The organism is Streptomyces sp. W1SF4 (assembly GCF_003950035.1).
Taxonomy (GTDB): Bacteria; Actinomycetota; Actinomycetes; order Streptomycetales; family Streptomycetaceae; genus Streptomyces; species Streptomyces racemochromogenes.
The window spans coordinates 3,982,501-4,038,641 of sequence record NZ_CP034350.1; the positions used below are offsets into that span (position 1 = coordinate 3,982,501).

Annotated in this window: 52 protein-coding genes and 2 rRNA genes (2 of these 54 only partly in view); 30 read left to right on the forward strand and 24 right to left on the reverse strand. The window is 71.4% G+C overall.

Translation table 11 applies throughout. The annotated features are described in order from the left end of the window. From D1J60_RS18575 to D1J60_RS18585, 3 genes are all read left to right on the forward strand, one after another. A 23S ribosomal RNA gene (locus D1J60_RS18575) occupies window positions 1-2,375 on the forward strand; it begins 744 nt to the left of the window's first position. Between the two features lie 75 nt (window positions 2,376-2,450). Next, window positions 2,451-2,567 (forward strand): 5S ribosomal RNA (gene rrf, locus D1J60_RS18580). 113 nt (window positions 2,568-2,680) lie between these two features. Continuing rightward, complete coding sequence (locus D1J60_RS18585; RefSeq protein ID WP_125821840.1) at window positions 2,681-3,235, forward strand: GNAT family N-acetyltransferase; 555 nt, start codon at window positions 2,681-2,683, stop codon at window positions 3,233-3,235. On the opposite strand, the gene D1J60_RS18590 is transcribed toward D1J60_RS18585, so the two are convergent. The 7 genes from D1J60_RS18590 to D1J60_RS18620 form a co-directional block, all read right to left on the reverse strand. Beyond that, window positions 3,232-5,115, reverse strand: coding sequence for a type VI secretion protein (locus tag D1J60_RS18590; protein ID WP_125821841.1), 1,884 nt, complete (start codon window positions 5,113-5,115; stop codon window positions 3,232-3,234). The two genes, D1J60_RS18585 and D1J60_RS18590, sit on opposite strands and share 4 nt — an antisense overlap. A 2-nt stretch (window positions 5,116-5,117) precedes the next feature. Further along, window positions 5,118-6,536 (reverse strand): ATP-binding protein, encoded by a 1,419-nt coding sequence (locus D1J60_RS18595; RefSeq protein WP_125821842.1) that lies wholly within the window; start codon window positions 6,534-6,536, stop codon window positions 5,118-5,120. Between the two features lie 18 nt (window positions 6,537-6,554). Next, window positions 6,555-8,114, reverse strand: a complete 1,560-nt coding sequence (locus D1J60_RS18600) for an SCO6880 family protein (RefSeq protein ID WP_125821843.1) — start codon at window positions 8,112-8,114, stop codon at window positions 6,555-6,557. Further along, on the reverse strand, window positions 8,111-9,481 hold the full coding sequence (locus tag D1J60_RS18605; RefSeq protein ID WP_241253314.1) for a hypothetical protein: 1,371 nt from the start codon (window positions 9,479-9,481) through the stop codon (window positions 8,111-8,113). Before D1J60_RS18605 ends, D1J60_RS18600 begins: the two co-directional genes overlap by 4 nt. Continuing rightward, window positions 9,471-10,304, reverse strand: a complete 834-nt coding sequence (locus tag D1J60_RS18610; protein WP_125821844.1) for a hypothetical protein — start codon at window positions 10,302-10,304, stop codon at window positions 9,471-9,473. The genes D1J60_RS18605 and D1J60_RS18610 overlap by 11 nt, the downstream gene beginning before the upstream one ends. A gap of 102 nt (window positions 10,305-10,406) precedes the next feature. Then, a complete protein-coding gene (locus tag D1J60_RS18615) occupies window positions 10,407-10,715 on the reverse strand; it encodes a hypothetical protein (protein ID WP_008742356.1) in 309 nt (102 codons plus the stop codon). 379 nt (window positions 10,716-11,094) lie between these two features. Further along, window positions 11,095-11,910 (reverse strand): pentapeptide repeat-containing protein, encoded by an 816-nt coding sequence (locus tag D1J60_RS18620; protein ID WP_125821845.1) that lies wholly within the window; start codon window positions 11,908-11,910, stop codon window positions 11,095-11,097. Window positions 11,911-11,978: 68 nt separating this feature from the next. Here D1J60_RS18620 and D1J60_RS18625 point away from each other — a divergent pair, with 68 nt between their 5' ends. The 5 genes from D1J60_RS18625 (at window position 11,979) to D1J60_RS18645 (ending at window position 17,231) form a co-directional block, all read left to right on the forward strand. Beyond that, a complete protein-coding gene (locus D1J60_RS18625) occupies window positions 11,979-12,587 on the forward strand; it encodes a LysE family transporter (protein ID WP_125821846.1) in 609 nt (202 codons plus the stop codon). Window positions 12,588-12,672: 85 nt separating this feature from the next. After that, window positions 12,673-13,464: a thioesterase family protein gene (locus D1J60_RS18630; protein ID WP_125821847.1), complete on the forward strand. Its 792-nt coding sequence runs from the start codon at window positions 12,673-12,675 to the stop codon at window positions 13,462-13,464. 49 nt (window positions 13,465-13,513) lie between these two features. Further along, window positions 13,514-15,253: a serine/threonine-protein kinase gene (locus D1J60_RS18635; RefSeq protein WP_125821848.1), complete on the forward strand. Its 1,740-nt coding sequence runs from the start codon at window positions 13,514-13,516 to the stop codon at window positions 15,251-15,253. Window positions 15,254-15,312: 59 nt separating this feature from the next. Continuing rightward, complete coding sequence (locus D1J60_RS18640; RefSeq protein WP_125821849.1) at window positions 15,313-16,332, forward strand: bifunctional lytic transglycosylase/C40 family peptidase; 1,020 nt, start codon at window positions 15,313-15,315, stop codon at window positions 16,330-16,332. Window positions 16,333-16,535: 203 nt separating this feature from the next. Further along, entirely contained in the window at window positions 16,536-17,231 is a 696-nt protein-coding gene (locus tag D1J60_RS18645) for a phosphatase PAP2 family protein (protein ID WP_125821850.1), read from the forward strand. Window positions 17,232-17,347: 116 nt separating this feature from the next. Here the strand turns inward: D1J60_RS18645 and D1J60_RS18650 are convergent, their stop codons facing one another. Further along, window positions 17,348-17,590: a hypothetical protein gene (locus D1J60_RS18650; protein WP_125595604.1), complete on the reverse strand. Its 243-nt coding sequence runs from the start codon at window positions 17,588-17,590 to the stop codon at window positions 17,348-17,350. Between the two features lie 481 nt (window positions 17,591-18,071). Here D1J60_RS18650 and D1J60_RS18655 point away from each other — a divergent pair, with 481 nt between their 5' ends. Both D1J60_RS18655 and D1J60_RS18660 read left to right on the forward strand, forming a co-directional pair. After that, window positions 18,072-18,926, forward strand: a complete 855-nt coding sequence (locus D1J60_RS18655) for a hypothetical protein (RefSeq protein ID WP_125821851.1) — start codon at window positions 18,072-18,074, stop codon at window positions 18,924-18,926. A 147-nt stretch (window positions 18,927-19,073) separates the two neighbouring features. Then, window positions 19,074-19,226, forward strand: coding sequence for a hypothetical protein (locus D1J60_RS18660; RefSeq protein ID WP_241253640.1), 153 nt, complete (start codon window positions 19,074-19,076; stop codon window positions 19,224-19,226). A 67-nt stretch (window positions 19,227-19,293) separates the two neighbouring features. Here the strand turns inward: D1J60_RS18660 and D1J60_RS18665 are convergent, their stop codons facing one another. Further along, window positions 19,294-19,608: a metal-sensitive transcriptional regulator gene (locus tag D1J60_RS18665; RefSeq protein WP_042801353.1), complete on the reverse strand. Its 315-nt coding sequence runs from the start codon at window positions 19,606-19,608 to the stop codon at window positions 19,294-19,296. A 193-nt stretch (window positions 19,609-19,801) separates the two neighbouring features. Between D1J60_RS18665 and D1J60_RS18670 the strand changes: the two genes are divergently transcribed. Together D1J60_RS18670 and D1J60_RS18675 are read left to right on the forward strand one after the other, a co-directional pair. Next, the gene (locus D1J60_RS18670; protein WP_007265452.1) at window positions 19,802-20,422 is read left to right on the forward strand and encodes a DUF47 family protein; all 621 of its coding nucleotides are present in this window, start codon (window positions 19,802-19,804) and stop codon (window positions 20,420-20,422) included. 5 nt (window positions 20,423-20,427) lie between these two features. Next, window positions 20,428-21,426 (forward strand): inorganic phosphate transporter, encoded by a 999-nt coding sequence (locus D1J60_RS18675; RefSeq protein ID WP_007265453.1) that lies wholly within the window; start codon window positions 20,428-20,430, stop codon window positions 21,424-21,426. 239 nt (window positions 21,427-21,665) lie between these two features. On the opposite strand, the gene pstB is transcribed toward D1J60_RS18675, so the two are convergent. The 6 genes from pstB to D1J60_RS18705 form a co-directional block, all read right to left on the reverse strand. Continuing rightward, window positions 21,666-22,442, reverse strand: coding sequence for a phosphate ABC transporter ATP-binding protein PstB (gene pstB, locus D1J60_RS18680; protein ID WP_125595607.1), 777 nt, complete (start codon window positions 22,440-22,442; stop codon window positions 21,666-21,668). A gap of 29 nt (window positions 22,443-22,471) precedes the next feature. Then, on the reverse strand, window positions 22,472-23,554 hold the full coding sequence (pstA, locus tag D1J60_RS18685; RefSeq protein ID WP_125821852.1) for a phosphate ABC transporter permease PstA: 1,083 nt from the start codon (window positions 23,552-23,554) through the stop codon (window positions 22,472-22,474). Then, window positions 23,554-24,543 (reverse strand): phosphate ABC transporter permease subunit PstC, encoded by a 990-nt coding sequence (gene pstC, locus D1J60_RS18690; protein ID WP_125595611.1) that lies wholly within the window; start codon window positions 24,541-24,543, stop codon window positions 23,554-23,556. The genes pstA and pstC overlap by 1 nt, the downstream gene beginning before the upstream one ends. A gap of 125 nt (window positions 24,544-24,668) precedes the next feature. Next, a complete protein-coding gene (pstS, locus tag D1J60_RS18695; RefSeq protein WP_125595613.1) occupies window positions 24,669-25,808 on the reverse strand; it encodes a phosphate ABC transporter substrate-binding protein PstS in 1,140 nt (379 codons plus the stop codon). 657 nt (window positions 25,809-26,465) lie between these two features. Beyond that, window positions 26,466-27,428 carry a CHAD domain-containing protein gene (locus D1J60_RS18700; protein ID WP_125821853.1) on the reverse strand — a complete coding sequence of 321 codons (963 nt, stop codon included), beginning with the start codon at window positions 27,426-27,428 and terminating at the stop codon, window positions 26,466-26,468. After that, entirely contained in the window at window positions 27,409-29,766 is a 2,358-nt protein-coding gene (locus tag D1J60_RS18705; RefSeq protein WP_206436541.1) for an RNA degradosome polyphosphate kinase, read from the reverse strand. The genes D1J60_RS18700 and D1J60_RS18705 overlap by 20 nt, the downstream gene beginning before the upstream one ends. A gap of 452 nt (window positions 29,767-30,218) precedes the next feature. On the opposite strand from D1J60_RS18705, the gene D1J60_RS18710 reads away from it, so the two are divergent. From D1J60_RS18710 to D1J60_RS18720, 3 genes are read left to right on the forward strand one after another with little or no spacing between them, the layout of a single operon-like run. Continuing rightward, entirely contained in the window at window positions 30,219-31,466 is a 1,248-nt protein-coding gene (locus D1J60_RS18710; RefSeq protein ID WP_125821854.1) for a trypsin-like peptidase domain-containing protein, read from the forward strand. A gap of 52 nt (window positions 31,467-31,518) precedes the next feature. Further along, entirely contained in the window at window positions 31,519-32,253 is a 735-nt protein-coding gene (locus tag D1J60_RS18715) for a response regulator transcription factor (RefSeq protein ID WP_125821855.1), read from the forward strand. Continuing rightward, window positions 32,250-33,716: a HAMP domain-containing sensor histidine kinase gene (locus D1J60_RS18720; RefSeq protein WP_125821856.1), complete on the forward strand. Its 1,467-nt coding sequence runs from the start codon at window positions 32,250-32,252 to the stop codon at window positions 33,714-33,716. The genes D1J60_RS18715 and D1J60_RS18720 overlap by 4 nt, the downstream gene beginning before the upstream one ends. Here D1J60_RS18720 and D1J60_RS18725 read toward each other — a convergent pair. Together D1J60_RS18725 and D1J60_RS18730 are read right to left on the reverse strand one after the other, a co-directional pair. Further along, on the reverse strand, window positions 33,696-34,694 hold the full coding sequence (locus D1J60_RS18725; RefSeq protein ID WP_125821857.1) for a phosphatidylinositol-specific phospholipase C: 999 nt from the start codon (window positions 34,692-34,694) through the stop codon (window positions 33,696-33,698). The genes D1J60_RS18720 and D1J60_RS18725 overlap by 21 nt on opposite strands. A 61-nt stretch (window positions 34,695-34,755) precedes the next feature. Further along, complete coding sequence (locus tag D1J60_RS18730; protein WP_125821858.1) at window positions 34,756-35,343, reverse strand: TetR/AcrR family transcriptional regulator; 588 nt, start codon at window positions 35,341-35,343, stop codon at window positions 34,756-34,758. A gap of 136 nt (window positions 35,344-35,479) precedes the next feature. On the opposite strand from D1J60_RS18730, the gene D1J60_RS18735 reads away from it, so the two are divergent. Continuing rightward, a complete protein-coding gene (locus D1J60_RS18735) occupies window positions 35,480-36,265 on the forward strand; it encodes an alpha/beta hydrolase (protein ID WP_125821859.1) in 786 nt (261 codons plus the stop codon). A gap of 68 nt (window positions 36,266-36,333) precedes the next feature. Here the strand turns inward: D1J60_RS18735 and D1J60_RS18740 are convergent, their stop codons facing one another. Further along, on the reverse strand, window positions 36,334-38,151 hold the full coding sequence (locus D1J60_RS18740; protein ID WP_125821860.1) for a bifunctional metallophosphatase/5'-nucleotidase: 1,818 nt from the start codon (window positions 38,149-38,151) through the stop codon (window positions 36,334-36,336). Window positions 38,152-38,291: 140 nt separating this feature from the next. On the opposite strand from D1J60_RS18740, the gene mshD reads away from it, so the two are divergent. Continuing rightward, window positions 38,292-39,221, forward strand: a complete 930-nt coding sequence (gene mshD / locus D1J60_RS18745) for a mycothiol synthase (RefSeq protein ID WP_125821861.1) — start codon at window positions 38,292-38,294, stop codon at window positions 39,219-39,221. A gap of 572 nt (window positions 39,222-39,793) precedes the next feature. Here mshD and D1J60_RS18750 read toward each other — a convergent pair. Together D1J60_RS18750 and D1J60_RS37315 are read right to left on the reverse strand one after the other, a co-directional pair. After that, window positions 39,794-40,048: a hypothetical protein gene (locus D1J60_RS18750; protein WP_125821862.1), complete on the reverse strand. Its 255-nt coding sequence runs from the start codon at window positions 40,046-40,048 to the stop codon at window positions 39,794-39,796. After that, entirely contained in the window at window positions 40,041-40,214 is a 174-nt protein-coding gene (locus D1J60_RS37315) for a hypothetical protein (protein WP_164720921.1), read from the reverse strand. The genes D1J60_RS18750 and D1J60_RS37315 overlap by 8 nt, the downstream gene beginning before the upstream one ends. A gap of 155 nt (window positions 40,215-40,369) precedes the next feature. On the opposite strand from D1J60_RS37315, the gene D1J60_RS18755 reads away from it, so the two are divergent. After that, window positions 40,370-41,590, forward strand: a complete 1,221-nt coding sequence (locus D1J60_RS18755; protein ID WP_125821863.1) for a helix-turn-helix domain-containing protein — start codon at window positions 40,370-40,372, stop codon at window positions 41,588-41,590. Window positions 41,591-42,213: 623 nt separating this feature from the next. Here the strand turns inward: D1J60_RS18755 and D1J60_RS18765 are convergent. Beyond that, window positions 42,214-43,236: a LacI family DNA-binding transcriptional regulator gene (locus D1J60_RS18765; RefSeq protein WP_007265470.1), complete on the reverse strand. Its 1,023-nt coding sequence runs from the start codon at window positions 43,234-43,236 to the stop codon at window positions 42,214-42,216. Between the two features lie 24 nt (window positions 43,237-43,260). Continuing rightward, window positions 43,261-44,091 (reverse strand): response regulator transcription factor, encoded by an 831-nt coding sequence (locus D1J60_RS18770; protein ID WP_125821864.1) that lies wholly within the window; start codon window positions 44,089-44,091, stop codon window positions 43,261-43,263. A 502-nt stretch (window positions 44,092-44,593) separates the two neighbouring features. Here D1J60_RS18770 and D1J60_RS18775 point away from each other — a divergent pair. The 12 genes from D1J60_RS18775 to D1J60_RS18830 all read left to right on the forward strand — a co-directional run bounded on the left by D1J60_RS18775 (window position 44,594) and on the right by D1J60_RS18830 (window position 54,554). Continuing rightward, on the forward strand, window positions 44,594-44,848 hold the full coding sequence (locus D1J60_RS18775) for a MoaD/ThiS family protein (protein ID WP_007265472.1): 255 nt from the start codon (window positions 44,594-44,596) through the stop codon (window positions 44,846-44,848). A 517-nt stretch (window positions 44,849-45,365) separates the two neighbouring features. Further along, complete coding sequence (locus D1J60_RS18780) at window positions 45,366-46,697, forward strand: hypothetical protein (RefSeq protein WP_125824089.1); 1,332 nt, start codon at window positions 45,366-45,368, stop codon at window positions 46,695-46,697. A gap of 131 nt (window positions 46,698-46,828) precedes the next feature. Continuing rightward, window positions 46,829-47,536 carry a DUF2993 domain-containing protein gene (locus tag D1J60_RS18785; protein ID WP_125821865.1) on the forward strand — a complete coding sequence of 236 codons (708 nt, stop codon included), beginning with the start codon at window positions 46,829-46,831 and terminating at the stop codon, window positions 47,534-47,536. Between the two features lie 444 nt (window positions 47,537-47,980). After that, entirely contained in the window at window positions 47,981-48,826 is an 846-nt protein-coding gene (locus D1J60_RS18790; protein ID WP_125599937.1) for a sulfurtransferase, read from the forward strand. Window positions 48,827-48,907: 81 nt separating this feature from the next. Further along, window positions 48,908-49,198, forward strand: a complete 291-nt coding sequence (locus D1J60_RS18795; RefSeq protein ID WP_030030422.1) for a DUF1416 domain-containing protein — start codon at window positions 48,908-48,910, stop codon at window positions 49,196-49,198. Between the two features lie 148 nt (window positions 49,199-49,346). Beyond that, window positions 49,347-49,610, forward strand: coding sequence for a DUF3099 domain-containing protein (locus D1J60_RS18800; protein ID WP_125599931.1), 264 nt, complete (start codon window positions 49,347-49,349; stop codon window positions 49,608-49,610). Window positions 49,611-49,729: 119 nt separating this feature from the next. Further along, window positions 49,730-50,512, forward strand: coding sequence for a hypothetical protein (locus tag D1J60_RS18805; RefSeq protein WP_125821867.1), 783 nt, complete (start codon window positions 49,730-49,732; stop codon window positions 50,510-50,512). Next, a complete protein-coding gene (locus D1J60_RS18810; protein ID WP_241253315.1) occupies window positions 50,509-51,315 on the forward strand; it encodes a hypothetical protein in 807 nt (268 codons plus the stop codon). Before D1J60_RS18805 ends, D1J60_RS18810 begins: the two co-directional genes overlap by 4 nt. Beyond that, the gene (locus D1J60_RS18815; protein WP_125821868.1) at window positions 51,312-52,160 is read left to right on the forward strand and encodes a hypothetical protein; all 849 of its coding nucleotides are present in this window, start codon (window positions 51,312-51,314) and stop codon (window positions 52,158-52,160) included. The genes D1J60_RS18810 and D1J60_RS18815 overlap by 4 nt, the downstream gene beginning before the upstream one ends. 258 nt (window positions 52,161-52,418) lie before the next feature. Next, complete coding sequence (locus D1J60_RS18820) at window positions 52,419-52,991, forward strand: FABP family protein (protein WP_125821869.1); 573 nt, start codon at window positions 52,419-52,421, stop codon at window positions 52,989-52,991. 97 nt (window positions 52,992-53,088) lie between these two features. Further along, entirely contained in the window at window positions 53,089-53,565 is a 477-nt protein-coding gene (locus D1J60_RS18825) for a Fur family transcriptional regulator (RefSeq protein ID WP_125599917.1), read from the forward strand. A gap of 20 nt (window positions 53,566-53,585) precedes the next feature. Further along, on the forward strand, window positions 53,586-54,554 hold the full coding sequence (locus D1J60_RS18830) for a glycine cleavage T C-terminal barrel domain-containing protein (protein WP_125821870.1): 969 nt from the start codon (window positions 53,586-53,588) through the stop codon (window positions 54,552-54,554). 6 nt (window positions 54,555-54,560) lie between these two features. Here the strand turns inward: D1J60_RS18830 and dtd are convergent, their stop codons facing one another. Together dtd and D1J60_RS18840 are read right to left on the reverse strand one after the other, a co-directional pair. After that, window positions 54,561-54,986, reverse strand: coding sequence for a D-aminoacyl-tRNA deacylase (dtd, locus tag D1J60_RS18835; RefSeq protein WP_125599911.1), 426 nt, complete (start codon window positions 54,984-54,986; stop codon window positions 54,561-54,563). A gap of 29 nt (window positions 54,987-55,015) precedes the next feature. Beyond that, window positions 55,016-56,141 carry the 3' portion of a hypothetical protein gene (locus D1J60_RS18840; RefSeq protein ID WP_241253316.1) on the reverse strand. It continues 572 nt past the right edge of the window, so the window shows 1,126 of its 1,698 coding nt (coding positions 573-1,698); its start codon lies beyond the right edge, outside the window — the gene reads right to left on this strand; the stop codon is at window positions 55,016-55,018.

Here is a 56,141-nt window from a genome sequence, read left to right on the forward strand (position 1 = left end):
TAGGGCGATTGAGTTGCACGCTCTAGACCCGAAGCGGAGTGATCTAGCCATGGGCAGGTTGAAGCGGAGGTAAGACTTCGTGGAGGACCGAACCCACCAGGGTTGAAAACCTGGGGGATGACCTGTGGTTAGGGGTGAAAGGCCAATCAAACTCCGTGATAGCTGGTTCTCCCCGAAATGCATTTAGGTGCAGCGTCGTGTGTTTCTTGCCGGAGGTAGAGCACTGGATAGGCGATGGGCCCTACCGGGTTACTGACCTTAGCCAAACTCCGAATGCCGGTAAGTGAGAGCACGGCAGTGAGACTGTGGGGGATAAGCTCCATGGTCGAGAGGGAAACAGCCCAGAGCATCGACTAAGGCCCCTAAGCGTACGCTAAGTGGGAAAGGATGTGGAGTCGCAGAGACAACCAGGAGGTTGGCTTAGAAGCAGCCACCCTTGAAAGAGTGCGTAATAGCTCACTGGTCAAGTGATTCCGCGCCGACAATGTAGCGGGGCTCAAGCGTACCGCCGAAGTCGTGTCATTGCAGCAATAGGGCCAACGCCCGCTGTGATGGGTAGGGGAGCGTCGTGTGCCGGGTGAAGCAGCAGCGGAAGCTAGTTGTGGACGGTTCACGAGTGAGAATGCAGGCATGAGTAGCGATACACACGTGAGAAACGTGTGCGCCGATTGACTAAGGGTTCCTGGGTCAAGCTGATCTGCCCAGGGTAAGTCGGGACCTAAGGCGAGGCCGACAGGCGTAGTCGATGGACAACCGGTTGATATTCCGGTACCCGCTTTGAAACGCCCAATATCGAATCCTCTGATGCTAAGCCCGTGAAGCCGTTCCGGACCCTTCGGGGAATGGAAAGTGGTGGAGCCGGCGATCCAAGGTGGTAGTAGGTAAGCGATGGGGTGACGCAGGAAGGTAGTCCAGCCCGGGCGGTGGTTGTCCCGGGGTAAGGGTGTAGGCCGTGTGGTAGGCAAATCCGTCACACGTTAAGGCTGAGACCTGATGCCGAGCCGATTGTGGTGAAGTGGATGATCCTATGCTGTCGAGAAAAGCCTCTAGCGAGTTTCATGGCGGCCCGTACCCTAAACCGACTCAGGTGGTCAGGTAGAGAATACCGAGGCGTTCGGGTGAACTATGGTTAAGGAACTCGGCAAAATGCCCCCGTAACTTCGGGAGAAGGGGGGCCATTCCTGGTGATGAGACTTGCTCTCTGAGCTGGGGGTGGCCGCAGAGACCAGCGAGAAGCGACTGTTTACTAAAAACACAGGTCCGTGCGAAGCCGTAAGGCGATGTATACGGACTGACGCCTGCCCGGTGCTGGAACGTTAAGGGGACCGGTTAGTGACCTTTCGGGGTTGCGAAGCTGAGAACTTAAGCGCCAGTAAACGGCGGTGGTAACTATAACCATCCTAAGGTAGCGAAATTCCTTGTCGGGTAAGTTCCGACCTGCACGAATGGCGTAACGACTTCTCGACTGTCTCAACCATAGGCCCGGTGAAATTGCACTACGAGTAAAGATGCTCGTTTCGCGCAGCAGGACGGAAAGACCCCGGGACCTTTACTACAGTTTGATATTGGTGTTCGGTTCGGCTTGTGTAGGATAGGTGGGAGACTTTGAAGCAGCCACGCCAGTGGTTGTGGAGTCGCCGTTGAAATACCACTCTGGTCGTGCTGGATGTCTAACCTCGGTCCGTGATCCGGATCAGGGACAGTGTCTGATGGGTAGTTTAACTGGGGCGGTTGCCTCCCAAAGGGTAACGGAGGCGCCCAAAGGTTCCCTCAGCCTGGTTGGCAATCAGGTGTTGAGTGTAAGTGCACAAGGGAGCTTGACTGTGAGACCGACGGGTCGAGCAGGGACGAAAGTCGGGACTAGTGATCCGGCGGTGGCTTGTGGAAGCGCCGTCGCTCAACGGATAAAAGGTACCCCGGGGATAACAGGCTGATCTTCCCCAAGAGTCCATATCGACGGGATGGTTTGGCACCTCGATGTCGGCTCGTCGCATCCTGGGGCTGGAGTCGGTCCCAAGGGTTGGGCTGTTCGCCCATTAAAGCGGTACGCGAGCTGGGTTTAGAACGTCGTGAGACAGTTCGGTCCCTATCCGCTGTGCGCGTAGGAATATTGAGAAGGGCTGTCCCTAGTACGAGAGGACCGGGACGGACGAACCTCTGGTGTGCCAGTTGTCCTGCCAAGGGCATGGCTGGTTGGCTACGTTCGGGAGGGATAACCGCTGAAAGCATCTAAGCGGGAAGCCTGCTTCAAGATGAGTATTCCCACCTCCTTGAGAGGGTAAGGCTCCCAGTAGACGACTGGGTTGATAGGCCAGATGTGGAAGCCCGGTAACGGGTGGAGCTGACTGGTACTAATAGGCCGAGGGCTTGTCCTCAGTTGCTCGCGTCCACTGTGTTAGTTCTGAAGTAACGAACTCGCCTTGCCGGCTGGAGTTCAAACTTCATAGTGTTTCGGTGGTCATAGCGTTAGGGAAACGCCCGGTTACATTCCGAACCCGGAAGCTAAGCCTTTCAGCGCCGATGGTACTGCAGGGGGGACCCTGTGGGAGAGTAGGACGCCGCCGAACAATCATTGTGGGAAAGCCCCGCACCTTCTGGTGCGGGGCTTTTCTGCGTTTACGGGCCGTGCGGATCCGATATCCCGTTGACCCGTGGCGGGACGGGGCGTTGGATTCGGTGCATGGAACAGCATGTGATCCGGTCCGTGCGGGCCGACGAATGGCAGAAGGTCAAGGAACTGCGGCTGGCCGCGTTGAGTGATCCGGCGGCGCCGATGGCGTTCCTGGAGACCGTCGAGGAGGCCGCCGCCAAGCCCGACGCGTTCTGGCAGGACCGGGCGGCCGGCGCGGCGGAGGGGGTGCACGTGCGGCAGTTCGTCGCCGAGGCGCCCGACGGGCGGTGGGACGGGTCCGTCACCGTGTTCATCGAGGCCGCCGGCGGCAGGGACTTCCTGGAGCAGGTCGTCGAGGCCGACCAGGGGCACGTCGTCGGGGTGTTCGTGCGTCCCGAGCAGCGGGGGAGCGGGCTGACCGACGCGCTGTTCGCGGCGGCCCTGGAGTGGGTGTGGGCGCGGGAGGAGCCGGTGCTGGAACGCGCACGGCTCTTCGTGCACGAGCACAACGAGCGGGCCGGCGGCTTCTACCGGCGGTTCGGGTTCCGGGCGAGCGGGCTGGTGATCCCCAAGCCGGACGACCCGACGGCGAAGGAGCACGAGTACGTGATCGGCCGGCCCTAGCGGGCGTCGGCGGGCCAGTCCGGCCAGCGGGAGCGGGCCTGTTCGCGGCTGCGGCAGAGTGCCAGGAGGGGGAGGGCGTCGTCCTCGAGGAGCTCGGGGAGCCGGGGGACGGGGGCGACGGCCGCCACGTCCTCCAGGACCAGGGTCAGTGGTGGGTCGAGCCGACCGTGGGATGACCGTGCGGCCATGCGGCGGCCGTGCTCGACCACGTCTGCGGCGAGGGCGGTGAGGAGGGGCATCGCACCCGGGTGGGTGCGCGGTTCCTCCAGGGGTTCGCCCAGTACGTAGAGGGTGCCCCCTTCGGCGGCGAACGAAGCCAGGGTGAGGGAATCCGTACGGTTCGGTTTGCAGGCCTCGCGGATGTGGATCGACGTCAGGCAGGACAGGGCGCGGGCCGTCAGCTGCTGGGCCTGCTCGCGGCGTTCGGGGTGGGCGGTGAGCGCGCTTTCGAGCTCGCCGGCACTGCCGGGGGCCGCCTGGGGGTGGGTGCGCAGGATGCGTACGGGGTCCTGGGCGGCGGTGCCCTGGGCCCAGCGGGCCAGCTGCTTGAACGGGAGGCCGTCGAGGGCGGCCGCCTGGAGCCAGCTGCGCAGGAGGGTTTCGGCGGTGTCCGCGAGGGCGCTGTCGATGCGGGCCTGGGGGCGTAGGGGAGACAGCAGGGCGACGGCGCGGGCGGCGGCGGTGTCCCGGTCGGCGCAGCCGTCGGCGGGGTTCCAGTGCATGCGGGCCGGGGTGTCGCACAGGTGCGAGGGGTCGTAGAGGAGGACCGGGCCGAGCTTCGCCCGGGCGTCCTTGGTCTCCGCCCACAGGGCGGGGGAGGACGTGACCACCAGGGCGGCGCCCTCCGCGGCCGCGAGGGCCTGGGCGGCGAGGCGGTGGCGTTCGGCCGGGTCGGCGTAGGCGAGGCGGGGGGCCGGGGCGGCGGCGGTGGACCTCGCGGGGGCGTAGCCGAAGCCGTAGCGGTAGGCGTCCTTGGCGGGGGTGGGGGTGTCGCCGAGCGAGGTGTAGCGGGCGGGGCTCGGTCTGAGGGGTGGCGCGTGTCCCGTGCCGGGTGCGTGTACGGGGTTCGGTGCCGGTGCCGAGGCTGGGGCGTGTGCGGCTGCCGCCGGCGCTGCCGCTGACGGGGCGTGGGACGGGGACCGGCCGGGGAGTGCCGGCTCGGGGTGCGGAGGGGTGCCCGAGGTCCTGCCGGGCGCGGGCGGCTGCGTCCGCGGGCGGGCCTCGTGGGGCGCGGGTTCCCATGGGCGGGCCTCGGCCGGCGCCGGGGCGGGGTGCGTCTGGGCGGGGTCCCCCTGGGGGGCCTCGGTCGGTGCGGGGTGCATCTGAGTGGGAGCCGTGTGGTGTGGCTCGGCCAGTGCGGGGTGCGTTCGTTCGGGGTCCCCCCGGTGGGGCTCGGCCGGGGCGGGGTGCGTTTGTGCGGGGGCCGTGCGGTGGGGCTCGGCCTGCGCGGGGTGCATCTGGGCGGGGTGCGTGCGGTGGGGCTCGGCCGGCTGGGGCTGCGGCTGTTGCCGGGCTTGGGTGCGGCGGGCCTTGGTGCGGGCCACGATGCCCATGGTGAAGATCGTCAGGACCAGCACGACCAGGAGCTGGCTGATGAACAGGCCCCAGAACAGGCCCCACCCCGACAGCGCCGCGGGGTCCGTGTCGGGCCAGGCGCCGGGGATGTCGTGGGGTTGCGTTATCAGGGCGCGGACGGCCCCCGGGGTGCGGGTGAAGGTGACGGTGGCCGGCCAGGCGCCCCGCGTGAAGAGGGCCGCGAGGCCGGTGGCGGACCAGACGAGGACGGCGAGGCCGAGGAGGAAGGCCAGGAGGCCGACGAGGACCCCGTCGGGGACGCCGCCGGCTCGCGCGGGGGGCTCCGTACGTCTCGCGTCGGGCATGGTCAGGCCACCGTGGTCGCTGATCCGGGGCCGGAGCCCCGCTGGCGTTCGATGTACAGGGCTCGTTCCTCCGCTTCGAGTTCGGCGGCCAGCAGGTCGTCGGGGAGCTGCTGGGGGGTGGAGGACTCGGTCATCGCGCGGTCGGTGTAGACGAGGGGGCGTTCGGTTTCGGTGATCAGGTGTTTGACGACCTGGACGTTGCCGTTGACGTCCCAGACGGCGATGCCGGGGGTGAGGGTCGGGATGATTTCGACGGCCCAGCGGGGCAGGCCGAGGACGAGGCCGGTGGCGCGGGCCTCGTCGGCCTTCTGGGCGTAGATGGTGCGTGTGGAGGCCATTTTGAGGATGGCGGCGGCCTCGCGTGCGGCGGCGCCGTCGACGACGTCGGAGAGGTGGTGGACGACGGCGACGAAGGACAGGCCGAGGCGGCGGCCGAACTTCAGGAGGCGCTGGAAGAGCTGGGCGACGAAGGGGCTGTTGATGATGTGCCAGGCCTCTTCGACGAGGAAGATGCGCTTCTTGCGGTCCGGCCGGATCCAGGTGTGTTCCAGCCACACGCCGACGATCGCCATGAGGATGGGCATGGCGATGGAGTTGCGGTCGATGTGGGAGAGGTCGAAGACGATCAGGGGGGCGTCGAGGTCGATGCCGACGGTCGTGGGGCCGTCGAACATGCCGCGCAGGTCGCCGTCGACGAGGCGGTCGAGGACGAGGGCCACGTCGAGGCCCCAGGCCCGGACGTCGTCTATGTCGACGTTCATGGCCTGGGCCGATTCGGCTTCGGGGTGGCGGAGCTGGTCGACGATGTCGGTGAGGACGGGCTGGCGGTCCGTGATGGTGTCGACGACGTAGGCGTGGGCGACCTTGAGGGCGAAGCCGGAGCGTTCGTCGAGGCCGTGGCCCATGGCGACTTCGATGATGGTGCGGAGCAGCGCGAGCTGTCCGGTCGTGGTGATCGCCGGGTCGAGGGGGTTGAGGCGGATCCCGTCGTCGTTGGCGGCGATGGGGTCCAGGCGGATGGGGGTTATCCCCAGCTGCTGGGCGATGAGGTTCCATTCGCCGACGCCGTCCTCGCCCTGGGCGTCGAGGACGACGACCTGGCGGTCGCGGAAGCGGAGCTGGCGCAGGACGTAGGTCTTCTCCAGGGCTGATTTTCCGTTGCCGGATTCGCCGAGGACGAGCCAGTGGGGGGCCGGGAGCTGTTGGCCGTAGAGCTGGAAGGGGTCGTAGATGTAGCCCTTGCCGCTGTAGACCTCGCGGCCGATGATGACGCCGGAGTCGCCGAGGCCGGGGGCGGCGGTGGGCAGGTAGACGGCCTGGGCCTGGCCGGTGGAGGTGCGTACGGGCAGGCGGGTGGTCTCGACCTTGCCGAAGAGGAAGCTGGTGAAGGCGTCCGTCAGCGCGGACATGGGATCTCGCATGGCGGCTATTCCCTCCAGCTAGCGTCGGATGCCGGTGGCGAACGGCAAGGTGTTGACGAAGGCGCGGTGGTGCTCGCGGTCGCACCATTCGAGCTTCAGGTAGGACTTGCCGGCGGAGGCGCGGATGGTGCGCTTGTCGCGGGCGAGGGCTTCGGGTGAACGCGAGGACACCGTGATGTACCCGACGAGGTTGACTCCGGCAGCGCCGCTGGCGAGATCTTCACCCCTCTGGTCGAGGCGGCCGTGGGCGGCGATGTCGCGGGGGTCGACGGTGCGGTTCATCTTGGCGGCGCGGGAGGCGTCGGCTTCGTCGTTGGTCTTCTCGGTGAGCATGCGCTCGATGGCGACCTCGGTGGGTTCGAGGTCCATGGTGACGGCGACGGTGCGGATGACGTCCGGGGTGTGGACGAGGAGGGGGGCGAGGAAGTTCACGCCGACGGGGGTCATCGGCCACTCCTTGACCCAGGCGGTGGCGTGGCACCAGGGGGCGCGGGTGGAGGATTCGCGGGTCTTGGCCTGGAGGTAGGTGGGCTCCACGGCGTCGAGTTCCGCCGGCCAGGCGTTGCGCTTGGTCATGGCCTGGATGTGGTCGATCGGGTGGTCCGGATCGTACATGGAGTGCACGAGGGAGGACAGGCGTCCCTGGCCGAGGGGCTGGCGGACGCGGATGTCGGCTTCGGCGAGGCGGGCGCAGATGTCGGTGAGCTCGCGGGCCATGACGATGGCGAGGCCGGCGTCGCGGTCGAGTTTGCGGCCCTTGGTGCTGCCGGCGCGGGCGATGGTGTTGGCCTCGGCGGCGAGCTCGCGGGTGTAGTGCATGCAGGCGACGAGGTAGGCGCGGTGCTGCTCCGAGGAGGTGGAGACCATCGACTGGAGCTGGTCGTAGGAGTCGCGCAGCCAGGTGGGGGCCGTGGCGTTTCCGCGCTGGGCGACGTCCTTGGCGTGGGCGTCGGGGTCGGCGGGGAGGGTGCGGGCGAGCATCTGGAGGCGGGTGACGAAGCCGTCGCCGTTGGCGACGTGCTTGAGGAGGGTGCCGAAGCGGTCGACGAGGGCTTCCTGGTCCTCGCTGTCGCGCAGGCCTACGCCGGGGCCCTCGATCTCGATGGCGGCCGTGACGGTTCTGCGGTCGGCGTGGAGGAGGACGGCGATCTCGTCGGGGCCGAAGGGGGCGGCGAGCCAGTTGATGCGGCCGATGCCGGGGGGCGGGCCGATCTCGACCTCGCGGCCGTCGGCGGCGCGGGTGCCGGCCTCCATGGCGGAGGAGCGGTAGGTGGTGCCGCGGCGCAGGGTGCGCTTGTAGCTGCGGGTGATCTCGAACCACCGGTAGAAGGTGCGGCCCTTGTAGGGGACGTACACGGCGGCGAGGGCGAGCAGCGGGAAGCCGGCGAGGCTCACGATGCGGAGGGTGAGGTCGGGGACGAGCAGGCCGCTCATCATGCCGAAGAAGGCGCCGGTGATGATCAGGGCGATTTCGCCGGTTTCGCGGTTCTTGCCGACGATCGCGTTCGGCCGGGCGCGGCCGATGAGATACGTGCGGCGGGGCGCGACCGGGTGGAGCTGGTGGGACTGGGTCGTCAACGCCCGTCACCTCCTGTGTTCCTCGTACTCGAGCCAGTGCGGGGCGGGGGCGTGGCGGAGGGGACACTTCCGCCGGTGGTCCCGCTGCCGGAGCGGCGGCTGCTGTGGGCGGCCATGCCTCCGGAGATCTGGTTGGCGTCGCCGCCGCCGGAGCCGCCGCCGGCGCGGTGGGCGCCGCCGCGGCTGCTGTGGGTCTTGATGCCCTGGGAGACGAGGGAGGCCGGGGAGCTGATGACGGCTGCGGCCTGGGCGCCGTCGGTGGCCTGTTTGCGGTTGGAGCGGGCGGAGGCGATCTCGTCGCCGAAGCCGGGGACGAAGCGGTAGATCATCGCGGAGGCGAAGATCGCCAGGAGGATGATGGCGAGGCCGGAGACGACGGCGGAGAAGGCGTTGGGGCCCTTTTCGCCGGCGAGGGCGCCGGCGAGGCCGAGGACGATCACGATGACCGGTTTCACGAGGATGACGGCGATCATGATGCCGGCCCAGCGGCGGACGTGGCCCCACATGTTGCGGTCGACGAGTCCGGCGTAGACGACGGTGCCGAGGAGGGCGCCGACGTAGAGCAGGGCGGCGCGGATGACGAGCTCCAGCCAGAGGACGCCGGCGGCGAGGACGGTGACGAGGGCGACGACGATCAGCATGATCGGGCCGCCGCCGATGTCGTCGCCCTTTTTGAGGGCCTCGGAGAAGGAGCCGAAGAAGACGTCGGTCTGGCTGCCGGTGGCGGAGGCGATGACCTCGGTGATGCCGTCGGTGGCGGAGACGACGGTGTAGAGGATCAGCGGGGTGAAGGCGGAGGCGAGGACGGTCAGCCAGAGGAAGCCGATGGCTTCGGAGAGGGCGGTGCTGAGGGGGACGCCGCGGATGGCGCGCTTGGCGACGGCCAGCAGCCACAGGACGAGGGTCAGGACGGTGGAGGCGGCGAAGACGACGGCGTACTGCTGGAGGAAGGCGGGGTTGGTGAAGTCGACGTTGGCGGTGGACTTCACGGCTTCGCTGAGCTTGCCCACGATCCAGGCGGCGGCGTCGGCGCAGCCTTTGGCGAGGGAGGCCAGGGGGTTGATGGCGTCCGGGCTGGTGGGTGAGAGGCCGGTGCTGGGGGTGGTGCCGGGGGCGTTGCCGACCTGGCGCTCGCAGTCTTCCTTGAGCGGGCCGATGACCCCTTCGCACTTGGAGGGTGCCGGGGTGCCGGAGGGGGTGCCGGACCCCGTCGGGGTGGGGTTCGGGCTGGGGGCGGCGTAGGCCCGGGCGGACAGCAGGACGAGGGTCGTCTGCACGGCTGCCAGGGCGGCGGTGGTACGGGCGCCGACGGCGTGCAGGCCCCGGCGGGTCGTCGTACCGCTGGCGGGGCGGCGGCTACCGGGCATAGGTGAACCCTCCGAACTCCTGGACGGCCTTGCTGATGTCGTCGGACGTGGAGGCGGCGACGTCGCCGGGTACGGGGGCGGGGCCGTCCTGCTGGCTGTCGGAGACGACCTTCCAGCCGTCTTGGGCCCAGGTCAGTTCGAACGTCCAGGTCTTCCAGGTGGTGCGGACCGGGGTGGTGGACTTGGCGCCCGACAACCCGACCAGGCCCGTGTACCAGACGGCGACCTTGGCCGTGGTGGGGCTGTAGCTCTCGACGCGGGTGCCCACGGGGACGGCGCGGGTGACGAACGTGCTGCCCTGCGGGGCGTTGCCGTTCGCGTCGAGGCCGAGGGTGGCGAGGAAGGCGGGTGTGTACGCGGCGTCCTGTGCGCCCTTGCGCAGTGCCGCCGCCTCGGGGGTGTAGATGCCGTCGACGAGGGCGTGTCGGACGTCCTTCTTGAGCATGCCGTCGGAGCCCAGGGCTACCGCGTAGTTGGCGGCTGCCGATTGGGCGCCCTGTTCGTCGTGGGCGAAGCCCTTGGGGATGCCGGCCGTTTTGGTGGTGACCGGGGCGGTGCCCGTGGGGGCCGTCGAGGTGGTGGTCGGGGCCTTGTCGGAGGTGGTGGTGTCCGGGGTGTCGCCCGAGCGGTTCGCGAAGGCGATGGCGGCGAGGAGCAGGACGACCACCCCGACCACGGTGATCAGGCCGCGGGAGGGGCGGGGGGTGCGGCGGGGGCCGCCGTACGGGTCGGAGGGCGGGTCGGGGAGCCGGGTGCGGGTCTGGCCGGTGCCGCCGACCTCGGCGTGGCCGGTGCCGCCGCCGTACTGGTCGTCGTTGCTCATTGCGTGTCCGCCCCCTCCGCGTCGTACGACGGTAGCGCTCGTTCCCGCTCAGGCGCGGTGTGGTGATTCCTCATCAGGGTGCGGCCGGGCGCTGCGGTCCGGCTAGACGGCCATCCCGTAGACGATCGTGAAGAGGGTGCCGAGGGAGCCGATGATGAAGACTCCGGTGAGGCCGGCCACGATCAGGCCCTTGCCCTGTTCCGCGCTGAAGGTGTCGCGCAGGGCGGTCGCGCCGATGCGCTGCTTGGCCGCGCCCCAGATGGCGATGCCGAGGCAGAGGAGGATCGCGACGGCCATGACCACCTCGATCATGACCTTCGCCTCGTTGCCGAGGCTGCCGAACGGCCCCCAGTTCGGGGCGATTCCGCCGATGATGGTGGTGATGTCGCCCTTTTCAGCTGCCAGGATCATGTAACTCACCGCCCCTGTATGGGTAGTTCCGGTAGCCCGTGCCCGGTGGCAGGGGTCACGCCCTATCTTCGCTGATGAAACCGGCGGCGTCGCCGACTTGGCCGGTCTCTTTACCCGTTCTCTCGGCCCGCGCCCCGTATGCGCACCCTGAGCAGGTCACTCTGTGTATCACGGGGGGTGACCCCGGGCAATGATTGTCGGCCCGGGGTGCGCGGGGCCGTGTGAGGGGCGGCCGTTCGGGCTAATGGGGGGAGGGCGGGGCAGCGGGGGAGCGTACGGAGGCTTGAGGGGCGCACGGGTGTCGGGCGGGCGCCGCTGGGGTGGGGGGTGGGGGCGGGCCGAGACGGGCCGTTTCGGGTCTCCCGTCGGTGACGGGGTGTTACGCGGCCCAGTGCGCGGGGCGGTTGAGGTGCGGGGGGATGCGGGTCTCGGGGGTGCCCCGGGCGGCGTTGACCTGGGCCTGGGTGAGGAAGAGGGTGTCGCGCAGGTCGGCTCCGCGCAGGTCGGCGTCGCGGAGGTCCGCGCCGATCAGGTCGGCTCCGCGCAGGTCGGCGCGGCTGAGGTCGGCGGCGATCAGGTAGGCGCCGCGGAGGTTGGCTCCGCGCAGGTCGGCGCCGGAGAGGCGGGCGCCCATGAGGTCGGCGCCGCGGTGGTTCTTCTTGCGGCCGGGGGTCTTGGCGCGGACCAGCTCGCTCGTCTCGAGGAGGAGGGCGTTGACCTCCTGGCGCAGGGCCGGGACGTCGAGGGCGGTGAGGGTGGCGGCGTCGGCGCGGGTGAGGGCCTCGGTCTTGGCGAGGGCGGTGCGCAGGGCGGGGTGGAGGGTGGCGGCCGCGGGGCGGGTGAGGGCTTCGGCGGTGTAGAAGAGCAGCTCGTGGAGCTGCCGCATGACGGGGAAGGCCTCGAACACGGCCTCGCGGGTCTCGGGGTGGGTGCGCCAGTCGCGGCCCTCGAAGGTGACCTGGGAGATCTGCTGCCCCGCGCCGAAGCAGTCGAAGACGGTGCAGCCCTGGAAGCCCTGGTCGCGCAGCCGGGTGTGGATGCCGCAGCGGAAGTCCTGCCGGAGGTTCTTGCAGGGGGTGCCGGCGGGCTTGTTCACGGCGAAGTCGGCGGACTTGGCGAAGGGCAGGGCGACGCAGCACAGGGCGAAGCAGTTCGAGCAGTCGGCCTGGAGCAGGGGCAGCGGGGTGGTGGACACCCCTCCATTGTCCCCGGATCTCCGGAGTCCCTTGATCCGGGCGGAGGGGGCGGGGGAGCATCGCGTGCATGACAGAAGTGATCGCAGTTGCCGTCATCACCCTGCTCGCCGTGATCAGTCCCGGTGCGGACTTCGCGATGGTGGTCAGGAACAGTTATCTGTACGGGCGGCCCACGGGTCTGTTCGCGGCCGCGGGGGTCGCGGCCGGGGTGCTCGTACACGTGTCGTACACGATGCTCGGGGTGGGTCTGCTGATCGCCTCGTCGACCGCCCTGTTCACGGCGATCAAGCTGGCGGGCGCGGTGTATCTGGTGTGGATCGGGATCCGTACGTTCCGGGCGCGGGCGGAGCTGACGGTGGACCTGGAGTCGGGGCCGGGGCTGACGCGGGTGGGGGCGCTGCGGTCGGGGTTCTTGACCAATGTGCTGAATCCGAAGACGACGCTGTTCGTGGTGTCGACGTTCACGCAGGTGGTGAACCCGGGGACGTCGGGGTGGCAGCAGGCGGGGTACGGGCTGTTCATGGCGGCGGCGCACCTGGTGTGGTTCGGGGCGGTGGCGTTGTTCTTCTCCAACTCGCGGCTGCGGGAGCGGATGCTGAAGGCGCAGAAGGCGCTGAACCGGGCGATCGGGTCGGTGCTGGTGGGGCTGGGAGTGGGGCTGGGCTTCGCGCGCTGAGCGGGCGCGCGGGCCGGAGGGGTGGCGGGGTGGCGGGGGTGCAGGGCCTGGCGCGTCGGGTTACCTGTGGGTAGCGTGCGGCGGCATGGATGCTGAGGACGGGTTCTACGAGCGGCTCGGCGAAGGGCGCTTCCTGGCCACCGCGGCGACGCGCGGGCCGTGGGACGCGGGCTCCCAGCACGCCGGGCCGCCGGCCGCCCTGCTCGGGCGGGCCGTCGAGGAGCGGCCGGGGGCGCGGGCCGACATGCGGATCGCCCGCATCACGTACGAGATCCTGCGCCCGGTGCCGATCGGGGAGCTGGAGGTGACCACCTCGGTGCTGCGGGCCGGGCGCGGCACGGAGGTGGTCGAGGCGGCGCTGGCCCCGGCGGGCGGGGCGCCGGTGATGCTGGCGCGGGCGCTGCGGATCCGGGTGGCCGGGGAGCCGGTGCCGGCGGTGGTCCCGGCGGCGGTGGTGCCGCCGCCGGGGGAGGTGGGGGTGACGCCGTTCTTCCCCGTGCCGTGGGAGACGGGCTACCACTCCTCGGTGGAGGCCCGGTTCACGGAGGGGGCCTTCGTCGAGCCGGGGCCGGGGACCTGCTGGATGCGGATGCGGGTGCCGTTGGTGGCGGGCGAGGAGGTGCGGCCGCTGGACCGGGTGCTGGTGGCGGCCGATTCGGGGAACGGGATCAGCGCGGTGATGGACTTCGGCCGGTTCGTCTTCGTCAACGGCGACCTCACCGTCCACCTGCACCGCCACCCGGTGGGGGAGTGGGTGTGCGTGGAGGCCCGTACGAGCGTGGACGCGGCCGGGATCGGCCTCGCGGACTCCCGCCTGCACGACGAGAAGGGGCCGATCGGGCGGGGGGCGCAGAGCCTCTTCGTGGCCGGGCGCTGAGGCCAACCCCCTTTTCCGCCATGGAAGTCGGTGTGGCACCCTCGTCCGAATGGAGGCCCTGAGAGAGACCGACCCCGCCCACATCGGCGCGCAGACGCTGCTGGCCCGGCTGGGGGCCGGGGGCATGGGGCAGGTGTACCTCGGGCGGTCGCCCGGCGGCCGGCTGGTGGCCATCAAGGTGATCAGGGAAGAGATCACCGGGCATCCGGAGGCGCTGGCGCGGTTCCGCCGGGAGGCCGAGACGGTCCGCGCGGTCCGCTCCGCGTACACCGCGAACCTGATCGACGCGTCGCTGGCCGCACCGCCGTACTGGCTGGCCACCGAGTACGTGGCCGGTCCGACGCTCAGTCACGCCGTGGCCGGGTACGGGGCCTTGCCGGCCGCGTCCTGCCGCAGGCTGTTCGCCGCGCTGGCGGAGGGCCTGGCGAGCGTCCACGCGTACGGGGTCACCCATCGCGACCTCAAGCCGCAGAACGTCATCCTCGGCGCGCAGGGCCCCCAGCTGATCGACTTCGGCATCGCCAAGGGCGCGGCCGAGACGGCTCTGACCCAGGTCGGCACCGCGCCGGGCACTCCCGGGTACACGGCGCCGGAAGTGCTGCTGCGCGGGGAGGTGGCGGCCGCGGCGGACGTCTTCGCGCTGGGCGCGACGATCGCGTACGCGTCCACGGGCCGGGCCCCGTACGGCACCGGCGAGCCGACGGCGGTGAACTTCCGCGCGGTGCACGGTCAGATCGACGTCGAGGGCGTGGAGCCGGAGCTCGCCGCCTTGATCAGGGCCTGCGTGGCCACGGACCCGGCGGGGCGGCCCGCCCTCGCCGAGGTCATCCGCCGCTGCGCGGTGGACGCGGCGCTGGTCGACGACCCGGTGTACGCGGCCCTCACGGCGGCCGGGGGCGGGGCGGCGCAGGTGCCGGGGCTGCCTTCGACCATCGGCCCGGGGCTCGCCGCGGTACAGGCCGGCTACGTGCCGACGTACGCCCCGGCCGCCCCGGCCGCCCCGGCCGCCCCGGCGGCGCCGGCCGTCACCGGGACGCGTACCGCACCGCGCTGGGCGCTGGCGGCCGTCGCGGGTCTGGTGGCGGGGGGTCTGGTCACGGGCGGGTACCTGGTGACCAAGGGCGGCGACAAGAAGGGCGGTGAGCGCGGGGCGGCCGCCGCCCCGAGCGGGAGCCCGGCCCCGGTGGCGTCGGCGCAGCCGTCCGCGCAGGGCTCCTCCGGCCCGTCCGCGTCCGCGTCCGCGCAGGGCGGCGGGGCGGCGGCGGTGCCCGATCACATCGAGCCGAACAAGGTGTCGCGGGACCTGTGGACCTCCACCACGGGCGGTTGCAACCTGCCCAACGAGGAGCGGGCGGAGTTCCTGCTGGCGTCCGCCGTCGACGCCGACGACCCGAAGGCGCAGACGGTGACGGGCAAGGTGAAGATCACCCTGTTCCTGAAGGAGCACAACACGGAGAAGGGCTCCTACGCGGTCTCCGTCGGGGTGAAGCCCCCGCACGAGATCGACGAGAAGACCCGGCGGCCCTTCGAGTCCGTCCGCGACTACAACCACAGCATCGGGTACGCCAGCAAGCCGGTCGATCTCAAGGACCCGCCCGGCGGCCGCCCGGTGGAGCTCACCTACCCGGACGACTTCGCCACGGAGCTCGTGGACAACGAGGGGACGCGCAAGAAGTTCCCGGCCATTCCGACCGCCAACGATCCGGGGGACTGGACCGTGCTGGTCTACCGGGTCCGTGGGGTCAAGGAGTACAGCAGTGTCTACTGCACCGGCTTTCCGGTGAAATAGTGCCGGGCCGGAGTGGGGAATGCACTGTCAGGCGACGCGGCATGAGGCAGTGTTGACGGGTGCGCAAGTTCTGGGTGGCAAGCGGGATCGGGATCGGCGTGTGCCTGACCTTCGTCGCGCTGCTGGTCGTCGGCACCTATTCGGCGGCGGCGGGCATCGCGGGCGGCGCCAGGCAGGGTGCGGTCGGGCTGGTGAAGGGTGCGGTGCCGGCGGTGTACCAGCCGTTGGTGGAGCGGTGGGGAAACCTTTGCCCCGCGCTCAATCCCGCGCTGCTCGCGGCGCAGTTGTACACGGAGAGCAACTGGAAGCCCGACGCGCTCAGCCATGCCGACGCGCGGGGCATCGCCCAGTTCATCCCGGAGACGTGGGCCACGTACGGGGTCGACGGCGACGGTGACGGGGACCGGGACATCTGGGACCCCAAGGACGCCATCCCCTCGGCCGCCACGTACGACTGCCAGCTCGCCAAGGACGTGGCGCAGGTGCCGGGCGACCGGTCCGACAACATGCTCGCCGCCTACAACGCCGGTCCCTACAGGGTCATCAAGGCCGGGGGCGTGCCGCCGATCAGCGAGACCCAGGGCTACGTGAAGTCCATCCGGTCCCTGGAGAAGAGCTTCGCGCGGCCCGTCGGCCGGGTGGCGCCCGCGCAGCAGGCTGCCGGGGCCGTGTACTTCGCGCAGAAGCAGCTCGGGACGCCGTATCTGTGGGGTGGGGACGGGACGGCCGCGGACAACGGGCGGTTCGACTGTTCCGGGCTGACCAAGGCGGCGTACGAGAGCGTCGGCATCGAGCTGCCGCGTGTCGCGAACGACCAGTACAACGCCGGGTCGCATCCGTCGCGCGCCGAACTCCTTCCCGGTGATCTGGTGTTCTTCTCCGATGATCTGACGAACTCTCGGGCAATCCGGCACGTCGGGCTCTACGTCGGCGGCGGCTACATGATCAACGCGCCGTTCACCGGCGCGGTCATCCGTTTCGACAAGATCGACACGCCCGACTACTTCGGCGCGACCCGCGTGACCAAGGAGGGGGCCGAGGCCCTTCCGGAGCGGTCGGGGTCAACTTCCAAGCCCTAGCGACTCTCTGTGAAGCGCAGGCCCTGAGCTGCGGCGATGAGTCTCTCTTGGATAACGTTGGAGTGATCATTCGGTGGAGAGTGGAACGTCCCAGGCAGAACGGGCGTTCCATGAGCACGGGGGGTCGTTCGGCTGGGGGGCTGAAGGGGGCGCACACCGTCGTGCGCCCGCAGGGGACCTACGCAGGCAAGGGGCCGTGGCACATGGCTGGACTCACGACCGGTGGGCCGAACGTGGATGTCAGCCTGCTGTACGGGATCAACTCCCTCTCCCGGCACGCCCCCGGCTGGTTCGACCGGGCCGTGGCCTTCGCCGGGTCGTACGGGCTCCCGCTGGCCATGGTCCTGCTCGTGCTGTGGTGCTGGCGCGGCGCCAGGCGGCAGGACGAGACGACCGCCGCCGAGTCGTTCGCCGCGCTCGTGTGGGCCCCGCTCGCCGCCGCCGTGGCCCTCCTCGTGAACGTCCCGCTGCGCGGATTCGTCGCCCGGCCGCGGCCGTTCCTCCAGCACGACGGCATCGAAGTGCTCGGCGGCGCGGGCGCCCCCGGCTCCGGGTTCTCCTTCGTCAGCGACCACGCCACGCTCGGCATGGCCCTCGCCGTCGGGGTGTTCCTCGTCAACCGCCGGCTCGGGCTCGTCGGGATCGGGCTGGCGCTCGCCGAGGGGATGTGCCGGGTCTACCTCGGCGTCCACTACCCCACCGACGTCATCGGCGGCTTCGCCCTCGGCACCGCCGTCGTCCTGCTCCTCGCCCCGCTCGCCATGGCGGCGCTCGCCCCCGTCGTCAGGGCCGTCGCCCGCTCGGCCCGGTTCGGAGTGCTCGTACGGGCCCGCGAGCGCGTCGTGGCCCGGCCCGTCGAGCTGGCGCAGCGGCCGGCCGAGAGCGACCTCGCGGCGTAGGCCGTGTCGAGCCGGAGCCGGCTACGGGCTCCAGAGCGCCAGCAGGAGCGCCACCAGCAGGCACAGGGCCGCCGCGGCGAAGCACAGCCGCACCGCCGTCGGCCGGGAGCGCGGGGTCACTGCTCGCCGCCCCCGCCGCGCCCGCCCCGATGCTCCGTCCCCCTGCCGTCGCGGCGGTAGCGGGAACGCAGCCACAGCCCGGTCGCCACGGCGGCCGCGGTGGTGAGCCCGACGGCCAGCGCCACGTCGGCCGGCCCGTCCGCCGAGCCCACCGGGCGGGCCCAGGCGGCCGCGGCCGGGGTGAGCACGAGCAGCAACGCCCAGCAGAGGGCGGCGAGGGAGCGTGCGGTACCTGGCATGGAACCAGCGCAACCGCTCCCCGGGCCCCCGGCCAGCCGGGACGTCCGAACGGAGGAAACGGAAGAAGAGGGTCAGCCCGCGGTGTGTCTGCCGGCGTCCCTGCGGGCCAGGTCACGGGAGCGGCGGGCCGGCCCCGTCCAGCCGCAGCTGCACACGGCCAGGCAGAACGAGCCGCGTTCCGCGGTGCTGGTGGAGTGGCCGACGGGCGGCCGAGCCGGTTCCGCGTGGTCTCGCGGGTCGGGCACAACGGTAAACGGAGCGACCGGGGTCGCCTTGGTGTGCGGGTCCACCCCTCCACGGTACCGGGGCCCGACCGCAGCCGGTACGGCCCCCGGAACCCGGCGGCCCGTTACGGGAAACCCCGGACCTCGTTAACCGGAGCGGGTGGGGGCCTCGGGCAAACAGCGGTCACGCGTTGGGGGTTGGCAGGCGATGGTGGTGCACCAGCACAGGCGACCGAGAAGGCGTGCGGGTGAGGCGGTGGTCGCCGTCTGTGCGGCCCTGGCCGTGGCGGCGCTCAGCGCGTGCGGCGCGGCGAGCGGCACGGGCACCGACGGCGGCAGCGGCCCGGCCGGCGGCAGCGGCCCCGGCGGCGGGAGCGCGAAGGGCGCCCGCGACGACCGGCCGCCGGGAGACCCGGCCGCCGCGGTGCGCGGGGCCGCCGACGCGCTGACCGCCGCCGGGAGCGCGCAGACCCGTACGGCCATGGAGATGGCCACCGGCGGCACCCGGGTGACCATCCGGGGCGAGGGCGGGGTCGACTTCCGCAAGCGGATGGGCCAGCTGCTGGTGATGCTCCCCGCCGACGTGAAGGGGCAGCCCGAGCACCGGCCCATCACCGAGCTGCTCGTCCCCGGCGCGCTCTACATGAAGAACCGGGGCGCCGGAGTCCCCGACGACAAGTGGGTCCGGCTCGACACCACCACCCTCTCCGACGGGAACCTCGTCACCGGCGGCGCCACCGACCCGGTGGCCGCGGCCGAGCTGCTGCGGGGCGCGCAGGAGGTCACGTACGTCGGTGAGACCGACCTGGCCGGCACCAAGGTGCGCCACTACCGGGGTACGACGGACATCGCGCGGGCCGCGCAGAGCGCCTCCCCGGGCGTCAAGGGGGCCCTGGAGGCGGCGGCGAAAGGGTTCAGCAAGGACAGCGTCCCCTTCGACGCCTACCTCGACGAGGAGGGGCGGCTGCGCAAGGTCCGGCACCGCTTCACCTACGTCAAGAATGGCGTGATCGATGTCTCCTCGACCACGCTGCTCTACGGTTTCGGGACTCCGGTGACCGTCGTATTGCCCCCAAGCGGGGACATTTACGCCGGGAAGATCGCCGAGTAGCCGTCCGGGCGGTCCGAAGCGGTGCCTCCGGGCCATGGCGCCGCTATCCGGAAATGGTCCATCCGTGTCATGCGCGGAACGGGGCCCGCTCCCTAGGCTGGGATGCCGAGCGCCGACGGGCGAGGACGGCAGAGAGAGGTGACACGCGTGACTCCCGCAGGCGGCATGTCGGTGCAGGACCACGTGGCGCTCGCCGAGATCGAGCTGTGCGGCGAACTGATCATCGCGGCCTCGGCGGCGGCCGAGGACCGGCTGAGCCAGGACCGGATCGACGAAGTGCTGATGAGCGTCTGCCCGTAGCCGCGGTGGCCTGCGGGGCCGCGCCCCCGGACGGTGTCCGGGGGGCCGGCGCGGGCGGGGCCGGTCGTCAGCTGCGCAGCAGGCGGGCGATGGCCTTGGTGGCCTCCTCGACCTTCGCGTCGATCTCGGTGCCGCCTTTGACCGCGGCGTCCGCGACGCAGTGGCGCAGGTGCTCCTCCAGCAGCTGGAGGGCGAAGGACTGGAGGGCCTTCGTACTGGCCGAGACCTGCGTGAGTATGTCGATGCAGTACACGTCCTCGTCGACGAGGCGCTGGAGGCCGCGGATCTGGCCCTCGATCCGGCGCAGTCGCTTGAGGTGCTCGTCCTTCTGGTGGTGGTAGCCGTGGACGGCTCCGGAGCCCTCCGCCTCGATGGTGGTCATCGGTCCTCCCGTGGTCCGGAAAGAGGGGTTATACCCCTCATGGGTATAGGGTACTTCGCCCAGGCCGGGGGGACAGGGGTCCGTGACGCCCACTCTGCCTGATGGAGGACACTGGGGAACGGCCGGTTAGCCGTGGCCGGGGGATGCGCCTAGCATCAGCCTGACCGAATCCAATGCACCCCGAGGACCTCACGTGCGATTTCGTCTGACCCCCAGGGAGACGAGCTTCTACGACATGTTCGCCGCATCCGCGGACAACATCGTCACGGGCTCCAAGCTCCTGATGGAACTGCTCGGAGCGGATCCCTCCGCCCGGGCCGAGATCGCGGAGCGGATGCGGGCGGCGGAGCACGCGGGCGACGACGCCACTCACGCGATCTTCCACCAGCTGAACTCGTCCTTCATCACGCCGTTCGACCGCGAGGACATCTACAGCCTCGCCTCGTCGCTCGACGACATCATGGACTTCATGGAGGAAGCGGTCGACCTGGTCGTCCTCTACAACGTGGAGGAGCTGCCCAAGGGCGTCGAGCAGCAGATCGAGGTGCTGGCGCGGGCGGCCGAGCTGACCGCCGAGGCCATGCCGCACCTGCGGACGATGGAGAACCTCACCGAGTACTGGATCGAGGTCAACCGCCTCGAGAACCAGGCCGACCAGATCCACCGCAAGCTGCTCGCCCAGCTCTTCAACGGCAAGTACGACGCCATCGAGGTGCTGAAGCTCAAGCAGATCGTCGACGTCCTCGAAGAGGCCGCCGACGCGTTCGAGCACGTCGCGAACACGGTGGAGACCATCGCCGTCAAGGAGTCCTGAACCTCGTGGACACCTTTGCGCTGGTCGTGACCATCGGTGTCGCGCTCGGCTTCACATATACGAACGGCTTCCACGACTCGGCGAACGCCATCGCCACCTCCGTCTCGACGCGGGCCCTGACGCCGCGCGCGGCGCTGGCGATGGCCGCCGTGATGAACCTGGCCGGTGCCTTCCTCGGCAGCGGGGTGGCCAAGACGGTCAGTGAGGGCCTGATCGAGACGCCGCACGGCAACAAGGGCATGTGGATCCTGTTCGCGGCCCTGATCGGCGCGATCGTCTGGAACCTGATCACCTGGTACTTCGGGCTGCCCTCGTCCTCCTCGCACGCGCTGTTCGGCGGCATGGTGGGCGCGGCGCTGGCCGGCGGGACCGAGGTGATCTGGTCGGGCGTGGTCGAGAAGGTCGTCATCCCGATGTTCGTCTCGCCCGTCGTCGGCCTGGTGGTCGGCTACCTGGTGATGGTCGTCATCCTGTGGATGTTCCGGCGGGCCAACCCGCACAAGGCCAAGCGCGGCTTCCGTATCGCGCAGACGGTCTCGGCGGCGGGCATGGCGCTCGGCCACGGTCTGCAGGACGCGCAGAAGACGATGGGCATCGTGGTGATGGCCCTGGTCATCGCGGACGTGTCGGCGGCCGGCGACCCGATCCCGGTGTGGGTGAAGATCGCCTGTGCCGTGATGCTGTCGCTGGGTACGTACGCGGGCGGCTGGCGCATCATGCGTACGCTCGGCCGCAAGATCATCGAGCTGGACCCGCCGCAGGGCTTCGCGGCGGAGACCACCGGTGCCTCGATCATGTTCGGCTCGGCGTTCCTCTTCCACGCGCCGATCTCCACCACCCACGTGATCACCTCGGCGATCATGGGCGTGGGCGCGACCAAGCGGGTGAACGCGGTCCGCTGGGGCGTCGCCAAGAACATCATCCTCGGCTGGTTCATCACCATGCCGGCGGCCGCGCTGGTGGCGGCGGTCAGCTTCTGGATCGTGAACCTGGCGTTCGTCTAGCCGGAGCCGGCTCCCCCTGCTGGGGGTCCGGGGGTCATCCCCCGGGGGATGCAGTATCACCATGCCGGCGGCCGCGCTGGTGGCGGCGGTCAGCTTCTGGATCGTGAACCTGGCGTTCGTCTGAGCGCGGACGTGAAAGCGGGCCGGCTCCCCCCACCCAGGGGGAGCCGGCCCTTTTCTTTCGCCCTGCGGTGGCACCGCCATGCAGCACCGCAGGACGTTCAGGCGGGGTCCGGCGTCTAGCCGAAGCGGCCCGAGATGTAGTCCTCGGTCGCCTGGACGGACGGGTTGGAGAAGATCCGGTCCGTGTCGTCGATCTCGATCAGCTTTCCGGGCTGGCCGACGGCGGCGAGGTTGAAGAAGGCGGTGCGGTCGGAGACGCGGGCCGCCTGCTGCATGTTGTGCGTCACGATGACGATCGTGAAGCGCTCCTTCAGCTCCCCGATCAGGTCCTCGATGGCGAGGGTGGAGATCGGGTCGAGGGCGGAGCAGGGCTCGTCCATCAGCAGGACCTGCGGCTCGACCGCGATGGCGCGGGCGATGCACAGACGCTGCTGCTGGCCGCCGGAGAGGCCGGAGCCCGGCTTGTTCAGGCGGTCCTTGACCTCGTTCCAGAGGTTGGCGCCCTTGAGGGACCGCTCCACGATGTCCGCGAGCTCGGACTTCTTGTAGCTGCCGTTCAGGCGCAGGCCCGCCGCCACGTTGTCGAAGATCGACATGGTGGGGAAGGGGTTCGGGCGCTGGAAGACCATGCCGACCGTGCGGCGGACCGCGACCGGGTCGACGCCGGCGCCGTACAGGTTCTCGTCGTCCAGCAGAACCTTGCCCTCGACGCGGCCGCCGGGGGTGACCTCGTGCATGCGGTTCAGGGTGCGCAGGAAGGTGGACTTGCCGCAGCCGGAGGGGCCGATGAAGGCCGTCACGGAGCGGGGTTCCACGGTCATCGAGATGTCGTCGATGGCCTTGTGGGTGCCGTAGAAGGCGGAGAGGCCGCTGACGTCGATTCGCTTGGCCATGAGGGTCACTTCGCTTTCATTCGGTCGCGTCAGCGACCGGTCTTCGGGGCCTTCCAGCGGGCTATGCCGCGGGCCACCAGATTGAGGATCATGACGAAGGCGATCAGGACGAGCGCCGCGGCCCATGCCCGGTCGTAGGAGGCTTCACTGCCGACCTTGTACTGCTCCCAGATGTAGAGGGGGAGCGAGGACTGGGCGCCTTCGAAGGGGTTGCCGTTGATCAGCTGGGTGCCGAAGACCAGCAGCATGATCGGCGCGGTCTCGCCGGCGATGCGGGCGATGGCGAGCATGACGCCGGTGGCGATGCCGCCGATGGCGGTGGGGAGCACGACCTTGAGGATCACGCGCCACTTCGGCACGCCGAGGGCGAGGGCGGCCTCGCGCAGCTCGTTCGGGACGAGCTTGAGCATCTCCTCGGTGGAGCGGACCACGACGGGCATCATCAGGATCGACAGGGCCATCGAGCCGGCGAAGCCGGAGGGGCCGAAGCCGAGCGCCAGGTTCCAGGTCGTGAGGATGAACAGGCCCGCGACGATGGAGGGGATGCCGGTCATGACGTCGACGAAGAAGGTCACGGCCTTGGCGAGGCGGCCCTTGCCGTACTCGACCAGGTAGACGGCGGTCAGCAGGCCGATGGGCGCGGCGATCAGGGTGGCCAGGGCGACCTGCTCGATGGTGCCGAGCAGTGCGTGGTAGACGCCGCCGCCCTCCTCGAAGCTGGTGACGCCGTTCATCGAGTGGCTGAGGAAGTCGCCGTCGAGGGCCTTGATGCCGCGGCTGATCGTGGTCCAGATCAGCGAGAGCAGCGGGATGACCGCGAGGACGAAGCAGACCCACACGAGGGAGGTCGCGACGCGGTCCTTGGCCTGGCGGCGGTTCTCGACGACCGAGCTGGCGACGTACGTGATCGCGACGAACAGCAGCGCCGAGATCAGGCCCCACTGGACCTTGCTGTGCAGGTCGGCGACGGCGCCGGTGCCGCAGCCGAGGGCGACCGAGAGGGCCGCGATGCCGGCCGGGGCCCAGCGGGGCAGGCCGCCGCGGGTCAGGCCGGCGGGGGAGGAGGACTTGCGGGCCCCGACGGGGCGCGGGTCCTGGAGTGCGTGGCTCATCAGGCGTTCGCCCCCGAGAAGTCCTTGCGACGGGCGATGATCAGGCGGGCTGCGCCGTTGACCAGCAGGGTGAGCAGGAAGAGGACCAGGCCGGAGGCGATGAGCGCGTCACGGCCGAACTCGTTGGCCTCGTCGAACTTCGCGGCGATGTTCTGCGCGAAGGTGCCGCCGCCGGGGTTCAGGACGTGCAGGGAGATCAGGAAGCTGGGGGAGAGGACGGTGGCCACGGCCATGGTCTCGCCGAGCGCGCGGCCGAGGCCGAGCATCGAGGCGGAGATGACGCCGGAGCGGCCGAAGGGCAGCACCGACATGCGGATGACCTCCCAGCGGGTCGCGCCGAGGGCCAGGGCGGCTTCCTCGTTCATGCGCGGGACCTGGAGGAAGACCTCGCGGCTGACACTGGTCACGATCGGCAGGATCATGATCGCGAGCAGGATGCCGACGGTGAAGAGCGAGCGGGCGACGCCGACCTGGGTCTTGTCGAAGACGTAGGTCCAGCCGAGGTACTCGTCGAGCCAGAGGTTCAGCCCGTTCAGCTGCGGCACCAGGAAGAGGGCGCCCCAGATGCCGTAGATGATCGACGGCACGGCGGCCAGCAGGTCGACCACGTACGCGAGGGGCGCGGCCAGCTTGCGCGGCGCGTAGTGCGAGATGAACAGGGCGATGCCGACGGCGATCGGGACGGCGATGGCCATCGCGATGACCGAGCTGACGACGGTGCCGAAGAGCAGGACGGCGATGCCGAAGACGGGCGGGTTGGCCGACGCGTTCCAGTCGAGGGTGGTGAGGAAGTTGCCCTCGTTCTTCGACAGCGCGATCGAGGCGCGGTAGGTGAGGAAGACGGCGATCGACGCCATGATCACCAGGAGCAGGACGCCGGAGCCCTTGGAGAGGCCGGCGAAGATCTTGTCACCGGCACGGCCGGTGGACCTCGCGCTCCTGGAGACCGGCGGAGCCGGTTCTATGTGCGTGGGTGTGGTGGAAGCCATGGTCTTTCCGGTCTGTGTGGGGGGCGGGCCCCCTGGCGGCGGTGCACCGGATTTCCCCCGGGTGGAGGGGGAGGGTCCCGGGTCCCGGGCCGATCAGCGGATCGGCCCGGGCCGGGAGGGTGTGGCTAGGCCAGCGACTTGATGGCTTCGCGGACCTTGGTGTTGATCTCGGCCGGGATCGGCGCGTAGCCGTTCTCGGTGAGGACCTTCTGGCCCGCGTCCGAGGCGGTGTACTCGAGGAAGGACTTCACGGTGCCGAGGGTCTCGGCCTTGTTGCCCTTGTCGCAGACGACCTCGTAGGTGACCAGGACGATCGGGTACGCGCCCTCGGCCTTGGTGGTGTAGTCGAGCTTCAGGGCCAGGTCGGAGCCGGTGCCGGCGACCTTGGCGGCGGCGATGGCCTTGGAGGCGTTCTCCGGGGTGGCCTTGACCGGGGCGCCGGCGCCGGTGTTGACGTCGACGGTCTTGATGCTCTGCGAGGTGGCGTAGGAGAGCTCGAAGTAGCCGATCGCGCCGTCGACGGCCTTGACCTGGGAGGCGACACCGGCGGAGCCGGACGCGGCCTGGCCACCGGGGGCCGGCCACTTCTTCGCGGCGTCGTAGGTCCAGGCGTCGGGGGCGGCGGCCTTGAGGTACTTGCCGAGGTTCTCGGTGGTGCCGGAGTCCTCGGAGCGGTGGAAGGCCTGGATGGCGGTGGAGGGGAGCGTGACGCCGGGGTTCAGCTTCTTGATCGCCTCGTCGTCCCACTTCTTGATCTTGTCGTTGAAGATGTTCGCGAGGGTCGCGGCGTCCAGGTTCAGCTTGTCCACGCCGGAGACGTTGAAGCCGATGGCGATGGGGCCGCCGACCATCGGCAGGTTGATGCCCTGGCCGCCGGTGCAGACCTTCTTCGAGTCCTCGACCTGCTCGGGCTTCAGCGCCGAGTCCGAGCCGGCGAAACCTACGGTGCCCTGGTTGAAGGCGACGATGCCCTCGCCGGAGGAGGAGGACTTGTAGTTCACCTCGACGCCGGAGCAGGCGGCCATGTAGTTCTTCACCCAGAGGTCCACCGCGTTCTTCTGCGCGGAGGAGCCGGAGGCGAGGAGCTTGCCCTTGGCGCCTTCGCACTTGATGTCGCCGGGCGCCGGGGCCGAGGCCTTGGTGGTGCCGTCGGCGCCGGTCTTCGTGTTGTCGTCCGAGCCGCACGCCGTGAGGACCAGGGCGCCGGACACGACGAGGGCCCCGAGGGCGGAGGCACGAAGCCGGTTCTTGCGCTGAAGCTTCACTTTCGGGTGTTCCTTCCGAGGGGCCGCCGGCCGCTTTCTGTTTCGGGGCGGCGTGCGAAGAGGACTACGGGCTGCTGTGGTGCGGCGCCGTGTTTTCCCGATCGGCTCGCACCGTGCGCTACCGAAATTAGGCAGAACAGGTGAAGCGGTCGACCGCGCTTGGTGAACGGGGGGTGAACCATGGCGGACGGCCCGGTGCGGATGGGGTGGTTTGTACCTGGGCGCAATCGGGCGTTATCCGCCCGTTATGCCGCTGTTACCCTCTCGGGGCCGTTGCCCTGGCCGTTGCCCTGGCCGGGCGGGGTGGCTGGATTTCGCCGGTCCCGTGCCGGGGAGCCCGCCCCGTCCAGCGTCTCAGACTTGACCGGCCGACGCCGGGCGCGGGCTGCCGCTGCGCGGTGCGAGGTCCCCGACCCGCCCTTCGCCCGTTCCCAGGGGCGCTGCCCCTGACCCCGCGCCTCAAGCTCCCCCAGCTACCGCTGGGGGGTGCCCCCAGGGGGGCTGGAGAACCCGGGGCTCCGCCCCGGACCCCGATACCGGGCGCTCCGCGCCCGGTGCGCTCAAACGCCGCGCGGGCTGGACAATCCAGCCCCGCCGGCGATTGAGGCGCGGGGGGCCGGGGCGCAGCCCCGGGGATCAGCCCGCGTGGCGGCGGGGTCAGGGGAGGGCGGGGGCCGGGTGCCAGATGTGGTGGAACGAGAGGCGGGCCGCCTCCACCGCGTGGCGCTGGTCGGCGTGCAGCACGCCCAGCGCGTACGCCGTCGCCGGGGCGATCCGCGGGGTGCGGGCGGCCGTCGCCGAGGCGGTGGCGGCCTCCGACGCGTCCCGGTGGAGGTCCAGCGCCTCTCCCGCCGCCGAGAGCCGGGCCACGTCCCCGCCCAGCACCTCCCGCGCGTACCGGTGCACGCGCAGCAGCCGGCGCACCTCGTGCCAGGAGGCGTCCTCGTGCGCCGCGTACGGGGTGCCCTGCGCGGCGGGGAGCGCGCAGACGGCTCCCGTGAGCCGGGTTGCGGTCACCTCCGCCAGCGGTTCCAGCACGTCCCCGACCCGGCCCCGCGCCGCCACCGGGTCCAGCGGCACCTCCGAGGCCAGCACCGCCACCGCGTCCGCGACCGCGTGGAAGCGGGACGACCCGAGGGCCTGGAGGGTGGCCGAGTGCGCCCGCGTGCGCGCCAGCGTGAGCTGCCGCTCCAGCAGGGCGCCCGCCCGCGCCGAGCCCACCGTGAGGGCGCCCGGCGCGGCCGCCCCGCCGCCCCGCGGGGCCGGCAGGTCGGGGGAGCCGGACAGCCGCTGCAGGGCTTCCATCAGCCGCGACAGCCGGGCGGCGTACGCGTGTTCGTCGGCCAGTGTGGACGACAGCCAGACCAGCTCCGTGCGCAGCGAGTCCGCCCAGCGCGTCTCGGTGACCGCCCGGAACGTGCTCAGCGATCCGGCGATCCGGCGCGCCGCGCTCCGCAGCCCGTACGCCGCCTCGCCGCTCTCCGCCGGGTCGGCGGACGGGCCGCCGGCCGCTCCGGCTTCGTGCAGGCGCAGCGCCCGCAGGAACGCGGTGGCCTGGGACCGCAGGTACACGCCGAGCACGTCACCTGCGGTCGGGTCGTCATGGTTTGGCAGAGCCACGCCGGCGCCTCCGGGCGTCTATGAGCATCTCCTGTACGTGCCGCAGCGGCTGGCCCTCGGCGTCGGTGCTGTGCCGGGTCCATTCGCCGTCCGGGCCCAGGTGCCAGGAGGAGGTGGCGTCGGACATGCCGGTCTCCAGCATCCGGTCCAGGGCCGCTCGGTGGGCCGGGTCGGTGACCCTGACCAGCGCCTCGATGCGGCGGTCGAGGTTGCGGTGCATCATGTCGGCGCTGCCGATCCACACCTCGGGCTCGCCGCCGTTGCCGAAGGCGAAGACCCGGGAGTGCTCCAGGAAGCGGCCGAGGATGGATCGGACCCGGATGTTCTCCGACAGGCCGGGGACGCCGGGGCGCACGGCGCAGATGCCGCGCACCCAGATGTCGATGGGCACGCCCACCTGGGAGGCCCGGTAGAGGGAGTCGATGAGGGCCTCGTCGACGATCGAGTTCATCTTCAGCCGGACCGACGCCGGGCGGCCGGCCCGGTGGTGGTCGGCTTCCTTGTCGATGCGGGAGATCAGCCCGTCGCGCAGGGACTTGGGGGCGGTCAGCAGCCGGCGGTAGGTCTCGCGGCGGGAGTAGCCGGAGAGCCGGTTGAAGAGGTCGGACAGGTCCGCGCCGACCTGCGGGTCGGCGGTGAGCAGGCCGAGGTCCTCGTACAGGCGGGCGGTCTTGGGGTGGTAGTTGCCCGTGCCCACGTGGCTGTAGCGGCGCAGGGTGTCGCCTTCCTGGCGGACGACGAGGGAGAGCTTGCAGTGCGTCTTGAGGCCGACGAGGCCGTAGACGACGTGGCAGCCGGACTCCTCCAGCTTGCGCGCCCACTTGATGTTGGCCTGCTCGTCGAAGCGGGCCTTGATCTCGACGAGTACGAGGACCTGCTTGCCGGACTCCGCGGCGTCGATCAGGGCGTCGACGATGGGGGAGTCGCCGGAGGTGCGGTACAGCGTCTGCTTGATCGCGAGGACGTCCGGGTCCGCGGCGGCCTGTTCGAGGAAGGCCTGCACGGAGGTGGAGAAGCTGTCGTAGGGGTGGTGCAGCAGCACGTCGCGCTCGCGCAGTGCGGCGAAGATGTCGGGCGCGGACGCGGACTCCACCTCGGCGAGGTCCCGGTGGGTGCCGGCGACGAACTTCGGGTACTTGAGCTCGGGCCGGTCCAGGGAGGCGATGCCGAAGAGGGCGGTCAGGTCGAGCGGGCCGGGCAGCGGGTACACCTCGGCGGCGCTGACGTTCAGCTCCTGCACGAGGAGGTCCAGGACGCCCGGGTCGATGGACTCCTCGACCTCCAGGCGGACGGGCGGGCCGAAGCGGCGCCGCATGAGCTCCTTCTCCAGCGCCTGGAGGAGGTTCTCGGCGTCGTCCTCCTCCACTTCGAGGTCCTCGTTGCGGGTGACGCGGAACATGTGGTGCGCGAGCACCTCCATGCCGGGGAACAGCTCCTCCAGGTGCGCGGCGATGACGTCCTCCAGGGGGACGTAGCGCTGCGGGGAGGCCTCCAGGAAGCGGGAGAGGATCGGCGGCACCTTGACGCGGGCGAAGTGGCGGTGGCCGCTGACGGGGTTGCGCACGACGACGGCCAGGTTGAGGGAGAGGCCGGAGATGTACGGGAAGGGGTGCGCGGGGTCCACGGCCAGTGGGGTGAGCACCGGGAAGATCTGGTTGCGGAACAGGGTGAAGAGCCGTGCCTGCTCCTTCTCGGTGAGGTCGGGCCACCGGATGAGGTGGATGCCCTCCTCGGCGAGCTGGGGGGCGATGTCGTGCTGGAAGCACGCGGCGTGCCGGGCCATGAGCTCGCGCGAGCGGGTCCAGATCAGGTCCAGTACCTCACGGGGCTGGAGGCCTGAGGCCGAACGGGTGGCGACGCCGGTCGCGATGCGGCGCTTGAGTCCGGCGACGCGGACCATGAAGAACTCGTCGAGGTTGCTCGCGAAGATCGCCAGGAAGTTGGCGCGCTCCAGCAGCGGGGTCGCGGGGTCCTCGGCGAGCTCGAGCACCCGCTCGTTGAAGGCCAGCCAGCTGCGCTCCCGGTCGAGGAACCGGTTCGGGGGGAGCTCGCCGGTGTCGTCCTTGTCCTCGTAGGCGTCCAGGTCGGCGTCGAGGTCGGGATCGAGGTCGACGTGGCCGGTCACGCGGGCGGCGTGGGGCCGGTGGGCGGCTATGGACCCGAGGCGGGGCTTGCTGCCGCCGTCGCCGCCGTCCGCCTTCTTGCCCGTGCCCGTGCCTGTGTCTGGACCTGTGCCGCTGCCGGCACCGGTACTGCCCGTTCCGTTTCCGGTCGCGGGGGTGTGAGACGAGTGCTGTGCGGGGACCTCGGTGGGGCCTGCGCTGGGCTGGTGGCTCATGACTCCATTCTTCCGCGCACGCGGCAGGACAGGCGCGTCGGAAGGGTCTGCCGTGAGGCGGAGTCGGGGCTGCATGACGTGAGGCTCGCAAGCACGTCTGAATGCCCGGTTAATGGCGTATGGCTTCTAGGGTCGGGGGCGGCGACCGGTGCCCGGCGGCCGGGCGGGCCTCCGCTGCCGGCCCGGGAGCGCGCGCAGCACGTACGGGGCGGCGAGCGGGGCCTGCGCCCCCACGGAAGCCGCGCCGAGCGGCGGGACCAGTACGCCCCGGAGTCGGCGGGCGCCGCTGCGGGCATGGTCGTCCCCCTGGTCGTCCCCACCGGTTTGAACGCGTTCGGAACATCGTGCGGCCGGGCCGGGGCCCAGGTGCTTATGTCGGGCGTACGCGGTTCTGCCGGGCTTCTCAGCCGGGACTCAGATTGCTCTCATGATCCGGGGACAGAGTCAGAGACATGACCGAGAGCTTCCGCCGCGAAGGCGAGTACCCCCAGGAGAACGGCCCGGCCCGGAACGCGCCCTTCGGGGACGACTGGCAGCGGGGGCGCGAGCGGCTGGCACGGGACGCCGGTGCCGCCGGCTATCCGCCGCCGCCCCCGTACCCGCCGGCGGCCGCCCCGGCTCCCGGGTGGCACGAGGCGCACCAGCCGCCCGTCATCCAGGGCGAGACCGTCCCGGCGGCCGGCGGCAGCGGCGGCAGCGCGGGCAGCGGCGCCGGGTGGGACGCCTGGGGCTCCGCGGCCGCCGCCGGCCCGGCCGGCCCCGCGCACGCGGCCCGCGCCAAGCGGCCGGTCGCGCTGCTCGCCGCCGTCGCCCTCGCGGCGGCCCTGGTCGGCGGCGGAACGGCCGTCGCCGTGCAGCAGCTCCTCGGACAGGCGGGCGCCGCCGTCGCCGGCGTGAACGGCACCAACGTCTCGCAGTCCGCCAACGGCACCGTCTCGGGCGTCTCCGAGCAGGTCAGCCCGTCCGTCGTCCGCATCGACACCCGCACCGCCTCCGGCCAGGGCACCGGCTCCGGCATCGTGCTCACCGCCGACGGCGAGATCGCCACCAACAACCACGTCGTCAACGGAGCCTCCGAGATCCAGGTGACGATGAGTGACGGGAAGAAATACAGCGCCAAGATCGTCGGGACCGACCCCGGCAAGGACCTCGCCCTCATCAAGCTCCAGGGCGCCGGCGGCCTGAGGCCCGCCAAGCTCGGCGACTCCGACCGCCTCAAGGTCGGCGACCAGGTCGTCGCCATCGGCTCCCCCGACCGCCTCACCGGCACCGTCACCAGCGGCATCGTCTCGGCGCTGAACCGCGAGGTGAACGTGCCCAAGTCCGAGAACCGCCAGCAGCAGAGCCCGCAGCGCCAGCGCGGCGGCTGGCCGTTCTCGTACGACGGTCAGCAGTTCAACGGCGACACCGGCGCCAACACCACCTCGTACAAGGCCATCCAGACCGACGCCTCCCTCAACCCCGGCAACTCCGGCGGCGCCCTCGTGAACATGAACGGCGAGATCGTGGGCATGCCCTCCGCGATCTACTCGCCCTCCAGCGACGGCTCGAGCGCCGGCAGCGTCGGCCTCGGCTTCGCGATCCCGGTCAACACGATCAAGGCCGACCTCGACTCCCTCCGCAAGGGCGGCCCCGGCGGCGGGAGCAGCCAGGACAACGGCTCCGACAGCAGCGGCAACGGCTTCGGCATCTCCTTCTGACACCCTGGGACGTGCCCCGCGCACCGACCACCACCCCTGGGGGACCCCGACCATGAATCCCGCCGAAGGCGACCCGCAGCGCATCCTCGTCGTCGACGACGAACCGGCCGTGCGCGAGGCCCTGCGCCGCAGCCTCGCCTTCGAGGGGTACGAGGTGCGGACCGCCGTCGACGGGCTCGACGCCCTCGACCAGGCGGCCGCGTACGCCCCCGACCTGATCGTCCTCGACATCCAGATGCCCCGGATGGACGGCCTGACGGCCGCCCGACGGCTGCGCGCCGCCGGCAGCGTCACCCCGGTGCTGATGCTGACCGCCCGGGACACCGTCGGCGACCGCGTCACCGGCCTCGACGCGGGCGCCGACGACTACCTCGTCAAACCGTTCGAACTGGACGAGCTCTTCGCCCGCGTCCGCGCCCTGCTGCGCCGCAGCTCCTACGCCGCCCCCGCCGCCGGCCCGGAACCGGCCGGCGACGCCCTCTCCTTCGGCGACCTGCGCATGGACCTCGCCACCCGCGAGGTCACCCGGGGCGGCCGGCCGGTGGAGCTGACCCGCACGGAGTTCACCCTGCTGGAGATGTTCCTGGCGCACCCGCGCCAGGTGCTGACCCGCGAGCAGATCCTCAAGACGGTGTGGGGCTTCGACTTCGAGCCCAGCTCCAACTCCCTGGACGTCTACGTGATGTACCTGCGCCGCAAGACCGAGGCGGCCGGCGAGCCGCGCCTCGTGCACACCGTGCGCGGGGTCGGCTACGTCCTGCGCGCCGGCGAGGGCGGGCCCGAATGACGGGTCCCGCCGACCGGTTCCGCGCACTGCCGCTGCGCTCCCGGCTGGCGCTGCTGGTCACCGTCGCCGTCGCGGTGGCCGTCGCGGCGGTGGCCGGGGCGTCCTGGGTGATGGTGCGGGCGCAGCTCAACGACCAGCTCAACCAGTCCCTGAGGGCCACCGACCCCAGCGAGCAGGTGCTCCGCACCCTGCGCGAGGGCTGCACGCTGCGCCCGCCGCCGAACCAGATGGACATCGCCGGGGACCTGAACGCGACCGTGCAGATCGTCACCGCCGAGGGCGGCCGCTGCTGGGTGAGCGGACGGACGGACCTGCCCGCCACCCAGACCGACCAGGACGTCGCCGCCGGCCGCAGCACCGCGCGGCTGCACGACGCCACCACGGCCGACGGCGACCGGATGCGCGTCTACACGATCGGCCGGCGCCTGACCACCGGCGGGCCGACCTTCGGGATCTCCATCGCCAAGCCCCTCGCCGACATCGACAAGCCCCTGTCCACCCTGGCCTGGGTGCTGCTCCTGGTCTCGGGCATAGGGGTCGTCGGCGCGGGCGCGGCCGGCCTGTGGGTGGCCCGCACGGGGCTGCGGCCCGTGGACGAGCTCACCGGTGTCGTCGAGCACGTCGCCCGCACCGAGGACCTGACCGTGCGCATCCCGGACGAGGGCGACGACGAGATCGCCCGCCTGTCGCGTTCCTTCAACGCGATGACCGCCGCGCTCGCCTCCTCCCAGGAACGCCAGGCCCAGCTGATCGCGGACGCCGGTCACGAGCTGCGTACGCCGCTCACCTCGCTGCGCACCAACATCGAGCTGCTCGCGCGCAGCGAGGAGACCGGCCGGGCCATCCCGCCCGAGGACCGCCGCGAGCTGCTCGCCTCGGTCAAGGCGCAGATGACGGAACTCGCCGCGCTGATCGGGGACCTCCAGGAGCTGTCCCGCCCCGACGCCGCCCCGCACGCCCCGCTCGGCGTGGTGGCCCTGCACGACATCGCCGCCTCGGCGCTGTCCCGGGCCCGGCTGCGCGGCCCCGAGCTGCGGTTCGGCTCCGCCCTGGAGCCCTGGTACGTGCGGGGCGAGGCGGCGGCGCTGGAACGGGCGGTGGTCAACCTGCTGGACAACGCCGTGAAGTTCAGCCCGCCGGGCGGCGCCGTCGAGGTCTCGCTGCGCGCGGGCGAGCTGACCGTACGCGACCACGGGCCGGGGATCCCGCCCGAGGACCTCCCGTACGTCTTCGAGCGGTTCTGGCGCTCCGAGTCGGCCCGTGCCCTGCCCGGCAGCGGGCTGGGCCTGTCCATCGTGGCCCGCACGGCGGCCCGCTCGGGCGGCGGCGCCGAGCTGCGCGCCGCCGCGGACGGGGCGGGCGGCACGGAGGCGGTGCTGCGCATCCCGGGCGCGCCGTCGCCGCCGCCGTCGGAGCAGCCGTCGCCGCGGCCGCCGTCGCCGTCAGTTGTGCCGGAGCAGTGAGGCGACCAGGCCGGAGCGGGTGTTCGGGAAGTCCATCGGGACGATGCCGAGGCCGGTGCGGCCGCTGAGTTCGGAGCCGTCGACGAAGCCGTGGACCTGCGGGTTCAGCCGGTCGGAGTTCCAGCGCGGGGGCATGTACGCGGCGGTGCTGACGTAGTTGACGAAGAGCCTGCCGGGCTCCCGGACGGCCTTGCGGAAGTGGTCCTCGATGCGGACGCGCTTGGCGAAGGGCTCGGTGTTGTAGTCGTCCTGGATGTCGAAGACGCCGCCGTCGCCGTAGCGCAGGCCCGGCAGGCCGGCGTTGTCGGCGAGGAGGACGACCCTGCCGCGGGCCTGCCCGAGGGCGGGCAGGGTGTCGGCGATCCGGAAGAGGGGGCGCCAGCCGCGGCGGTCGAGGTAGTCGTCGAAGACGGCGCGGAAGGCGGCGTCGGAGTCGGTGGAGTACTCCTGCTTGACGCGCATCAGGACCGTCTCGGAGGGGTGCGCGGCGAGGAAGTCCCGGCAGGCGGCGAGGACGTCGCCGAACATCAGGTCCTGGAAGAACGAGCCGTGGTGGATGGCGAACGAGCCGCCCGTGACCCGGCAGCGGACGTCGAGGAAGCGGATGCCGGAGTCGAGCTGCTGGGCGATGGAGGTGTTCTGGCAGGCGACGTAGAGGCCGCCCTTGGTGGCGCCGGAGTCGTGGGTGCCGGGGATGGTCATCCGCTGGAGGGCGGTGGAGTCGGCGAGCCCGGCCATCCAGTCCTGGGTGCCGAGGGCCCTCGCGGGGGCGGGGGCGGCGTGAGCCGGTGCCGCCGCCCCGAGTCCGAGGAGCGCGCCCGTGCCCACGGCCGCGGCGCCGGCGAGGAAGGCCCGCCGGTCCGGTGCGGTGCGCGCGCCCGTGGCCCTGCGTGCCCCCGGACGCGTACGCGGAGCCGTGCCCGTTCCCGTGCCTGCGTCCGCACCCGTGTCCGTGTCCGTGCCTCTGCCCGCGTCCATGCCCCGCCCCTTCGCCGACCTGGTGGTGGGACCGGATTATGGCGTGCGGGACCGGCGTTTACTACCCGTCGGTAGGCGCGGGCTCTTCGAGCAACTCGACCATCCTGCGGAGCCCTTGGGTGAGCTCGGCCCCCGTGGGAGCCTGCCCGGGATCGGTCAGCGCCTGCACCATCACCCCGCTCAGCAGCGCGAGGTGCACCGACCCGAGGGCCCGTACGTCCTCGTCGGTCACCGCCTCCTCGGAGACCCCGGCCAGGTGCGCGGCCACCGTCCGCCGGGAGCGGCGCTGTCCCTCGGCCAGGACGGCCAGCAGTTCGGGCGAGGACTGGGCGTGGACGAAGGCCTCGATGTTGGCGATCCACAGCCAGCGCATGTCGAGGAAGTCGCGGATCTTGCGGTCCCAGGTGTCGCCGTACCGTTCCGCCGCGGTGTCGCCCTCGCCGGTGAGCCGGCCGGAGCCGGCGGCCCAGTCGTCCATGGCGGCGAACAGCGCCTGGTTGAGCAGCGCCTCGCGGGACCCGAAGTGGTAGCCGATCGCGGCCATGCTCACCTGTGCCGCCGTGGCGATGTCGCGCACGGTCGTGCGCGAGTAGCCCTTCTCCTCAAGGCAGCGGCGCGCGCCGGCCAGCAGGTCCTCGCGATTTCCCATGCCCCGGATGGTATCGGCGCCCCTCCGGCCACCGTTTGGGCAAGCGCCCCATACGAATGTATTGCGCGCTTGCCCAACTACTGGCACAGTGATGCCCGTGACCACGGCGGGCAACGGAAACGGGGAGACACCAACCATGCGCGACACGCTGACCATCGACGGCCGCACCCTCTCGTACCTGGACTTCGGCGGCCCCGGCCGACCGCTCCTCGCCCTCCACGGCGGCATGTCCGAAGCCGCCGCCTTCACCGGCCTCGCCGCCGCCCTCGGCGACGCGTGGCGGGTCATCGCCCCCGACCAGCGCGGCCACGGCGACTCCGACCGCGCACCCCACTACCGCCGCGAGGGCTACGTCGCCGACGCCGTCGCCCTCCTCGACCACCTCGGCCTCACCGAGCCCGTCGCCGTCCTCGGCTACTCCCTCGGCGGCCTCAACGCCTACCACCTGGCCGCCGCCCACCCCGACCGGGCCGGCGCCCTGATCGGTGTCGACGCCACCGTCGCCATCGACATCCCGGCCGGCCCGCAGTGGTTCGACTTCCTCGGGGCACTGCCCTACTCGGCCCCCACCCGCGAGGAACTCCTCGGCGCCGTCGACCCGGCCGCCCTGCCCTTCGTCGCCGACGGCGTACGCCCGCTCCCCGGAGGGACCGGCTGGCGGCTCGGCTTCCACGGGCAGGACATGCTCGACTCCATCCACGCCTGCGCGGGCGACCACTGGGACACCTGGACCGCCAGCCCCTGCCCCGCCCTGCTCATCCACGGACGCCAGAGCCGGGCCCTCACCCAGGACGTCGCCGACGCCATGGTCCGCCGGCGCCCGGGCACCTCGTACACCGCCCTGGAGGGCGACCACTTCGTCCCCTTCACCGACCCCGAGGGCTTCCACGCGGCCGTCGGGAAGTTCCTGGCGACCCTCTAGCCAAAAGCCGAGGGGGCGGCGGGCCATCGGCCCACCGCCCCCTCGGGGACGCACTGCTTACAGCGCCACTACTTGACGACCTTGATGCGGTCCGCCGCCGGCGGGGCGATCGGGGTCGCCGCCGTCGACTTCGCCAGGTAGGCGTTGAAGGCGTCCAGGTCCGACGCGCCCACCAGCTTGTTCTTGTGCTCCTTCAGGACGGTGAAGCCGTCACCGCCGCCCGCGAGGAACTCGTTCATCACGACCCGGTAGGTCTTGGCGGGGTCGATCGCCGCGCCGTTCAGCTTCACCGAGTCCACGACGATCCGGTCCGCACCCGTCTTCGTCATGTCCAGGGTGTACGTGAAGCCCTTCGAGACCTGCAGGATCTTCGGGTTCGGGCCGTTGACCGTACCGCTCACCTGCTGCTGGAGCGCGGTGACCAGCTGCGCGCCGGTCAGGTCCACCACGTTCATCAGGTTGTTGAACGGCTGCACCGTGTACGACTCGCCGTACGTCACGACACCGTCGCCCTCGTCACCCGCGGCCTTGTAGGCCAGGTCGGCACGGATGCCGCCCGGGTTCATGATGGCCAGCTGCGCGCCGCCCTTGTCCGCCGCGGCCGTGGCCTCCAGCTGCGCGTCCGCGATCAGGTCGCCGAGCGGCTTCTCCGGCGCCTCCGCACCGCGGCCCGGGATGTCGGCCGAGATGTAGCCCATCGGACGGTTCGCCACCGGAGCGGCGAGCGCCTTCCAGCGGGTGATCAGCTCGGACATGTCCGCGGCCTTCGGCTGCTCGCGGCCGACCAGCTTGTTCACCGGCTTCGGCGACAGGACCGGCGTCCGGACGATGTCCTTCGTCGCCCGGTCGTACGTGAGGGTGGTGTCCGTGAACAGCCGGCCGTAGGAGGCGGCCGAGGTCACCGTACGGGGGTTGCCCGCCGGGTCCGGGATGTTGCAGCTGTACGCCTGGTGCGTGTGGCCCGTCACCAGCGCGTCGACCTTCGGGTCGACGTTCTTGGCGATGTCGACGATCGCACCCGAGATGCCCGCGCCGGCGCCCGGCACGTCGCAGTCGTAGTTGTACGCGCCGCTCGCGGGCAGACCGCCCTCGTGGATCAGCGCCACGATCGACTTCACGCCCTGCTTGTTCAGCTCGGCCGCGTACTTGTTGATCGTCTCGACCTCGTCGCCGAACTTCAGGCCCTTGACGCCCTCGGCGGTGACGACGTCCGGAGTGCCCTCCAGGGTGACGCCGATGAAGCCGATCTTCACGTCCCCCTTCTTCCAGACGAAGGTGGGCGACATCAGCGGACGCTTGGTCTTCTCGTCCGTCACGTTGGCGGCGAGGTACTGGAACTGCGCACCGGTGAAGGTCTTGCCGTACTCGAAACAGCCTTCGGTCGGGTGACAGCCGCCGTACGCCATCCGGCGCAGCTCGGTCCTGCCCTCGTCGAACTCGTGGTTGCCGACGCTCGACACGTCGAGGTTCAGCTTGTTGAGCGCCTCGACGGTGGGCTCGTCGTGGAAGAGACCGGACAGCATCGGGCTGCCGCCGATCATGTCACCGGCCGCGGCCGTGACGGAGTACTCGTGACCCTTGCGGGCCTCGCGCAGGCTGGTGGCGAGGTACTCGACGCCACCCGCGGGTATGGCCTTGGTGGTGCCGTCTGCCTGACGTTCGCTCACGGTGCCGGACGAGCCCTGCGGGGGCTCCAGCGTGCCGTGGAAGTCGTTGAACGAGAGCATCTGTACGTCGACGGTGCGCGCCTTGGGAGGCGTACCGCCACCACTCGCGGCACCGGCCGGCAGTGCGGCGGCGACCATCGCGCCGGCCCCCGCCGTGAGGGCGAGTGCGCCGAAGGTCAACCGGCGGGCCGTACGGGGCCGTTGTGGCTTCGCTGACATTTATTCCCCTTTGTGGACAGCGAGACAACATTTTGGGAGGTGCCCGCAGCCTATGGTCAACGCGCGTAGCTACGACAGGGGGTAGCGGGTTGCGAGCTGGTTACGCGCAGCCCTCAGCGGTGGCGCCGTAGGCTCGGAGCATGACTGACGCAGCAGCGGCCCTGGAGCCGGGACGGCAGATTGAGATCCTCGACGAGCTGACGGAGGAGCAGGCCGCCTCCGTACTGGACCTGATCGGAGAGGCGGCCCGCACCGACGGCACCACCGCCGTCTCCGAACAGGGCCGCCTCCAGCTGCGCGGCGGACCGCGCGAGGGGATCCGGCACTTCCTCCTCACCGACGGCGGGCGGCTGTGCGGGTACGGGCAGCTGGAGGACACCGACCCGGTGGAGGCCCCGGCCGCCGAACTCGTCATCCACCCCGCCCTGCGCGGCCGCGGCTACGGCCGGGCCCTGGGCACCGCCCTGCTGCACGCCTCCGGCAAGCGGATCCGGGTGTGGGCGCACGGCGGCAAGTCCGCCGCGCGGCACCTCGCCCAGGTGCTCGGGCTGACCCTCTTCCGCGAACTCCGGCAGCTGCGCCGCCCCCTGGGCCCCGACGCCGCCCCGCTGCCCGAACCGGCCCTCCCGGCCGGCGTGACCGTCCGCACCTTCGTGCCCGGGCAGGACGACACCGCCTGGCTCGCCGCCAACGCCGCCGCCTTCGCCCACCACCCGGAGCAGGGCGCACTCACGCAGCGGGACCTGAACGACCGGATCGCGCAGCCGTGGTTCGACCCCAAGGGCTTCTTCCTCGCGGAGCGGGACGGCGAACTGGTCGGCTTCCACTGGACGAAGGTCCACGCCGAGGAACAGCTGGGCGAGGTCTACGTGGTCGGCGTCCGCCCGGGCGCCCAGGGCGGCGGCCTGGGCAAGGCCCTCACCGCCATCGGCCTCCACCACCTGGCGGAGTCCGGCCTGCCGACGGCGATGCTGTACGTCGACGCGGACAACCCGGCGGCCCTGGCGGTGTACGAGGGCCTGGGCTTCGCGACGCACGAGATCGACCTGATGTACCGGACGGAGAGCTGAGGCGGGGCGGTGGGGGCGGGTCCGGTTAGGACCCGCTATCTCCCCCTCGACCCCGTGGGGTCGAGCGGTGTTCGCCCACCCGCCCCCATGTCTGCGGGCCGGGGGGCCGGTGGGCGGGATCCCCACGGACCGGATCAGAGCGGGTTGGGGGCTTCCCGTCAGTCCCATCGTCCTTCCGGTTCGGGCCGGCCCGTCAAGGGCGCTCCTTCGTCGCGTCGCTACGCGATGGCCTACGGCCACCCTTGACAGACCGACCCGCCCCGGAAAGCCGAAAGACTGCCGGGAAACCCCCAAAGAAACGGCACGGTCCAAGGTGGAGGGACGGGTCCGTCAGCGATGAGGCGAGGGGCCGGGCGCCGGCCCGCCAGGCATCCGGGCCCCCAAGAGCCGAGATCCCGGACCAGGGGCGCGGCAACCCGCACGAGAGGTTGACCAGAGCCCCCGGGGAGCCGACAAGCGAGACAGATCGCTACGCGCTCCTCATTTCTCGGCGGCCGGCGACCGTCCGTGGCTGATACCCGCACGCAAGGACGAACAGAGCAGCCCAGGAATCCGACAGGCGCGACAGATCGCTACGCGCTCCTCGGATCTCGGCGGCCGGCGGCCGTCTGGGGGTGATCGTCTACGGGTTCGATGTTGGTGGCGGCAGTGGTGAATTCACGGCCGGAGGCATCGCGGATGTAGGCGAGTTCTGTCCAGTGCTCGGTGAGGGTGTCGGAGACGTTCTCGTTGATCACAGCCATCAGTTCGCCTTCGACGCCGGAGGCAATGTCGCGGACGCGGCGGCGCAGGAGCCGGTGGGGCACGTATTCGTACTGCTCACTCACCCGGCACCTCTGGGAAGCTGTTCAGGAAACGCATCCAGCCGCTCTGGGCGCGGTCCAGCAGATCGGCGCTGGGCTCGATCAGGAAGGGCGCCTTCCCCGAGGGGCCGTCAAGACCGTCGCTACTGGGTACGTCGCGCGTGCAGCTGTGTTTGATGCGGCTGGTCACGGGTTACTCCCTGCCCTCGTCAATGAGTGGTGGAGCGGAACTCTTCGCAGCGCTCCCATTCGAACCCGGCGGCCGCCCAGGCGTGACCCACCATGTCGGGTGGCGCCCAGGCCGAACCACTGCCGCGTCCTATAGGACCGACCTATATTTCCCGCATGGAGCCCGAGTCGGATGTGTGGGTGCACCCCGAATTACGGGCGGCCGCAGCCGCTGAGGACTGGGCTGCCCTGTTGGGGACGTGGCGGAGGCTGACGCGGAGCAGCCAGAGCCGGCTCGGTGCCCTCGTGGGTCTGGCCCAACCCGATGTGTCCGCCATCGAGAACCGCCGGCGCGTGGTGACCTCGGCCGAGGTGCGGCAGCGCATCATCGACGGGCTCGGCGTGCCCCTGGAACTGCTCGGTGCCCGGTACGAGGACCTGCCGCTTCCCTCGCTCGTGCTGCCCGGGGTGGTGTCGGAGACCGACGGCGAGCGTTTGGGCGGGGTGCAGAAGGGTGGGCTGCGGCTGGATGCCGCTTCTGTCGATGCGATGGACGCCTTGTTGGCCGCGCATCGGCGGGCCGAGGACACGGTGGGGTCGCGCACCGTTGCACCGCTGGTTCTGGCGCAGTTCAGGGAGGTGGCCGGGCTGTACGGACAGGCTCGGGGGGCCTTGGCCGACCAGGTGGTGAGGTTGCTGGCCGAGTACGCCCAGTTCCTGGCGTGGATGGCGCAGGACCAGGACAAAGCCCCCGTGGCACTCGGATGGTTCGACCGGTCCTACGACTGGGCGTTGGAGGCCGGCTACGGCGACCTGGCGGCCACCACCCTGAGCATGAAGGCGCACCTGGCGTGGTCGGGAGGCAGGGGCCGCCGGTGTGTGCGGCTGGGTGAAGCTGCTGCTTCTCTTTCGGGGGCGAGCGAGGCCACTCGGGCCATGGCGGTGCAGATGGCGGGGCGGGGATACGCGCTGGCGGGTGAGCGCGACGAGGCGTACTCCCGACTGGACGAGGCGCAGCGGATCATCGCCGGTGCCGTCGACGCGCCTCCGTGGCTCTACTTCTACGGCGAGTCCTGGTTCGCGGCCCAGCGCGGCATGGCAGACCTGCACCTGAAGGACTGGGACGGTGCGGTCGGGAACCTGACCTCGGGGCTGGCCGGCTTCGCCCCGTCATTCCGCCGGGACCGGGCCTGGTACGGATCCTGCCTCGCCCACGCATACGCGGGCGCTGGAGAGGCCGAGGCCGCCCTGACCGAGGCCCTGGGCGTGATCCACGACGCCTCGGAGGTCGGCCGCCCGCACGCGTGGGCCGAGCTGCACAAGGTGGGCGCCATCCTGCTGCGCAGAGGGGCCCGGGAAGGCCGGACGTTGGTGGCCATGCTCGCCCAGCTCGACTGACCTCGCCCTATGGCGCGGCTATCAGCCCAGGGCGGTCGCCGGCCGCCGGGCCGAGAGGAGCGCGTAGCGATCTGTCGCGCGAGGCGGCTTCCCGCAGCGCTGTGATCAACCTCTGGTGCGGGTATCAGCCACGGGCGGTCGTCGGACGCTGAGAAATGGGGAGCGCGTAGCGATCTGTCGCGTCTGTCGGCTCCTTGGGCTGCTCTGGTCGTCTTCTCGTGCGGGTGGTCGCGCCCCTGGCCCGGGATCACGGACGTGGGGGGCGTATGTCGGGCGGGGTCGGCGCCCGGCCCCTCGTCTCAGCGCTGAGGGACCCGCTCCTCCAGGATCGTCCGTCCCGTTTCTTTGGGGGTTTCCCGGCAGTCTTTCGGCTTTCCGGTTCGGGGCGGTCGGTCAAGGGTGGCCGAAGGCCATCGCGTAGCGACGCGACCGAAGGGAGCGCCCTTGAGGGACCGGCCCGAACCGGAAGGACGATGGGACTGACGGGAAGCCCCCAACCCTCCCTGAGACCGCCCGAGGGGATCCCGCCCACCCGGCCCCCGGCCCGCAGACAAGGGGGCGGGTGGGCAACCGCCGCCCACCCCTCGAGGGGGACACAGCGAGCCCCCGCCCCCGACCCCCCCCTACCGGCAGCCGCAGCTGCGCCGGATGACCAGGGCCGACGGGAACTGCTTCAGGCGTTCGCGGCGGGAGCCGGCCACGCGGAGGGCGTCGTCCAGGACGAGGTCCACCGCCGCGCGGGCCATCGCGGGGCGGTCCGAGGCGATCGTCGTCAGGGGCGGATCCGTCAGGGCCGCCTCCTTGACGTCGTCGAAGCCGGCCACCGCCAGCTGCTCGGGGACGTCGATGCGCAGCTCGCGCGCGGCGCGCAGGACGCCGATGGCCTGGTCGTCCGTCGCGCAGAAGATCGCCGTCGGCCGGTCCGGGCGGGCCAGGACCTCCAGGGCGACCCGGTACGCGTCGTAGCGGTTGTACGGGGCCTCGATGAGCCGGCCCTCGACCGACCGTCCGGCCTCCAGCATGGCCCGGCGCCAGCCCTCGACGTGGTCGGCGACCGGGTCGCCGACCGAGGGGGTGTTCTCGATGCCGCCGATGCAGGCGACGTACTCGTGCCCGTGTTCCAGCAGGTGCCGCGTCGCGAGCTGCGCGCCGCCGATGTCGTCCGTGACGACCGCGACGTCGTCGATGGCTTCCGGGCGCTCGTGCAGCAGCACCACCCGCGCGTCCCACGCGTCGATCTCGGAGGCGGCGCGCTCGCTCATGCCCTGGCTGACGAGGATCAGACCGGACACCCGCATCCCGAGGAAGGCGCGCAGGTAGTGGACCTCGCGCTCGTCCCGGTAGTCGGAGTTGCCGACGAGGACCATTTTTCCGCGTTCGGCGGCAGCCTGCTCGACCGCGTGCGCCATCTCCGCGAAGAACGGCTGACGGGCGTCGGGGACGATCATGCCTATGAGGTCGGTGCGGCGTGACGCCATGGCCTGGGCCACGCGGTCGGGCCGGTACCCCAGCTCCTTGATCGCGGCGAGTACACGCTCGCGCGTGGCCGGGGCGACCGGCCGGGGTCCGTTGTTGATGACGTAGCTCACGACGGCGGTAGAAGTACCCGCAAGTCGCGCTACGTCATCCCGCGTCACCTTGGCCACGCGCGGAAGTCTACGCGGGGTGACCTACCTCTGGGCAGGGTGTTTGGCCGACTGGCTGGTCACAGGAGCTTCCTCCGAACGGCCTACGGGTCCGCTCGTACGGTCGGCGGCCTGCGGCGCGGCCTGTGCCGCCGCCTTCCCCGGGGCCTGCTTGGCGGCGGCTTCGGCGGCCGCGCGCTCCACCTTCTCCGGGGTGACGAAGCGGTAGCCGACGTTGCGCACGGTGCCGATCAGGGACTCGTGCTCGGGGCCGAGCTTGGCCCGCAGCCGCCGTACGTGGACGTCGACCGTCCGGGTGCCGCCGAAGTAGTCGTAGCCCCAGACCTCCTGGAGGAGCTGGGCGCGGGTGAAGACCCGGCCGGGGTGCTGGGCGAGGTACTTCAGCAGTTCGAACTCCTTGAAGGTGAGGTCGAGGACCCGCCCCTTCAGCTTCGCGCTGTACGTCGCCTCGTCGACCGACAGGTCGCCGTTGCGGATCTCCATGGGGGAGTCGTCCGAGCCCAGCTGCTGGCGGCCGGTGGCCAGCCGCAGCCGTGCCTCGACCTCGGCGGGGCCGGCGGTGTCGAGGAGTACGTCGTCGATGCCCCAGTCGGCGGTGACGGCGGCGAGGCCGCCCTCCGTCACGACGAGGATCAGGGGGCAGCCGGGTCCGGTGGACCGCAGCAGCTGGCACAGCGACCGCACCTGCGGCAGGTCGCGGCGGCCGTCGACGAGGATCACGTCGGCGCCGGGGGTGTCCACCAGGGCCGGTCCCTCGGCGGGGGCCACCCGGACGTTGTGCAGCAGCAGGCCGAGTGCGGGCAGCACCTCGGTCGACGGCTGCAGGGCATTGGTCAACAGGAGGAGAGAGCTCATGCCCGGCCACCTGCCCGGTTCGGGCGGCCGTGCTCCTGTTTGCTTCGCTGGTCCATCACGTCGGTTCCTCCTCGGTCCCGTCGAGGACGTGCGCGGTACGGCTTCGTACGACTTGCCTGGCATGCCCTCCGGCCCCCGCGCCCTGGGGTCCGGACGGATACCTCTGTTCTCGGTCCGTTCAACGTGCTGAAAGCACAAAAGGACCCGGGGGCCACGTTGCCCGGATCCTCTACGCCGCCAGAATAGCCCACCGGCCCTTTCGGGGCCGAGGGCTGTCGTGCACCGCATTCTGTGGTTCGCGCCACGCCTTCCTCCTGCGTATGCCCTGGTTTCACCGGATCGAGCGGTCCGCCGACCAGTCCTGCGGGGCCTCGGGGCGCACGGACGGCGCGCTGAGGCACGCCGGGGTGACGGGCCGGAGGGGTCATCATGGAGGCCGACGGTAGAGAGCCGACGGAGCCGACCACGGGACCGCCCGGTCGGCCGAGCGATAGGAGCTGCAGTGGCAACCGGAACCATCCGCTACTGGGCGGCGGCGAAAGCCGCGGCCGAGACGGCGGAGGAGCCGTACTCGGCGCGCACACTGGCCGAGGCGCTCGACGCCGTGCGGGACCGCCATCCGGGGGAACTCACCCGGGTCCTGCAGCGCTGCTCCTTCCTCGTGAACGACGAGCCCGTGGGCAAGCGCCCGCACGATGCCGTCCTGCTGACCGAGGGGGGCACCGTCGAGGTGCTCCCGCCGTTCGCGGGCGGGTGAGCGGATACCGATGAGCACTCCCGAAGAGCAGCAGCGGCAGCAGCGGCAGGACGCCGAGCAGGACCCGTACTCCACCCAGACCTGGCAGTCCGACACCTGGGAGACCGGGTACCAGCCGGTGCAGCCGCCGCTGGGCTCGGTGCCCGGCCAGCCGGCGGCCCCGGCCCCTGCCCCGGCCCCGCAGGGGCAGTGGGGGCAGACCGGTGGCGGTGGCGTGCCGTGGCCGGACGCCACCGGGGGCGGTGCGGCCGCCGCCGAGACGGCGTACCTGCCGCCCGTGCCGGCGCAGCAGCAGCCCGCGGCGCCCGAGGGCTGGTTCCGCGACGAGCAGCCGGCGGCTCCCGCGCAGGGCGGCTGGCCCGGCGACGCGGCCGCGCAGACGGCGTACCTGCCGCCCGTGCCGGCCCAGCAGGCTCCGCAGCAGCACCAGCCCCAGCAGCCCGCCGTACCCGACGGCTGGTTCCGCGAGGAGCCGGCGCAGGTGCCGCAGCCGCAGCCGCAGCCGCAGGCCCCGGCCGTGCCGTGGCCGGACGCCACCGGGGGCGGCGGGGCCGCTTCCGCCGCCGCCGAGACGGCCTACCTCCCGCCGGTGCGGGAGCCCGCCGGGGCCGCGGAGCAGACCGCGTACCTGCCGCCGGTGCGGGAGTCCGCCGGGGTCGCGGAGCAGACCGCGTACCTCCCGCCGGTGCGGGAGTCCGCCGGGGTCGCGGAGCAGACCGCGTACCTGCCGCCGGTGCAGCCGCAGGGGGCCGTGCCGGACGGCTGGTTCCGCGAGGAGCCGCAGCAGGCCTCCGCCGCCGCGGCCGCCGCCGAGACGGCGTACCTGCCGCCGGTGCGGGAGTCCGCGGGGGCGGCGGAGCAGACCGCGTACCTCCCGCCCGTGCAGCCCCAGGCCTCCGCGCCGGGCGCGTGGGGCGCGGAGGACTCCGCCGCCGCGCAGACGGCGTACCTGCCGCCCGTGCGGGAGCCCGCCGCCGAGCAGACCGCGTACCTCGCGCCGGTCCCGGCGGAGCCGCAGCCGCAGCCGCAGGCCGCCGTGCCCGGTCCGTCCGCCGAGTACTCGCCGCCGACCCTCGGCGGCAACACCCTGCGTGCCGTCGACCCCGCCCAGGCCCGCGCCGAGGGCCGGTCGCCGATCATCGACCCCGGTCCGCAGTCGGCGATACTGACCGCCGCGCTCGGCCTGCTGATGGCCGGTGCCGCCGCGGTCGGCCAGTGGGCGCTGCTCGTCCCGCTGATCGCCCTCCAGGGGCTCACCGCGGCCGGCTGGTTCCGCCTCAACGGCATGTGGCCGGCCCGCCAGGGCATCGTCCTGGCCTTCGCGGGGGCCCTCGTCGCCGACGGCGCGGTGCTCGCGCTGGACCGCACGTACGCGCCCGGCGCGGTCATCGGCACGCTCGGGGCCTGGGTGCTGCTGACGCTGGTGCTCCAGCTGCGCAGCCACGCGGACCCCGACGAGCGGATGTACGGGCTGATGGCCTCGGTGGTCTCCGCCGCGCTGGCCATCGTCTGCACGGGCTTCCTCGGCGCTGACTGGCAGCCGGTGACCACCGGTGCGGTGGCCGTCGCGGTCGCGGTGTTCGCGCGGGCGCTGCCGCTGCCCACCCCGGCCTCCGTCGGCGTCTCGCTGGCCGCCGCGGCCGGTGCGGGCATCGCGGTCGGCGGGCTGACCGGGCTGGGCGCCGGCGGGGCGCTGGTCGGCCTCGCGGCCGGGGTGTGCGCCCTGATCGGGCTGCGCGTGGCCGCGTACGACTACCCGTCGAAGTTCGTCCACATGACGGCCGGTGTCGCGCTGCCGCTGGCCGCCGCGGCCCCCGCCGTCTACCTGATGGGCCGGGTGGTCGGCTGACGCCCCCGGCTGCCCCGCGCGGCCCCGGGGCTGCCCCGCGGGGCCCCCGGGCAGCCGCGCCGCTGACACCACCCTCACGGCCGATCATGGTCCACTGGAACGTACGTACCGACTAGTTGGGGGAGGGACACGTGCGTTTCCTACGTGTCGTGGTGATCATCGGCGTGGTGCTGGGAGGACTGTTCGTGGGCGTCGACCGCTGGGCGGTCGGCTATGCCGAGGACCGGCTGGCCGACCAGGTCCGGTCCCGCCAGGGCCTCGCGGGCAGTGCCGAGGCGGAGATACACGGCTTCCCCTTCCTGACGCAGGCGCTCAGCCGCGACCTGGAGCAGGTCGACCTGTTGCTCGAAGGGGTCGACGTCACCGCCGACGGCCGCAAGACGCGGCTGTCGCAGCTCAAGGCCTCGTTCCACGAGGTGAAGCTGAACGAGGGCTACAACGGCGGTACCGCCAAGCGGGCCGAGGGCTCCGCGCTGATCACGTACGAGGACCTCACCAAGGCCTCACAGAACGGTGTGGTCCTCACCTACGGCGGGGCGCCGAACAAGGTGAAGGTCACCGCGACCCTGGACTTCCTCGGCAGGACCATGACCCGCAGCGTGGTGTCCACCGTCGCCCTCGTCGACGCGGGCGGTTCCAAGGTCGTCCGGGTCCGCGCGGACGCCGTCCCGGGCGAGGGCATCCCGGGCATCGAGAGCGCGGTGCGCAAGCGGACCGACTTCGACCGCCGCATCGACGACGGCCTGCCGGCCGGGCTCAAGCTCGCCTCGCTGACCTCGGACGAGTCCGGTGTGCACCTGGCCCTGAGCGGTACGGACGTGTCCCTGGCCGGATCGTGAGACGGAGCGGTCCGATCCGCAGAAGGGCGGACCGCCCGACCAGCCCCGGAAGGCCGCGAGAAGGCCGTCCGGGGCTTTCTCGTCCCGGAATGCGGACGATCCTGTCTCGACATATGACACGCCGGTGACAGGGCGGCCGTTTCGTCCCTACGATCCATGGCTATGAAGCATCAGCAGGCGGACCTCACGAAGCGGCGGGCAGTGGACCTGTGTCGCGTCGCCGCCATGCTCTGTCGCTCCATGTGAGGTGTGAGCCTTCCGCTCCGCCGGCCGGACCGACGGCCCTTCATCCGTGTGACCGCGCCTGGCGCGCACCGGCCTCCTGCCCCCTGACGCCTCCCCGCGCAGGGTCCGAGAGCCGCACCCGCAGCGGCACGCACCAGCACAGCCCGCTTCGCAGCAGCCCCACACAGCCCCGCCGCAACTGCCCCGGAGGAGAACACCATGAGCCGCAGCGACGTCCTCGTAGACGCCGACTGGGTCGAGGCCCACCTGAACGACGCCAACGTCGTGATCGTCGAGGTGGACGAGGACACGTCCGCGTACGACAAGAACCACATCACCAACGCCGTCCGGATCGACTGGAAGCAGGACCTCCAGGACCCGGTCCGCCGCGACTTCGTGGACCAGGAGGGCTTCGAGAAGCTCCTCTCCGCCAAGGGCATCTCCAACGACGACACCGTCGTCCTCTACGGCGGCAACAACAACTGGTTCGCGTCCTACGCCTACTGGTACTTCAAGCTCTACGGCCACCAGGACGTCAAGCTCCTCGACGGCGGCCGCAAGAAGTGGGAGCTCGACTCCCGCGACCTGGTCGACGGCAAGGACGTCCCGAACCGCCCGGCCACCGAGTACAAGGCCAAGCCGCAGGACACCTCGATCCGCGCCTTCCGCGACGACGTCGTGGCCGCGATCGGCTCCCTGAACCTGGTCGACGTCCGCTCGCCCGACGAGTTCTCCGGCAAGCTGCTCGCCCCGGCGCACCTGCCGCAGGAGCAGTCGCAGCGCCCCGGCCACGTGCCGAGCGCCCGCAACATCCCGTGGTCCAAGAACGCCAACGACGACGGCACCTTCAAGTCCGACGAGGAGCTGACCGCCCTCTACGAGGCGGAGCAGGTGGACCTGGCGAAGGACACCATCGCCTACTGCCGCATCGGCGAGCGCTCCGCGCTCACGTGGTTCGTGCTGCACGAGCTCCTGGGCCAGGAGAACGTCAAGAACTACGACGGCTCCTGGACCGAGTACGGCTCGCTGGTCGGCGTGCCGATCGAGCTCGGCCCCAACAAGTAGTCCCGGCGGCGGGGGCGGGCACGCGACGCCCGCCCCCGCGCCCTCGCAGCAGCAGAACCTCTCTAGGACAGGACAGAGAACATGTGTGGAGCACAGATCGGCGGGCCCGACCTCGCGACGCTGAAGCCCGGTGAGACCGCGATCCAGGGCCAGGTGACCAAGGACGGCGAGCCCGTCAGCGGCTACGTCCGCCTGCTGGACTCGACCGGCGAGTTCACCGCCGAGGTCCCCACCTCCGCGACGGGCCAGTTCCGCTTCTACGCGGCCACCGGCTCCTGGACCCTGCGGGCGCTCGTCCCGGGTGCCCAGGCCGACCGCGCCGTCGTCGTGGCCGAGGCCGGCGGCGTGACGGACGTCGCCATCGCGGTCTGAGCACCGTCGCGGTCTGAGCACACCGGACCGACAGCCGAACCGGCCGAAGGGCCGCACCCCCGGGGGTTGGACGCCACTGGAACGGGGTGCGGCCCTTCGCGCCGTCCGCCGCCCTTGTGTTCCCGGGGGCCCGTCCTACGCTGGAAACATGTACGCGCGGCGCCGACGCGCCTATTTCTGGCTCATGGGCGGATGCCTGTTCCTCTTCGTCTCCGCCTGGTCCTTCGTGCGCCTCCTCTCGGTCGAGGCGGCGGTCGCGCTGTGCGTGGTCGCCATGGTCATTCCGCCCGTCGCCGCGATGGTGGCGAACCGGCGGGGGCCGGACGACCGCTGGTGGGACGACCCCTCGGGCGATCCGAAATCGGACGAGTGGTGGGACGAACTGGACGGAAAGCGGCATCCGGAAGACTGAATGCCGCCTATATAAAAGCGTAATAAAGATGCGTACAACGGGCCCCCGCCCCAGGGTGTCTTGGATGTGCGCGGGCGAACGAACGATCCCGCGGCTCCAGTCCTGTGGGGGGACCCCTCTTGGAAAACCAGATCCAGGAATCGGGTACTCCGGAAACTCCGCCGGTCGACCCGGCCATTCCGGACGTACCCGCTCCGACCCGTGCCCCGCGCCGCCGCGGCCGTACGACGCTGCTGATCGCCGCCGCCCTCGTCCTGGGAGCGGCCGCCGGCACCGTCACCGGCTACGCCGTCCAGTACCAGCGCCCGCCCACGGCCCTGCCGCCGCTGGCGCAGCAGAAGCTCGACACGCCGAAGGCGCTGGCGCCGAACGACACGACGACGGCCAAGTCGGTCAACGCCACCCGCTGGCACAAGACGGACGGCGACCTCACCGAGCTGCTGCTCCCGGTGCCGGACGGGGCCAAGGCCGAGGGCGCCGGCTACATCCCCCTCGACGCCTTCGCCGTCGGCTACTTCCAGGAGCCCGGCGGGGCCCTCGCCGACTTCGCCGAAGGACGGATCCGGCGCGTCGCGTCGACCTCGTGGACCCAGGGTCAGGTGCACGCCGAGATCCAGCTGGTCCAGTTCCGCGAGCGCGCCGGAGCGGAGGACTTCCAGCGGGGGCAGTCGGAGTACATGCCCGAGGCGGACTTCGCGGGGAACCGGGGCGTGGCCATTCCGGGTGTGACCCCGGACCTGGGCCACGTCTGGGTGGACGCCAAGGCCGACGGGGTTCACGGTGCCCGGGCCCTCGCCCGCCGGGGCGACATCGTCGTGGACATCCACTACTACGAAGACCACGGCAAGATCGCGGAGGCCGACGTCATCGACCTCGCCAAGAAGCAGCTGGAGCGACTGTGACCGAGCCGCTGCACGACGCCGCTGCCGCCCCGGCCGAGGCCGAGGCCCCCGCCCCCGTGGAGGCCGTCGCCCCGCGATCCCGCCGGACCCGCGCCTACGTCGCCGCCGGGACCGCCGTCGTCCTCCTCGCGGCCGGCGGGGTCGGGGCCGCCTGGGCGCTCGACGCCGCCGACCGGACCGCTGCCACGCGCTACTGGAGCGCCGAGGGCGTCAGCCCCCGCGGCCCCGAGATGCCCGCCGCCGTCCCCCAGGACGGCCTGGCGGCCAGGCTGCTGCCCGTGCCCGGCAGCCACAGGCCGGGACCCGATCTCGGCAAGGACGGCAACGACTTCTTCGTCTCCGGCGACAACACCGTCCAGGGATTCAAGGACGCTCGCAAGGGCCTCTCCGACAGCCAGCGCAAGAAGCGTGACGAAGCGCTCGCCGAACTCAAGCTCAAGGGCCGGGCCGGCCGCAGCTACACGGAGGGGACGGGCCGGTCGGTCGTCGAGATCCGCCTCATGCAGGCCGACCCGAAATTCCTGGGCAAGACCTCCGAGGTCTTCAAGAAGCTCATGGACGCCGTGTCGGAAGGACGCGAGACCCCGAAGGTGGACGGGTACCCCGACGCGAAGTGCGCCGTGGTCACCCTCGGGGACGAGGAGCGGAAGGGCAGGATCGACTCGATGGAGTGCGTGGCGCTCCAGGGCGACGTCCTCGTCAGCTTCCGCGCCTACGGGCCCCAGCCCTTCTCGTCCGGCGACGCCGTCAAGTTCTTCCAGCAGCAGCTGAACCACCTGAAGTCCCCCGGGGAGTCCGCGTGACCGAGCAGAGCACCGTCACCCCGGAAACCGCCGGGACGCCCGCCGCCGAGGCCGTCGCCCCGCCCGCTCCCGAGGGGCCCGCTCCCAAGGGCCGTCGCAGGCTCCTCGCCGCCCTTCGCTGGACCGTCGCCGTGCTCGCCTTCGCCGCCGCCGGCACCGGAGCGGCGTACGGGATCACCCGGGCCGAGCGCACCGACCTGCCGGGCCTGTCCACCCAGGACGACGGCCGCTGGACCTACCCGGCGCTCGCCAAGCCCGGTCTGGCCCCCGGTGCCGCCCAGCCCTTCGCCAAGGACAACGAGGACGGCATCCACTACGCCGCCCTGCCCCAGCTCCTGCTGCCCGCCCCCAAGGGCTCCACCCCGGATGCGGCGCTCAGGGTGGAGAAGGACCAGGCCGTGTCCGTCGACACCTTCCTGGAGGAGTACGAACCCGCCGCGCGGACCAAGATGAAGCAGGCCTTCACCGACGACGGCCTGCGCCAGATCGCCGCCCGCGGCTGGACCATGCCCGACGGCACCCGTACCCGTGTCTACCTGCTGCGTTTCCACTCCTCCGGCTTCGTGGACGCCTTCGAGGGCTGCGGCATCAACATGAACCTCAACGGGATCAACCGGATCGAGGGCGACAGCGACTGGAGCAAGGTCAAGAACGACCAGAACCCGCCCGACCTCGCGGACGTGTCCCTGTTCGCCGAAGCCGCCCCGGTCGGCGACGAGGACCTGAAGGCCGGTTGCGTCAAGGGCGGAGACATCCAGGCCGTCGTCCTCCAGACCCGCAAGGGGAAGGTGGCCGCGGTCCCCTTCCACCAGACGGTGATCCTCCAGGACCAGCTGCTCCACTGAACCGGTACGGCCTACCTCACTCCGTGCTCCGGGCCCCGGGCCAGTAGGCTTGGGGACCGGCCCCGTCCACCCGCACCGAATCCTCCGAGGAGCACCCCGTGCTTGAGGCAGTCTTCACCTCCCTGCTGGTCCTGGTCTGCGTCGGCGTCCTCGCCTTCACCGGCCTGGCCGTCAAGAAGCTGTACCAGGGTCAGCGCTGAGCATCCGCCCAGCCGACCGCCCCGGAACCCCTCCCACAGATCGCCTGAGCAGCCAACCATGATCCAGATCCCGTCCGACCTGAACCCGGGCCTCGTCCCCCTCGCCTTCCTCCTCGGCACCTGGGAAGGCGCAGGCGTGTTCGACTTCCCCGGCGAGGAGAAGTGCAACTTCGGCCAGGAAGTCGTCTTCAGCCACGACGGCCGGGACTTCCTGGAGTACACCTCCCGCACCTGGGTGCTCGACGCCGAGGGCAACAAGGTGCGCCCGCTGGAGTCCGAGTCGGGCTACTGGCGCATCGACAAGGACCGCAAGGTCGAGATCGTCATGGTCCGCGACCAGGGCGTCGTCGAGGTCTGGTACGGCGAGCTCGCCGACCAGAAGCCCCAGATCGACCTGGTCACCGACGCGGTCGCGCGTACCGCCGTGTCCGGCCCGTACAGCGGCGGCAAGCGCCTCTACGGCTACGTGAAGAGCGACCTCATGTGGGTCGGCGAGAAGGCCACCCCCGACGTCGAGCTGCGCCCGTACATGTCGGCCCAGCTCAAGAAGGTCGTCACCCCGGAGGAGATCGCCGACATGGCGCGCAACCTCCCGGAGCTCCCCGAGGACGGCATCGCCTTCTTCCGCTGAGCCCGCCCGGCCGCGAGGCCGCGAGCGCACGCAGGACGCAGGAGGACGGGGGACCGCGGGCTGACCGCGGTCCCCTTTCCGCGCTTACACTGGCCGGGTGGTGACCACCGACTGGAAGAGCGATCTGCGGCAGCGCGGCTACCGGCTGACACCGCAGCGCCAGCTCGTGCTCGAAGCGGTCGACGCCCTGGAGCACGCCAGCCCCGACGAGATCCTCGTGGAGGTCCGCAAGACGGCCTCCGGGGTGAACATCTCCACCGTCTACCGGACCCTGGAGCTCCTGGAGGAGCTCGGCCTGGTCTCCCACGCCCACCTCGGGCACGGAGCCCCCACCTACCACCTCGCCGACCGGCACCACCACATCCACCTCGTCTGCCGCGAGTGCACCGGCGTCATCGAGGCCGACGTGGGCATCGCCGACGAGTTCACGGCCAAGCTCCGCGCCACCTTCGGCTTCGAGACCGACATGAAGCACTTCGCGATCTTCGGGCTGTGCGAGAAGTGCGCGGCGGCCAAGCGCCAGGCGGGCCAGGGGGGCCAGGCGGCCCGGCAGGGCCAGGAGGGCTCGGCCTAGCGCCGTCGTAGGCTGGGGGCATGACCAGCAGCCCCTTGCTCCATCTTCCCGGCGCCGTAGCGGCCGAAGGCCGTGACGAGGGCGTCGCCGCCCACTACGGAGAGCTCTACGGCGAACAGCGCGCCCTCGCCGACGGCCGCGGCTTCGTCGACCTCTCCCACCGAGGGGTCGTCACCGTCACCGGGGCGGACCGGCTGAGCTGGCTGCACCTGCTGCTCACCCAACACGTCAGCGACCTCCCCGCCGGCCAGGCCACCGAGGCGCTGATCCTCTCCGCGAACGGGCACATCGAGCACGCCCTCTACCTCGTCGACGACGGCGAGACCGTCTGGGCGCACGTCGAGCCCGGCACCCAGGAGGCCCTCCTCGGCTACCTGGAGTCGATGAAGTTCTTCTACCGGGTCGAAGTCGCCGACCGCACGGCCGACTTCGCCGTCGTCCACCTCCCGGCCGGCTCCATCGCCGAGCCCGGCAAGGAGCACGTCGTACGCGAGACCGCGCACGGCCGGGACGTCTTCCTGCCCCGCCCGCAGCTGGAGACCTTCGCCGCCGCCCACGGCCCCGCCGCCGGGCTCCTCGCCTACGAGGCCCTGCGCGTCGAGGCGCACCGCCCGCGCGTCGGCGCCGAGACCGACCACCGCACCATCCCGCACGAGCTGGGCTGGATCGGCACCGCCGTGCACCTGCAGAAGGGCTGCTACCGGGGCCAGGAGACGGTGGCCCGCGTCCACAACCTGGGGAAGCCCCCGCGCCGCCTGGTCTTCCTGCACCTGGACGGCTCCGAGGTGCTGCTCCCGGTGCACGGGACGCCCGTACGGCTCGCCGCGGACGGGGAGGACGGGCGGCAGCTCGGCTTCGTCACCACCGCCGTCCGCCACCATGAGCTCGGCCCGATCGCCCTGGCCCTGGTCAAGCGGAACGTCCCGGTCGACGCCCCGCTGCTGGCCGGGAACACGGCCGCCGCGCAGGAGGTCGTCGTAGCGCCCTGACCGCCGCTACACGTCGATGACGACGGTGAACGGGCCGTGGTTCGTCAGCGAGACCCGCATGTCCGCGCCGAACCGGCCCGTCGCCACCGTCGCGCCCAGCGCCCGCAGCTGCGCCACGACCTCGTCGACCAGCGGCTCGGCCACCGGCCCGGGCGCGGCCGCGTTCCACGTGGGACGGCGGCCCTTGCGGGCGTCCCCGTACAGCGTGAACTGCGAGATCACCAGCAGCGGCGCGTCCACGTCGCTACAGGACTTCTCCGCCTCCAGGATCCGCACGGACCACAGCTTGCGGGCCAGCACCGCCGCCTTCTCGGGAGTGTCGTCGTGGGTCACCCCCACCAGCACGCACAGCCCCTCGCCGACGATCTCCCCGACCGTCTCGCCCGCCACGACGACACTCGCGCCGTCCACCCTCTGCACCACTGCTCGCATACCACCTGTGTACCAGGAGTGCACCGTCTCTAGCGATGCCGGCCGGAGTCGGCCGGAACGCCGGCCGGATTGGCCGTCTGTCTCCCCGAAGGGTGTTGGGAGACGGGGAACAGCGCGAGCTGGTCGCTTCGGTCCCGGCAGGTCTTGGTGCCCTGGAGGGGCGTGCCTGTGGTCCTGGGCGAGCTCGTGGTCCCGCGTGCCCTCGGGTGGGGGACGGTCTGGCCGGTAGCTCTCCGTACAACGATCCTCTGGTCGTGTGCGGTCACACCTGGCCGACGCCGTGCCCCGTGTCCGAGGGCGCGCCTGCCGATCGCCACTGCGGCCGCGTGGTGGCCGGTGACGACGAAGGTCTTCGACTGCTGCTGGAGAGGCTGCTTCCAGTGCTGTGTTCCCCAACGGGAGGTGTAGGCGGGGTCGACCGCGACGACGACGAGCCCGGCATGGTGGGCCATGCCGCGCAGGCGCTCCCGGAAGCGCGCCGTGGGCAGTCCGGCGACGATGCGGCGGAACGCCTTGCCGCGTCCGCCCCGTCCCATGGTTTCGCGGCCGGTGGCCCGAGCGTCTGCGAAGCCCAGGTCTTCGATCGCCAGACCGGCGCACCCGTTCACCTTGGCCAGGCTGACGAGTTCCGTGATGGCTGCGCGCAGCCGGCCGTCGCGCTGGGACGAGGGCCCGATGAGGTGGGTGGGGACGGCCGAGGGCAGGCCCACCGGGTTGCCGTGCGCGTCGATGACACAGGCGGCGAGGTGGTCGGCGTTGAGGTCGACTGCCAGCAACCGGACACCGGTGGCAGCCAATTCGGTTGGTGTCGGCGGCGTCGCGCATACGGTGGACCAAGAGGCGTCCAGATACCAGCGGCCCCGTTCAGCGTCGTACGTGATGTCGTAGCGCACTGCCTTGTTGGCCATGACACGGTCCAGCCACTCGTCCCGACGGTGGCTGAAGGCGACAGTGCAGGAGACGCGGTAGCGGCCGCGGGGGGTGTTGGCGAGGTGCCGCAAGGGTTCGGGCAGGACGAGGGTGACCGCGCCGCCGGTAGGGGTCACGGTGATCGTGTAGTTCCCGTGGGGTGCTCCGGACTCCCCGTCGGCCGTCAGGAACATGCGCTGCGCGTCCCACCGCTTCCGCCAATCGGATTCACTGAGGTTGGTGTCC

Excerpts from the sequence above, each read along its gene's own strand:
- D1J60_RS18710 (WP_125821854.1), top strand. The coding sequence starts at position 30,219 with ATGACCGAGAGCTTCCGCCGCGAAGGCGAGTACCCCCAGGAGAACGGC.
- pstB (WP_125595607.1), bottom strand. The coding sequence starts at position 22,442 with ATGGCCAAGCGAATCGACGTCAGCGGCCTCTCCGCCTTCTACGGCACC.
- D1J60_RS18650 (WP_125595604.1), bottom strand. The coding sequence starts at position 17,590 with ATGCCAGGTACCGCACGCTCCCTCGCCGCCCTCTGCTGGGCGTTGCTG.
- D1J60_RS18730 (WP_125821858.1), bottom strand. The coding sequence starts at position 35,343 with ATGGGAAATCGCGAGGACCTGCTGGCCGGCGCGCGCCGCTGCCTTGAG.
- D1J60_RS18830 (WP_125821870.1), top strand. The coding sequence starts at position 53,586 with ATGACCAGCAGCCCCTTGCTCCATCTTCCCGGCGCCGTAGCGGCCGAA.
- D1J60_RS18585 (WP_125821840.1), top strand. The coding sequence starts at position 2,681 with ATGGAACAGCATGTGATCCGGTCCGTGCGGGCCGACGAATGGCAGAAG.
- D1J60_RS18630 (WP_125821847.1), top strand. The coding sequence starts at position 12,673 with ATGGATGCTGAGGACGGGTTCTACGAGCGGCTCGGCGAAGGGCGCTTC.
- D1J60_RS18645 (WP_125821850.1), top strand. The coding sequence starts at position 16,536 with ATGGCTGGACTCACGACCGGTGGGCCGAACGTGGATGTCAGCCTGCTG.
- dtd (WP_125599911.1), bottom strand. The coding sequence starts at position 54,986 with ATGCGAGCAGTGGTGCAGAGGGTGGACGGCGCGAGTGTCGTCGTGGCG.
- D1J60_RS18625 (WP_125821846.1), top strand. The coding sequence starts at position 11,979 with ATGACAGAAGTGATCGCAGTTGCCGTCATCACCCTGCTCGCCGTGATC.
- D1J60_RS18725 (WP_125821857.1), bottom strand. The coding sequence starts at position 34,694 with ATGGACGCGGGCAGAGGCACGGACACGGACACGGGTGCGGACGCAGGC.
- D1J60_RS18770 (WP_125821864.1), bottom strand. The coding sequence starts at position 44,091 with ATGAGCTCTCTCCTCCTGTTGACCAATGCCCTGCAGCCGTCGACCGAG.
- D1J60_RS18755 (WP_125821863.1), top strand. The coding sequence starts at position 40,370 with ATGGAGCCCGAGTCGGATGTGTGGGTGCACCCCGAATTACGGGCGGCC.
- D1J60_RS18595 (WP_125821842.1), bottom strand. The coding sequence starts at position 6,536 with ATGCGAGATCCCATGTCCGCGCTGACGGACGCCTTCACCAGCTTCCTC.
- D1J60_RS18705 (WP_206436541.1), bottom strand. The coding sequence starts at position 29,766 with ATGAGCCACCAGCCCAGCGCAGGCCCCACCGAGGTCCCCGCACAGCAC.
- D1J60_RS18610 (WP_125821844.1), bottom strand. The coding sequence starts at position 10,304 with ATGAGCAACGACGACCAGTACGGCGGCGGCACCGGCCACGCCGAGGTC.
- pstA (WP_125821852.1), bottom strand. The coding sequence starts at position 23,554 with ATGAGCCACGCACTCCAGGACCCGCGCCCCGTCGGGGCCCGCAAGTCC.
- D1J60_RS18795 (WP_030030422.1), top strand. The coding sequence starts at position 48,908 with ATGTGTGGAGCACAGATCGGCGGGCCCGACCTCGCGACGCTGAAGCCC.
- D1J60_RS18605 (WP_241253314.1), bottom strand. The coding sequence starts at position 9,481 with ATGCCCGGTAGCCGCCGCCCCGCCAGCGGTACGACGACCCGCCGGGGC.
- mshD (WP_125821861.1), top strand. The coding sequence starts at position 38,292 with ATGACTGACGCAGCAGCGGCCCTGGAGCCGGGACGGCAGATTGAGATC.
- D1J60_RS18635 (WP_125821848.1), top strand. The coding sequence starts at position 13,514 with ATGGAGGCCCTGAGAGAGACCGACCCCGCCCACATCGGCGCGCAGACG.
- D1J60_RS18800 (WP_125599931.1), top strand. The coding sequence starts at position 49,347 with ATGTACGCGCGGCGCCGACGCGCCTATTTCTGGCTCATGGGCGGATGC.
- D1J60_RS18615 (WP_008742356.1), bottom strand. The coding sequence starts at position 10,715 with ATGATCCTGGCAGCTGAAAAGGGCGACATCACCACCATCATCGGCGGA.
- D1J60_RS18740 (WP_125821860.1), bottom strand. The coding sequence starts at position 38,151 with ATGTCAGCGAAGCCACAACGGCCCCGTACGGCCCGCCGGTTGACCTTC.
- D1J60_RS18720 (WP_125821856.1), top strand. The coding sequence starts at position 32,250 with ATGACGGGTCCCGCCGACCGGTTCCGCGCACTGCCGCTGCGCTCCCGG.
- D1J60_RS18590 (WP_125821841.1), bottom strand. The coding sequence starts at position 5,115 with ATGCCCGACGCGAGACGTACGGAGCCCCCCGCGCGAGCCGGCGGCGTC.
- D1J60_RS18790 (WP_125599937.1), top strand. The coding sequence starts at position 47,981 with ATGAGCCGCAGCGACGTCCTCGTAGACGCCGACTGGGTCGAGGCCCAC.
- D1J60_RS18820 (WP_125821869.1), top strand. The coding sequence starts at position 52,419 with ATGATCCAGATCCCGTCCGACCTGAACCCGGGCCTCGTCCCCCTCGCC.
- D1J60_RS18715 (WP_125821855.1), top strand. The coding sequence starts at position 31,519 with ATGAATCCCGCCGAAGGCGACCCGCAGCGCATCCTCGTCGTCGACGAC.
- pstC (WP_125595611.1), bottom strand. The coding sequence starts at position 24,543 with ATGGCTTCCACCACACCCACGCACATAGAACCGGCTCCGCCGGTCTCC.
- D1J60_RS18735 (WP_125821859.1), top strand. The coding sequence starts at position 35,480 with ATGCGCGACACGCTGACCATCGACGGCCGCACCCTCTCGTACCTGGAC.
- D1J60_RS18665 (WP_042801353.1), bottom strand. The coding sequence starts at position 19,608 with ATGACCACCATCGAGGCGGAGGGCTCCGGAGCCGTCCACGGCTACCAC.